This window comes from Pseudoalteromonas luteoviolacea DSM 6061, from assembly GCF_001625655.1.
GTDB classification, from domain to species: Bacteria; Pseudomonadota; Gammaproteobacteria; order Enterobacterales; family Alteromonadaceae; genus Pseudoalteromonas; species Pseudoalteromonas luteoviolacea.
This window is the reverse complement of sequence record NZ_AUYB01000130.1, coordinates 1-42,156: the sequence shown is the minus strand read 5'-3', so window position 1 is coordinate 42,156 and position 42,156 is coordinate 1. Positions and strand designations below refer to the sequence as shown.

Below are 42,156 nucleotides of genomic sequence, written 5' to 3'. Positions count from 1 at the left end.
AAATTGGGTGGAGTTACACATCAGCATAATAGGCACACAAATTGGGCTAATAAAAATTACATAGTTCGACTTATGAAAATACTGCTGAGAGTGTAAAGCTGAGGGTGAAATAAATAAGCACTAATATGAATAAATTAAAACAGTATTGAAAAGGTGAATGTGATTACGATTAAAGCGGTTGAAGTAATGCACAATTACTCATAAATTGTGCAAGTGATAGATGTTTTTTCATCTATCACTCGTAATCAGGCTTACTTAATAGGTTGTAAAACTAAATCAACCTATTAGGTCAAGATATTCCTGCTCAGTGAGCACTTTAACGCCTTTGTCTCTCGCAGCATTTATTTTCGTTTCACCAACTTTCTCCCCAGTTACGAGATAAGTTGTTTTGCCCGTCACTGACTTTGCAACTTTTGCACCTAGAGATTTAGCGTGCTTCTCCATGTCGCCTCGAGAGCCTTGTTGCATAGCACCAGTAAACACAACTACAGCATCTGCGATGGGAGACTCTGAGTTTTCTCTATCGGCCAACTTAGGCGTAATAGCAAGATTAAAGCCCAGCTCAAACACCTTGAAAAACTCTTCTCTTACATTGTTCATCCCTTCAACAATCGCTTCAGCACTGAGCTGAGCAAAGCCATCAATTTGAACCATCTGTTCAACAGATACATCAAACAGTTCAACTAACGAATGATGTTGCAGCAGTTTTTCACAGTTTCCGCCAGCTAAACGACTCACTCCAAATGCAGCAAGAAATCGCCAATCTTCAATTTCAATCTCCCTGCTTGCTTTTAATTGATCGACTAAATTTTGAGAGGTTTTATCTCCGAAACCGAATCCTACAAATTTATATTTTGGAATTTCATAGATTTCATGAATGTGTTTAACACCATAGTTGGTAATTTTCTCAATGACCTTTGGCCCAAAGCCGTCAATATTACCCAACGTCTTGAAAAAGTGTATCAACGTATTTTCTGTTTGGGCGGGGCAATCTGATTTGTTTGGGCACATTAGATGATCTGCCTCCCAAATCAAATGTGCATTACAGCTAGGGCAATTTTCCGGTAGTTCAGGCTCAGCAGGCTTAATTACCTCTTCTATTTTTGGGATCACTAAACCACTGCGCACCAATCGTATAATTGCACCAGGTCCCACCCCATTTGTTTTAACCATGTTGTAGTGGTGAACTGTTGCTCGACTTAAGGTCGCGCCGCTTAACTTCGTCGGTGCGAGCTCTGCAACAGGAGAAACTCGGCCAGTTCGAGAGGTTTGTGGTACAACCTTTAATACCTCAACCTCAGCAGACTCATCATTCACTTTAAATGCAATTTGCCATCTGTGGAATTTTCTCGTTGCCCCCATATGAGCTTTAATTGGCTCATTGGTTGTTTCCAAGATTAAACCATCTATATCGTAATCTACGGCATTCCACATCTTTTCAAGAATATTCTCGAAATTGGACAATAACTCCTCGATATTACCAATCCAGTTTTCTAACTCTAAAAACGGATAGAATACACACGCGCCATCATCAATCGCTTTTTGCACATCCTCGTCGATTTTCTTTTCAGCTATTATTGCGGCTTGAATATTCCTTGAGTTTTCAAACTTATCGCTTAATACCTCATCGAAATAGCTCTTCTTAATAACGATTTCGCCAGGCCCTAACCCCCTCTCTCCGTTGTTTGCGATTTTCAGACCTCGCTCAAATGCGCGAGTAATGTCTTGCCCTCGAGTTCCATCGCCACGAGTGTACAAGATAGCGCCATCGTCATACGCGGCATAACCGTCTAACTTGGGCGTTATCTTTAATTCAATCGTATTGTGATCAACATTTATTTCTGACGCAGCCTTGGTGATTCTTTCAGTCCACTTCTTAATTTCTTCAAACGAATAAGCTTTGTCTGTAGAGAGCATTTTTTGAGGTAAAGGCACCGTTTTGCTGTCGATTAAGACTTCTGGTTCGACGGCTGCTAAAAAGGCATTTTGTGGGTCTAATTCTTTTAACTGCTCAGACAAGCCATCATATTTTAAGTCATCAATTACTGGGTGGCCTGATCTGTATAAAGCATTTGCTAATTTGAGTACAATCTCGAGCTCTTCTGCGTTTTTATCCGAAGCAGAGAGGAGGTCTGCTAGTTCAGACGGCGATGTGTTTAAACCTAGCTCTTCAATAATGGCTATTTGGATATCGTTAAAATTATATTCTGACATTATTACTTACCTTACACTGCCATTTGAAAATCAATATGAGTTGTTTTTAATACACTGAACTTACAAATACTATTCAGCGCTCCTAGCGAACTAACTTGGCCGACTGAACTGCGTAACCAAGTACCATTTACTAAATTACACACCACCAGCTTGAATATCTGATTGCCATCTTTAGCCTCACGCCGAATGAAGCTATTTTCTTGCTCATAGCGCAATGTTAACTCTTTGATTCTATTATTGATAGGTCTCAAAACTCCAACCTCCTAATAACACAAAAGCCACCGGCGAAGACCAGTGGCTCATCTATTTTATAACTTCACGCAATGCGCAAAGCTCTATATCTAATTGCTCGTTAAGCGGCGAACTCTCGTACTTTTTCAACGTACGCCCTGATCGTATCCACAGTGAGTGGCTGTCGTGCACTATCCAGAACCTGAGCACCAAACTCATCGGATAGTTTTTTAGCGGCGCCATGCAACATATTAAATGCGGCCATACTATCTCCTTCGCATGGTAGCGTCATAAACAGGCTTACCCCAGCTGTACTAAACTGTTCCATATTATCGATATCAAACGTGCCTGGGTTGTACATATTTACAAGGCGGAACAGTACAGGCCCATTGCCCGACGACTCTAAATGACGATTAAAAAAGCCTTCATCTGAATACTTAAAGCCTAAGCTCAGCACGCTCGGTAAAAGCTTAGAGCCAGCCATTGTAAGACCTTCTGGCATTTGAATATGTAAGATAATAAAATCTTGTGGCTCTGGTGAAGGCTGTGGTTCAGAGTTTTCTTCAGATGGTGGAGCTGGGTGCTCATCATCAGCGTCGTGCAACACAGGCTCATCAATAGTGGTATTTGGTTCTTCTTCTACCGCCGTAAAGCTCATCTCATTGAGCTCCGGTTCGGATACTTTTGAGTCGCCTTTTGGTGCTGGCACGCTCTGTCTGTTGCCGTCTTTATCTTCTTTTTTTCTAACAGACCATAACCCATGAATCAGTAGTCCACCTATGATCAACGCACTGATCACGATTAATGCCCATCTTAACTCTGTGGCCATTGTTCACCTTTACTTATTATGTATGTGCCATCTGCACTGCTTGTTCTATGTCCACGGCAACTACACGAGAAACACCAGGTTCCGCCATAGTTACCCCCGTTAGCCTAGCGGCCATTTCCATCGCCACTTTGTTGTGGCTAATATAAATAAATTGCACCGCTTGAGACATTTCTTCCACAAGGCGACAAAAACGCCCCACGTTCGCATCATCCAGTGGTGCATCTACTTCATCCAACATACAAAATGGTGCTGGATTTAATCTGAAGATAGAAAATACCAATGATAATGCGGTCAACGCTTTTTCTCCACCACTTAACAGATGAATTGTCGAGTTTTTCTTGCCTGGTGGGCGTGCCATTATAGTAACACCACTTTCCAACAAATCATCACTGGTTAACTCTAAATAAGCACTTCCTCCACCAAATACTTTGGGGAATAGCTCAGCGAGCGATCCATTTACTTCATCAAAAGTTGCTCTAAACCGTGTTTTAGTTTCTCTGTCAATTTTACGTATGGCATTTTCAAGAGTCTCAAGCGCGGCCGTTAGATCATTTAGTTGCTCATCTAGATATTTCTTGCGCGACGCCGCTTCATCAAACTCTTCTATCGCGGCCAAGTTAACGGCACCTAGCATTGACAGCTTTTGGCTGGTCGCAGCCAATTTGCTTTGATACACGCCTTGCGTCATATCTTTATTTAACGTTGCTAGCACACCTTTTAAGGTTTGTTTTAGTTCAAGTAGTGGCTCCAATGCCGACTGTGCCTTTACCACTAAGCTTTGTTCTTGTAACTGGAGTTGCTGTTTTTGCTCCTTTAATTTAAGGCTTTGCGATTGAGAATCCTGAACTGAAAGTTGCTTTTCAGCAAGTTGTTGCTTCGCAACAGCGACTTCTGCACCAAGTTGCTCTAATTGACTCTGTTGCTCTTGATGGCTCGCCAGCAGCTTTTGGATCTGTGTATTTACTTCTTGAGCTGGCGCTTCTAATTCAGACAACTGCGCCTTATTCGCTTTAAGTGACAACTCACTCTGCTCATAACTTTGCAGTAAATGTGCCGATTTAGTTGCACTTATTTGCTGTGCACTTTGCGCTTGTTGTAACGTAAGTTTAGCTTGATGAACACGCTCTTGCTGCTGGCTTTTACGCAATACTATTTGACTATACTCTCGTTTGTGTTTTTCTGCCGCTTCTTTACATTTGGCAACTTGTTGCTGTAATTGTTCCACAAGTTCCACATATTGGGCTTGTATAGCGGTAAGGCTTTCATTTTCTTTATCAAGCGCCACCAGCGTACTTTCGACCTGCTCTAACTCAGAAGTAAGTTGTTCTGATTGCTGTTGCCATAGTTGCTGCTGCTGTTCCAACATTTGCAAACGGCTTTTGCTACCCGCAATATCTTGCGCGACTCGGTGAATATCTTGCTTAACTTGCTCAATTTGACTCACCAATTCAGCCTGTAATTCTAGTAGCGTGTTTAACTTGTCTTCGCTATGACTAAGGGATTGCTGTAACTCGGGTAAGAGACTAGACAATTCATCAAGTCGATCAAATTTGGCAAGCTCGCTATTTTGATTATCGCTTGGCTGAGTGACAAAGTTTTCTCCGTATAACTCCCCCACTTCATCAATCGCGAGTATAAACTCCGTACAGGGTGCAAATTGACGAGATTTGCCTAGCCACTTAATGTGATTTAAGAAACTAGGATAGACACCTGACTCTATCAACGTTGCAACACTCTCAGGATGAGGCTGCCTAGTTACAGCCCAAAGGCCTTGCTCATGAGGCTTTTCAACCAAGCGAAGCTCTGTGATCCCCAACAATGCCCGTTCGACCACAAGAATATGTTCAGATCTAACCTTCAACTGACTTAAAAAGCTCTGCGCTGAATTTGACTCTGATGCCCCAAGCAGCTCTGATAACATATCGCGCTCGGTGGTTAACTCCATACGTTGCTGCTTTATTGACTCTAGGTCAGTTTGGTGGGTTTTGGCTTGGCTTTCATAGCCTGCTAATTCAGCAGCTAATTTTTGAGACTTACCTTGCAACACAGCCATCTCTTTCACTAACGCTTGTTGTTTAGACTGCTCTATAGACAGCTCTTTAGTACTATTTTGTACCTCAAGCCCATCTCGCTTTGCCATCAAATCTTTAAGCTTGTCTTGTTGGAATAGCAGCCTCTGTTGAGATTGTTGCATTGCACCGGTGTGACTATTTAGCTGCGTCTGAGCATCGCTTAGTTGACCTTGTGCATGCTCTAAGCTTTGCTCCAAGTCCTGCGCATCGATATGCAGAACTTCATATAAAGCGACCACTTCATCCAATTCAGCTTCACTAATCGCCAAAGCTTCTGCTGCGGTATCGCATTGTTGTTGGTGAGTATCACAAGATTGACTTTGCTCACTTAAAAGTTGTTGTGCATTTATGCGTTCTTCCACGAGCTTAGTTTGCTGCTCGGTTAATTCGGAACGCTTTTCACCTAGATGTATCTTTTGCTGCTCTGCACGAGTGAGTTCAGTGTGAGTTTTATGCTGAGTTTGTTGCGCCACATTTAATGCATCAGTCAAGTGATTTACTTGCTGCTCAAAGCTTGCTATCACATCGTTTTGGCCACCATGTGCTTGCTCCAGAAAAGTCAGTTGCTCGTCCAACTTGGTTATTTGTGCAACTTTATGTTGAAGCTTGTCATTAAAGTCTTGCCACTTTATTACCGCAAGTTGACCTTTTAGGGTGCGTTCTTGTACTTTGAGTTCTTTATATTTACGTGCTGATTCTGCCTGTTTTGCTAGCCTATCTAGCTGAGACTGGAGCTCCTGACGCATATCTAACAGGCGCTCTAAGTTATCACGCGTGCTTTTGATACGTGTCTGGGTCTCTTTTCTTCGTTCTTTATACTTGGATACCCCTGCCGCCTCTTCTAAAAATACTCTTAGTTCATGTGGCTTGCTTTCAATTAGCCGTGAGATCATGCCCTGTTCAATTATGGCGTAGCTTCGAGGCCCTAAACCAGTGCCTAAGAAAATATCCGTGATGTCTCGACGACGACACTTGCTACCGTTGAGGTAATACAAGGATTGGCCATCTCTTGTGACCAGTCGCTTTATTGCGATTTGATTTCTGTCCGCAAGCGACCCAGGTAATGTTCCTTCGGTGTTGTCAAACATCAACTCTACTGAAGCTTGAGAGATAGCTTTACGATGCGTCGAGCCATTAAATATAACATCCGTCATGGCATCACCACGCAGATTTTTAGCCGAGCTTTCACCGAGTACCCAGCGTACCGCATCGATGACATTTGATTTTCCACACCCATTAGGACCCACCACACAGGTCATTTGATCTGGAAATGGGATCTTGGTTGGATCTACAAATGACTTAAAACCAGCCAGTTTAATATGACTTAAGCGCATAAAGAGTATTTATTATGAAGCCAATAATTGTCTACATCACTCACGCTACACCGAGCGGCGTATGTTATCAAGAATGATTCCTGTGGCCATTGCCACATTAAGTGACTCTGCCCCTCCAAATGCTGGTATTGTAATGGGTTGGTTAATATACTGACTTAAGTGTGGTCTTATTCCATGCGATTCACTACCCATAACCAATACACCACTCTGATTGAATTCAGCTTTGTGAACACTTTGTCCATCTAAATAGGCACCATAAACAGCACCTTTATAGTGACTTAAAAAATGTGATAAGTCGGTACGAACAACGTTAATACGAGCAAATGATCCCATTGTTGCGCTGATCACTTTAGGGTTCAGATGATCAGCACAGTCCTCACTCACTATGATTTGTTTTAATCCATACCAGTCAGCAACACGAATAATTGTACCAAGATTACCTGGGTCAGATACGCCATCCAACGCTATAACCAAACCGCTTTTATCGATACTTTGTTGTTCTGGGATAGGCACAATCGCTATCGCGGCATTATTGCTCACTAGTGTACTCACTTTGCTTAGCGATTGTTCGTCACATTCAATGACCTTACTGTGTTTTAACTCGTTTTGGTGAGTGTTGACAAATTGAGGCGTCGCAAAAATTTGTTGAACTTCAATTTGAGCAACAAGCAGCTCTAGTACATTCTTTTCACCTTGTACTAAATAAAGACCGTGTTGCTTGCGATATTTCTTTTGTGCCAGCGCTCTAACTAGTTTTTGTTGGTTTTTAGACAGCATACTCACCTCATTTGGTTAAGAAGCGAAGTATATACAGAATCAAACACAAAAGGCAGTGTAATTACGGATAACAAAGCTTCTATGCACATCAAACTAATTTCTTGTATATATATTGTGTACTTTGCAGACTCGTAGATATACGATTACAATGGCAAGCAGTAGAGCGCATACCTTCGATACTTCGAGATAAAGCTCCATACACATTAGAATTTCGCCCACTTTTAACTATCTGAGACGCTGTTATGTCCCCAGAGCTAAGCATAATCATACTTAATGCCGCTATTTTATTGATAGCCTATTTCATTATTTACCCCAAATATGCAGGAAACGATTTCAGAAAAATTTCTGTACAAGACTTCATTGCTTCAATGATATCTTTGGGCGTCGTCGGCTCTGTGTACTTTGGCACTGGAGTAAAGTTCAGCTTAGTTTTGTTTGATGTTACTTGGCCTTGGTTTACCCTGATCAGCTTTACACTTATCGAGTTGCCAATATTTTATTGGTACGCTAAGCGACACAACGTTAAGCTGCCATAGAACGAAAAAAGGCATCTTAACGATGCCTTGGCTTTAATTTACATTAACTTTGGGGGAACTGTTACATTTCTCTGTGGTGTAAAACGTGTTCAACCACATCATTGAAATTACTACTTGGCTTTAAAGCCGTCATAGTACGACTACTGCTTTTTACCATATCAATAAAATCATAGTAGCCAACTGCATGCTCGTCTTGCAGGCTGACTACGAGTAAATAGGCTAGACCATCTTCTTCCATTGTCGCCATAATATCGCCCACTCGTGCATTTAAAACCTGAGTTGTAGATACCTGACGAAGCGCAGATAAAGGCACCATAACATCACTGACTGTCAGCTCATTGCGAGTACAGCCTAGTGCCTGAGCTTTTGCCAAAATAAACCGGCTGCCCAGTTGCGCCATTGAGATGAAGCCTAGTTGCTGGCCATTAATATCAATTACCAGCGCAGTTGCTTGACGGGTTTTATCTAATACCAACAATACCTCATCTATGGTGGCATATTGGTCCACTTCGGTTGTTGGTAACGGATGTAAAAATTGCTCTGCTGGCAACTGCTCTTGTATTTCACCAGTCGCAATAGTACCAATCAAATTTGAATTTGTTTTTGCTACGGCATTTGTATTTACCGTATTTGTTTCAAGCGCACGATAGTAGCTCATGATTCACCTCACGATTATTAAATAAAGAAAGTTTTAAATTAAGCGTGTTTAGTGAACAGGTGGTGCGCGGATCTGCTTGGTAAGCGTGGAGTTAGATTGAAAAACAAAACGTGTGACGGAGCTGCATTGGATACAAACATAGTCACGTTTTGGTGCATAGAGCACCATGGCATCATCAAAATCAACGTCTACAAACTGGACATCAATATCAGCCTGGACTTCGACAATTTGCTGTCTTTCATCGGCCGCATTAGCGCCTGCCGCCGTTACGCATAGTAACGTCGCAAAGCTCAATGCAAATAGCACATGAAAGATACGCATATTCGATGATTCCAATGTAAGTCGATAATTTTAGTGTATGGACTCATTTCCGTGTTTACAAGAGGGGTCCCCTTATAAATTACTTAGTAGAATTGTAAGAGAGTGTGACATTGACAGCCTAGCCACTGAATTTATTGTGTTTTATTTGCAATGATGCAGATCAAAAAAGCGCTACGTTAATTTTCAGAAGCGATTATAATAAATATCAATTGTTCCTAATTTAGAGTTTACTTATGCAATTAACCAAAGGGATGGAGTATTTCATTGCTGGATTTTCCATGTTGGGCCAAAAAGGACTCAAGCGCTTTGTTTTTATTCCACTGCTAATCAACATTTTGTTATTTGGTAGTTCACTCTTTTTTCTTTTTGACTGGCTGACACAAGGATTCGAATACCTAAGGTCAATGCTGCCGAGTATTTTAAGTTGGTTAGAGTGGCTGTTGTGGCCTCTGGCCATTGTCATTATTCTATTTAGTTACAGTATGGTGTTTACTGTCATCACTAATTTTATTGCAGCGCCATTTAACGGCCTGCTATCTGAAAAAGTAGAGATGCACCTCACTGGTCAAAAAATTAATGACGATGGCTTTGCCGAAATCTTAAAGGATGTACCCCGTATGATTGGCCGGGAATGGACAAAACTCAAATACTACTTACCACGCGCAATAGTCTTTTTCTTTATGCTGTGGTTTCTTCCATTTATTGGTCAACTACTCTGGATACTGTTCACTTGCTGGATGTACAACGTGCAATACAATGATTACCCATTTGATAATCATAAAATTAGCTTCAATCAAATGAAGCAAGATCTAAAAGGTCAGCAAGGGCTATCCTACGGGTTTGGGTTCGCTGTATTTGTGCTAACAGCGATTCCTTTTGTGAACTTAATTGTGATGCCGGCTGCGGTATGTGGAGCAACCAAGCTTTGGGTTGAAAACTATCGCAATAACTATCGCTAAGTGCTCATATAAACGTCACAATTCATCCCGATAATAGCTAAAAAAAACCATACTAGGATGTTATGAAAACTTTAGCTAAAATCGTGATCAGTACGGCACTGCTTAGCAGTGCCTACGCAAATGCCACTGCACAACTTGGCCCTCGCCCCTTTTATTTATTGGATCAAATGGCACCGAGCGCACTTAAAACAAAGCTCTCTAGATGTGTTAATAGACCCTTCTTTAAAAGCGACTTTTCAATTGGTCACCGAGGTGCACCAACACAGTTTCCTGAACACACAAAAGAGTCATATATTGCGGCTGCCAGAATGGGCGCAGGTGTTTTAGAGTGTGATGTTACATTTACCAAAGACAAAGAACTCGTTTGTCGTCACGCACAATGTGATCTCCATACCAGCACAGACATTTTGCTGCGACCCGAACTCGCCGCAAAATGTACTCAACCTTTCACGCCAGCAGATCCCGCTACTGGCACGCCTGCCAGCGCTCAGTGCTGCGCCTCTGACTTAACCTTGGCAGAATTTAAGCAGTTAAAAGGTAAAATGGACGGTGCAAACCCGAATGCAACCTCAGTAGAAGAGTACGTGAAAGGGACTGCAAACTGGCGCACAGATCTGTACTCTGCAACTGGCACATTGATGAGCCACGCTGAAAGTATTGAGCTGTTCAAAGCGTTACGCGTAAAAATGACACCTGAGCTCAAAGCACCTCAGGTACCAATGCCATATGAAGGCATGACACAGCAAGATTATGCCCAAAAAATGATTGATGAGTACAGAACTGCTCGCGTACCGTCACACCGAGTATTACCGCAATCATTTAATATTGAGGATGTACAATACTGGCGTCATAACACGCGCTATGGTCGTAAGGGTGTTTATCTAGACGGACGCTATGACGACCCTAAGTTTGACCCAAGTAATCCAGAAACGTGGAAACCTTCTATGGAGGAGATCAAAGATAGTGGTGTTAATATCATTGCTCCACCACTGTGGGTGCTGCTGACACTTGATAGCGATGGGAAAATTGTCCCATCTGAATATGCACATGCTGCCAAAGCTGCAAACTTAGATATTATTACATGGACGCTTGAGCGTTCAGGGCTCATTTCTCAAGGTGGTGGGTGGTATTATCAAGGAATAAGCGACGCCATTAAAACCGAAGGTGATGTTTACATCGTGCTAGATGTTTTGGCTAAGCAAGTGGGTGTAAAAGGTGTATTCAGCGATTGGCCTGCTACTACAACCTTTTATGCAAACTGTATGAACCGTTACTATTAAGTACTCTGAAAATAAACGATGCGCACTCCAATGCGCATCGTTTGCAAACTTCTAATTTTTACACTTCAATAGATTGAGCATGATTCAACCGGTTGGTAGGATCTAAAAGCCGCTTAACTTGCTGCAATCTCGGATAATTCTCTTTGTAGTATAAATATTGCCAATTCTGAATATCCGCATCTGCATAGTTTACATAGCAGCCATCCATCGTGCCGTCTGGCACAGGGCCGGCATTACCATACATTTTCTCATACAGGCCATTCATCCACCCTATGTGGTAAGGATCGTGATTAGGCTCAAACCAATACGTTTGATATTGTAGTTTCATCACCGAGCTGCGATGAGAGACCGCTGTGTCCGAAGATGACAGAGCATTGATTTGCCCCCCATACGAAGAGATTTGAACTATCCCTCCTGGACTTAGGTAATCACCATTGCGTAATTCATCCCACAAAGTACGAATTTGAGACTCTGGAAATGGTTTATTCATATAGGCTGATTTGTTTTTCCCGCGAGCACCAATCAGTGGACCCGCATTATATTGCGTTCCGTACCACCAAGGTAAGCTAAAATAGCTGCCAGGCGGAGTGGGTCTCGGCGGCGCATTTTCTTGGCTTTGCTGTCCCATATGATCAGAAGTACGCAAGCCTACTTTTGCTTCAGCCAATTGTGCTGGCGAAAACACCGCATCTAAAAACTCATCAATTAACCTAGGGTCCCCACTGCTAAACAACTGTATACGAATGTCTCCGCTACCACCTACTGAGTTTGGTACCGACATGGAGGAGTGAAGCGCATTAAAGCGATTATCGGGACCATTGTTTTTAGTCCAGAACTCACCATAATTTTTAAGTAATGCAGCAAATTGGGCGTAATCTAAACTTGCCCATGGGATAGCCACCTCCTGCGCATGGACAAATGCTGGTACATCCGGCAAGTCTTTAAAATAGTATTTAGTCACAATGCCAAAATTACCACCACCACCACCTTGGTGTGCCCAAACTACTTCATCGGCTTCAACAGACTGACCTTTGAAGAACTTTCTTGGATAGTTTGCCTGCCCACCCCATTCATTAAATGAAACCAGCTCAACTCCCGCCAAGTAGTCACTTGATAGCCCATATAAGCGGGAGTGAATACCAAAGCCGCCTCCACAAACATGCCCCCCCATACCAACACCAAAGCACGAACCTGCTGGAATAATCTTACCAAATTCTTTAAACAGCGTTTTGTAGGTATGGCCCAAGTTTGCACCCGCTTCTACGACATAGTAGTCACCATCTTTGTAGATACGATCCATATTACTAATATCAATAACAACCCCATTGTCATTATTGACGAACCCTTCATAACAATGGCCCCCTGCACGCACAGTAATACGTTTGCCTTGCGCTATCGCATCACGTGCAGCCATATAGACTTCATGAGCCGAACTGCAAGCCCCAATATAGGTTGGTTGGCTCAAAAAGCGCATGTTAGACCCTATCAGCATCGAGATGTATCTTGGATCATTACCATATACTTTATGATATTGCCCATATTCACCGCGAGCCTGTGCGGATGCTGAATTTAGTGCTAGTGGAACAGCTCCAATAGCACCGCCAACAGCAAGCGACTTTTTCAAAAAGCTGCGGCGAGAAGTGGCTTCGACAGGCTGTGAAGATATATCTTTATCATTGTTATCCATAGTACTTTCCTTACATGTTATTGTTATCGGCTACGCCACTCCGGCCACCAGCCAATTCCGGCACGAAGCTTTGCGCAGCTTTTTCAATGTAGCAATAAAAAGGACAAGAACTGTATAGAAGTTAGACTAAAGGATGATGCATTTTATATGCATGAAATTGATAGTTGCATTAATTTAATAAGGCACTGGGTATGTAAGCACTTGCATCATAGTGTTTCAAAATATTTCTGGGAATTATAAATAAGTATAAAAGAGCACTGCTGTTGGATGTTGAAAGCCACAGCTTTGTGGCAGATTTGAATTCAAAGTGCGCTATTTTAAAACGCCATTAACTCCCTAACTAAATACAAGTTACGTCACAGCGCATTCATTTTTTCGTGAAATTGTCGAAAAAGCCGCCCGAACTTTAATGATTATAAAGCACCGACGGCCCCAATTTAGAGAATATTTTACGTAGCTAATTTAATTTAGCTTCAACACGCTCTTTTACGAATTGGTACCATTTATCAGACGTATCGTTAATAATCTCTGCTCCTTTAGCATTTGACTTAAACTTAGGAAATAATAAATAGCCATAACCCAATCTGAAGCTAGCAACCGTCTCACAGTTGGTTAGTATCTGACTTCGACCCACGCCATCCTTCCAAAATTTATCATCATTATGAAGAGCGAAGTCCGTCATGAACCGATGTGATGATTTTTCATTATATTCAAAGTCTGGAAAGGATATAGTTAGTTGCTTTCTATCACGTCCTTTTACAACATCAAGTACATTAAATGTGGTAGTAATAACCTTGTTTTCTCGCTTTTTGCTTACTGCTTTTACAAGATAAATATCTGCTGACTGTTGGATCATTTTCTCATGATTTAACATATATTCATCAGTTGCAAATGTACACGCCACTGACTCCTTAGTAATCAATAAACATATTGATAGTGTTAGTATACCCACATAGCTCTTGAATCTGTTTAATATCATATCTACTTCCGAAAAAATTGCGCACCATGGCTATCTCTAGGGGTCACACCATAGTGCTTATACATAAAGCGGTTAACTCTTGGTATTACAGTGCCATCATTTGAGTGGCCAAGACTTGTCAATGTGCCCCTTAAGTTACTTCTTGATCTTGCAGGTGATAGGGCAGCATGCATCAATTTAAGCTCTAGCAATCGATTTAAAGAAAATTAATAAATAGTGGGGGGTTACACAATAAAATTTGCAACATTCACTGCCCTATAAATGCCGCAAATCAATATTAGCTATACAAATTTTGTGGCACTTTGAGTACTTGGATATGTACTGTAACTTCTTCACGATCATGGTAGAGATGTTTGGCTTGTAACTTATAGCCCACATTGTAATGTGCAAGTTCGTCGTCGATTAATTGCAAACATTCATAAACGCTATCAAAGCGCTTTTTCATCGGTAGCTTTAGGTTAAAGATGAGCTCTTTCACAAACCCATTTACTATCCAATCGATCATTAACTGCGTTACTTTGCTTGGTTTTTCAACCATATCGCATACCAGCCAGTCGATATTGCGTTTTTCTGGGCGATATTTAAATCCATCTTCTCTGAAGTGTTTTACTTGGCCTGACTCCATCAGCTTATCGTTCATAGGGCCGTTATCGATAGCGGCGACAAACATACCCCGCCTTACAAGCTGGTAAGTCCAGCCTCCCGGACACGCACCTAAATCAACGCCACGCATCCCCGGGCGAACTCGATCCTCTGCCTGCTCTTTGGTTAAAAACACATTGAATGCTTCATCTAGCTTCAATGTTGAGCGACTTGGACCATCAGCTGGCATTCTTAGGCGTGGGATCCCCATAAAAAATGGTGAGTTATTGTCACTAAATGAGAAACCCACATATGCAGTGTCATTTGCCAAAAAAAGCACATGCAAAACGGGTTTTTGTGGCTTTACATTGCGTGTTAGCTTATTTTGTTTTTCTAGTGACTTTGCCAGTGGAGTCGAGATCTTTTTACAAAACTTAGAGAGTTCTTTGCCCTCGTTTGTATCAGGGGTCTCAACTCTCAGTTCACCACACAACGGGAAATCAGCAACACATTGCTTTATCTCACCCACTCGGTCTTCTAACGGCATTCCTGACAAAAGAGTTCCGGCAAACCACTGCCTTGCAAACACTAAACTTTTGAAATCGATTTGTTTGAGCAGTCTTTCAGCATCCTCTTTAGCAAAGCACTCAAACGTGACAAATCCTGTATTAGGCTTTGCTTTTACGTAACCTGCTACGCCTTGTAGCTGAGCATGATGATTGATTTCAGCGGCTGCATCATTTTCAAACCCACTGCGACAATAAATTACTACACTCGACATTTAAAATGTTCCCAAGATTAGAATGACTGCTTAGCTGACTTATAGATCATAATCAACCAACCAAAAATAAAACACATACCACCAATCGGTGTGACAGGGCCCAACCATTTTGCACCAGTAAGTGCTAGTAAGTATAAACTACCACTAAATAGTAAAACCCCAACGCTAAACAAATAACCTGCCCATTTTATTTGCATGCCCCATTTTATCAAAAATGCTACCGCGATTATGGCCAACCCATGGGTCATTTGGTATTCAGCGGCTGTCTTAAATATCCCTACGGCATAGTCACTGACATGGCTTTTCAGCCCATGTGCTGCAAATGCACCTAACGCGACAGATAACATACAAAATGTGCTACCAATAATTAAAAATAGCTTAGCCATTAAGCACATCCTCAATAAATTGAACTGTACGCGCTACTGCCGACTGCCTATTTTGTTGCTCGGTAAAACCGCTCGCTTTACGTGGCTTTAATGAATGATCACCATCAGGTAACCAGAACAGCTCTGGTGTTTTACCAAGTGACAAAGCTGAGACTTCACTTTTGTTGCCAAAGGTATCTCTTTCTCCCTGCATCACTAAAAAAGGACATGTGATCTTATCAAAGTGATCGACTCGCAGTTTTTCGGGCTTTCCTGGTGGGTGAAATGGATAGCCATAAGCAAGCACTCCACTTATCAGTGCTTGGGTTTCACACACCAACATAGAGGCCATTCGCCCACCCATTGACTTACCACCAATAAATAAAGGCAGCTCTGCATCTAACTGAGACAACACCTGCTCATAACGAGCTAACAACTTAGGCGCTCGATCTGGTGGACGCTTTTTGTTTTGCGCCTTGGCTGTTTCCATGTATTCAAAATCGAACAATGCGACGCTAATTCCAGCGTGGGAAAGCTTTTGCGCCATATCTTGCATAAACTCTGAATCACTCCCCGCACCCGCGCCATGAGCAAAAACAAGCTGCGCAATAGGATTACTCGCTTTGAGCCATTGAATAGTGACACTGTCAGTCATCTGAACCTTCTATTTATATCTGCTCTTGCTCAACCATGCTGAGCATCCAATCTTTAAATGAAACAATCTTACCTAATTCAGCTTGGGCTTCTCTACAAACTAAGTAATAGGCATTTTTACTTTCTAAGCTGTGGCTAAACGGAATAACCAAACGGCCTGCATCTAAATCAGGCTTAGCCAAAACACTATTGCCCAGTGCAACCCCTTGGCCGTGCACAGCAGCTTGTAAAACCATGGATGAGTGACTGAATATAGGCCCTGTGTTTGCAGGGACATTCCTCACCCCAGCCGTTTTTAACCAAGCTTTCCATGAACGTCGTGTGGTATCGTGCAATAAATTGTGATTAGCAAGGTCATTGGGGCTATTAAGTGGTTTTGGACCATTTAAAAGAAGTGGACTGCACAATGGTACCAAGTATTCCGTATGTAGCTTGTGAGTTTGTACCCCATTCCAATTTCCGCGGCCATAGTAAATCGCAACATCAACATCATCAGTCAGAGAGTTTTCATCTAAATCCTGCGCTTTTATTCGTACATCAATGTCTGGAAATAGCTCATTAAACTTGCTCAATCTTGGCACCAACCACTGAATTGCAAAGCTAGGCGTTAAACTCACAGTTAGTGAGCCCTTAGCCCCTCTGGCAAGTAGTTTTTCTGTTGCATCAATTAGTTGGGAAAATATATCTTTGATATCTAAAAAATATCCCTGCCCTTCTTCAGTAAGCAATAGCGAACGATTTTTTCTCAAAAAGAGCTTTAAACCTAAATGCTCTTCTAGTGTTTTAATTTGGTGGCTGATTGCAGCTTGTGTGACAAACAGTTCTTCAGCAGCTTTGGTAAAACTCAGGTGCCGTGCTGCTGCTTCAAAAGCTTTTAAAGCATTCAGCGGTGGTAACCTTCTCGACATAGCAGGACGCCTTTACATGTTTTAAAGTCGGGTTTTTTATATGAGCTGCTGCGCAGATTAAACTGCGCAGGGCTTTGCAAGCGTTTTACAGACTCGCGCTTGTATCTAACGGTTCAAAGCTCTTCACCAGCTCATCCACTGCTTTCATTTGTGCCAAGTAACCCTCTAGTTTAGCCAAAGGTAGTGCACAAGGACCGTCACACTTAGCCACATTTGGATCCGGATGCGCTTCAATAAACAGGCCAGCCAACCCAAGCGCCATGCCACTGCGTGCTAGCTCTGCCGCTTGTGCTCTGCGGCCATCAGCCGAATCCGAACGACCACCGGGTCGTTGTAGTGCATGCGTCGCGTCAAAAATAACTGGCGCCATATGTTTCATATCATCCATACCCAACATATCAACCACTAAGTTGTTGTAGCCAAAACTGCTACCACGTTCGCAAAGAATGACTTGCTCATTACCTGCTTCATTGATTTTCTTGATGATATGACGCATTTCATGTGGTGCTAGGAACTGTGGTTTTTTAACATTGATCACTGCCCCCGTTTTTGCCATAGCAACAACCAAATCGGTTTGACGAGCGAGAAATGCAGGCAACTGAATCACATCAACCACCTCGGCCACTGGCGCAGCTTGATATGGTTCATGTACATCGGTAATTATAGGGACGTTAAAAGTATTTTTAATCTCTTCAAATATTTTTAGCCCTTCATCCATACCTGGGCCTCGGTATGAGTTAATCGAAGAACGGTTCGCCTTGTCAAAAGACGCTTTGAATACATAAGGGATTTTCAACTTCGAAGTCACTTCAACATAATGTTCTGCGATTTGCATCGCTAAATCTCGCGACTCCAGTACATTCATACCGCCAAACAGTACAAATGGCTTATCGTTAGCAACTTCGGTTGTTCCAACTTTTATTATTTGTGTATTCATATTCAATTCCAAATTTAACGACATATGTTGTGCAGTTTCTCGCTCTACACGGCATATTTTGTATACTTTCAGCAGGGACAAGCTTTTTATTAAAAGCTTTTCCGTGACACAATTATCCCCTGCCAATACATGAATTTTTAATTATATCTTAAACTTACGGTAATAAATGGGTGGGATACTAAACATCCTATCAAAGCCTTAAAAACGCATTCTCTAATTCATGACTGCAAATGATATCTAAGCTTCCCCTATCAGCTATCTCGATGCGCTGCAGATGTAGACGTTTTTGATGTCTTGTCTACATCCGACACAAGCGTTAAAACCGCTGACGTATTACCTACTTTTAGAGGATATATTGTAACAACGGCTTTGACTACTCACTGTTAGTCGATATATGGACGTAAACTTTCACTTTTACTTATACGTTTTGATGTGCGCTGACCGCATTAATGCAAAATATTATTATGATCAGCGAGTTCTTCGATCTGACTTTGAATGATATCTATTGTTGGGTCATCGGGGCATTCATCAACAAAATACTGGAGATCATCTTTGGCCATTTTTGGACAGTTTAGTTGATTTAATAAGTAGCCGCGATCACGTCTTTCATAAGGATCATCGCCTAGTAGTTCCATGAGCAACTCAACACAACTTAAAGCATGACTAAATTTTTCGGCAGCAATAAAAGACCACTTTTGCTGCGCGAGGTATAACTTAAATGCCTCATCACCAATTACAAGCTCCATCGGCTCTTGATCTTTTTCTGCATCATTTTCAGGAGAAATATACCAAGATTGCTGCCCAGAGCTTGGGTCAATGATGTAGCCTTCTTCGCCACTCAACGCTATATGTACAATTACTTCACTTTGCATCAGGGCAACGGTTGCATTGAATCCTGCGCGTTCAAGTAAATGCGCAAGTATTAACGCCAACGCAGTACTGGTGCCACTACGCATCTTCAGAACATAGCTAATATTGTTAAGTAAATACTCAGGAACTTTTTGCCCAGTGCCGCTAAATAACCACTTGGTATAAAAGGTATCCAACAGCAAATCTACGCGTTTATGCAAATCTTTTTCTTTTGCACGCATGTCATCAATAGATAATTCTAACTCGGCAAGCAAACATAGAGTCTGCTCAGTATCAGCCTGTGCATCCCAACGTTGCTCAGCATAAATACTTCGTAGTAAAGCTGGAACCGAATAATTCACGCTTAACTCTTGTTGTTCATCAAACCAGGTATCTGTCATAGACTGTACTGCTAACCCATGTGTAAATAATAAGGACGTAGTGTAACACTTTTTAGTCCATTCCCAAGTGCTATTTTTGGCAGGCGCTGTGTAAGTAAGGTACAGAGCTCACACAGCGATTCGTTTAAAAGTAAATGAGGTCACAAAATAAAAGCGTTTTTGGTTCCAGCAAGATAACCAATTGCAGCAATGATGATTGTCGCGCCAAATAAGGCGACAATCTGCTTAGACTTTTGCGTTGACTTAGCTATCACAAAGCCTAAACCAATATAACCTAACACTAAAATGATTTTTTCCATCAACCAAGGTTGAGAAGAAGGTGTAAGCCCCGCCATTACAGCAAGGTACACAGCAGAAATCAGTAACAGGGTGTCTGTACCATGGCTGGCAATAAAAACCGCTTTTTTACCGGCTATTTTCCCCGTGACTAGACGAGATATAGAGCGAGTGTAAAACAGCGCTACACTAAGTAGTGCAAACGCCATGTGAGTGTGCTTTAAAGCAATGTAATCCACGTTAACCTCATAATTTATCTGGGAAGCGTGCTAATATTGCTTCCAGGTCATCAATGATATCGTTGAACACGGCCACTAATTTAGGATCAAAATGCATACCGCTTTGGTTGTTAATTTCTTCAACAACCTCGGGTAGGTCCCACGCCTCTTTATAGCAGCGACGGTGTCTCAAGGCATCATAAACATCTGCAAGCGCTACAATACGGCCAAAAATGTGGATCTCTTCACCTTTTGCACCTTTAGGGTAGCCCGTTCCATCCCATTTTTCATGATGGTCACGTGCAATCAATGCACCAGCGTTAACAATTTCACGTCTTGAATCACGCAGTAATTGATATCCCTTTTTGGCATGTGTTTGCATCACCTGCCACTCATCCTCGTCCAATTTCGCTGGCTTGTTTAAAATTGCATCGGGAATACCCACTTTGCCTACATCATGAAGCGGAGAAGCTATTCTCACTAAATCAGCTTCTCTGTTACTTAAACCATAACCAACGGCAAGCGCATGGCAAATATGCGCAACACGTTTTACATGATTGCCCGAATCAGTAGAGCGCATCTCTAAAGCTTCACTGAGACGGTATACCAGTTCTTGCTGAGTATCTTCTATCTCTGCCTGAAGTTGCACATTTTCGTAGGCCAATTGCACATTTTGAGAAAAAATTTCAATTAAGTGTTTTTGCGTATCTGTAAGAAATTCTGGAATCCCTGAAACAAACAGCATTGATGCATGATTGTATTCACTAGAACAATATGAAAAGAGATAGTTGTCTTTATAAACAATCGTTTTTTCATTTAGTGCTTTTTTGCAAGCCAGATATTGTTCGTCATTTAAGACATCTTCTATCGGTTTGCCTTCACACTTTTCAAACTCACCACGACCCGTAAATACGATTAAATCTTCTCCGCTAGAATCTGGTTCATTACTTGCCACTAATGAAGTTGCGTACATAGCTTCATCTACCGTACCCAACAACGAAGTAAGCTGTTGCATAACGCCTTCAATAAATTGCTCTATCGAGTGCGTTGCAAAGATATCTCGAGATGCAGTAATGATTTTTTCTAAACCTTGTCGAGATTGGTCAATAGAGAGTATATCGCGATAGGAGCGTAAACTAGACATCACCACTGTGAACAATTTTTGTGCGGTAAGCTCCGTTTTGGATTTGTAATCGTTAATATCGTAGTTAACAATAACTTGGCGCTCAGGTGCCTGACCAGGCTGGCCGGTACGCAGTATAATGCGAATGTTGTTATTTTTAGCTGTTTCCCTAATGTATTGGGCAACTTTTAATCCTGCATCGTCGGTCTCCATGACCACATCTAATAACACGATAGCCGCATCAGGATGCTCTAACACAACTTTTTTAGCTTCTTCACCTGAATAAGCACTGAGAAACTCGAGTTTTTTCTTTTGAAATTCAAAGTCGCTAAGCGCTAGTTTTGTCACAGCATGCACTTCAGGCTCATCGTCAACTATTATTACTTTCCAACTGCCACTTTGCTCGGTTTCAGTGACATCGGTCGGCTCATCTGAAAACAAAAAATCATCCATATAGAGTCCTTAACGCTTGATTCGACGCTCGCTAATTATCAAAAATATTACTGCATTCTATACATCATTGTAACTTTTGTGCCAAAGTTACTCTATCACAGCCTGCCATATCTTTTATTGTAAGTATATTGCCATACCCCATTTGTGCAAAAATCTCTTGCACTCCTGCACCTTGCTCAAATCCATGCTCTACCATGAGGTAGCCTCCCGATGCCAGATAATCTACTGCAGCCAGTGCAATATGGCGAATATCAGCATATCCATGCTCAGGCGCTACCAATGCTGAAAGAGGTTCAAATCGAACATCACCTTGCGACAAATGAACGTCATCTTCTTCAATATACGGTGGATTGCTGACTATCAGATCAAAAGCATGATTAGGTACATTTGAAAACCAATCACTTTGTAAAATTGTGGCATTCGCAACTGCCAAACGTTGTTGGTTCTTTTTGGCCAGAGCGACAGCCTCTTCAGAATAATCAACTGCCCACACTTGCCACTTTGGCATCTCTGATGCGAGTGATAATGCAATTGCACCCGTACCTGTACCCAAGTCAAGCACCTTTGCCTCTGTAGGTAGCGCCAACCCTAGGGCTTGCTCTACCAATGTTTCAGTATCTGGACGCGGGATCAGGGTGCTATTGTTTACATAAAACGGTAGACTCCAAAATTCGCGTTCGCCAACTAAATGCGCAACGGGGATGCCTTCACTGCGTTTACCAATGAGGTGTTTAAACCGTTCTTGCTGCTGCGCAGAGAGCTCTGCCTCAGGCCAAGTGAATAAGTAACTGCGTGGTTTATCTAAAACATGAAGCAAAAGTACTTCAGCATCGAGTTTTGGGGAGTCAGAGGAAACAGCTAATCGCTGTGTTGCCCAAGCTATTGCTTGGGCATTCGACGAGCAGGTCACGTTAGTCGTCACCCATTGCCGCCAGAAGATCTGCTTGGTGCTCAAGCAGTAGAGGATCGATAATCGCGCCTAATTCACCACTGACGACTTCATTCAGTCTGTACAAAGTTAAATTGATGCGGTGATCAGTGATACGACCTTGAGGATAATTATAAGTACGAATACGCTCTGAACGATCACCGCTACCCACAAGGTTACGACGCTCGCTTGCTTCTGCTGCTTGGCGCTTTTCGTCTTCCGCTTGCTGAAGTCGTGCACCTAGCACCGAAAGTGCCTTTGCACGGTTCTTATGCTGTGAACGCTCATCCTGACATTCAACTACAACCCCTGTTGGAATGTGGGTAATACGAATAGCTGAGTCAGTTTTGTTTACGTGCTGACCACCCGCACCTGACGCTCTAAAGGTATCAACTTTCAGATCCGCTGGGTTTATTTCAATTGCCTCTGCCTCTGGAATTTCAGCCATTACCGCCACAGTACATGCAGAAGTATGAACACGCCCTTGGGACTCAGTCTCCGGAACTCGTTGTACACGGTGCGCGCCAGACTCGAATTTCAGTTTGCCATAAACACCGTCACCTTTGATATGAGCAATGACTTCTTTGTAGCCACCGTGCTCACCTTCGTTTGTGCTCACAACTTCAACTTGCCACTTCTGTGTTTCTGCATAGCGGCTATACATGCGGAATAGATCTCCAGCAAAAATTGCTGCTTCATCACCGCCTGTACCAGCACGAACTTCAAGGTAAACGTTATTGTCATCCTTAGGATCTTTCGGCAACATCAGCACTTGCAACTGTTCTTCAAGTTCAGAGATAGCAGCTTTTGCTTCTTTATATTCTTCTTGTGCCATTTCGCGCATATCAGGATCTGAATCCTTTAGCATTTCTTCAGCAGTTGAGACATCTTCTTGCGCTTGTTGATATGCAGTAAACGTTTTTACTACATCTTCTAATTCCGAATACTCTTTTGAGAGTGCACGAAAGCGGTTCTGATCGCCAATCACTTCTGGATCGCCTAGCATCGCCTCAACTTCTTCGTGACGTTCAACTAAGCTTTCTAACTTACGATAGACAGACTCTTTCATCTAAATTTTATTCCTGTTCAATACCTAACGCCTGCTTCAGTATCACCAATCGCTCCATATCTCCCTCTTTTGCAGCCTTTTGAATGGCGTGTGTGGGGGAGTGAGTCAGTCGATTGGTCAACTTATTTGCCAACTCAAGCAAGACTTTTTCTGAATCTTTACCCGATTGTAGCTGATTTACAGCCTTTTCCACGAGCTCTATTTTTATTTCTTGTGCCGAAGTCCTGTACTGACGAATGACATCAACCGATTTTAATGAGCGCTGCCAGTCTGCAAATTCTCGCGTTTTGCCGTCAATAATATCTTGTGCTTGCTTTGCAGCCTGCTCTCGGCTTGCAATATTTTCGTTTACGATTGTTTGCAAGTCATCAACGGTATAGAGGTAAGCAGCATCAAGTTCATTTACTTGGCTCTCAATATCCCTCGGCACAGCAATATCCACAAACAACATTGGGCGGTACTTGCGTCTTTTCAGAGCTTGTTCTACAACACCCTTACCTATGATAGGGAGTGTACTGGCTGTGGAGCTGATGACGATGTCAGCATGATGTAATTCATCTGGCAGCTGCGCTAATGAAATCACATCACCATCGATTTCTTGCGCCAAATTTTTCGCACGTTCAATCGTACGATTAGCCACTGTTATATGCTGAGGGTGGTGTTGAGATAAATGCTTAGCCACAAGCTCTATGGTTTCTCCTGCACCAATTAGCAACACTTTGGTTTTATCGAGTTTGCCATAGATGTGTTTTGCCAAGTTCACCGCAGCATAAGCTACAGAGACAGCACTCGCTCCAATGTCTGTTTCTGTTCGTACTTGCTTAGCCACTGAAAATGTTTTTTGAAATAGGCGTTCAAACATTGGCTGGATCACATGGTGAACTTTAGAGCTGTTGTACGCTTGTTTTATCTGACCCAAGATCTGTGGCTCACCGAGCACTAGGGAGTCTAAACCACACGCAACTCGCATTAAGTGATTTACCGCATCTTGGTTTTGATGAATATAAACATTCTCAGCGAGCTCTCGCTCTTCAATATGATGAAATTCGGCAAGCCAACTGAGTAGTGCTTGGGAATTATCTTGGTCGAGGCTACAATAGATTTCGGTACGGTTACAGGTGGACACAATCACTGATTCGTGAAACTCTGATAGCTTATTAAGCTGTTCCAAAGCCCTAGACAATTGCTCTGGTGAAAAAGCGACTTTTTCACGTAATTCAACTGAAGCGGTTTTGTGATTAATACCTAGTGCGATGATGGTCATAAATGCCAGTGTTGCCCGAGCCCTGCTTTAAAGCGGCCAATTTTACCAAAAATCAACCGAATATGGAAAGTAAGGAACCCCATTTGAAACAAATTCATTTGATTTTGCTCATGTTTTTTTTATTTCTTGGTGGATGTGCGCAATCACCTAAAGGTCCAATTCAGGGACAAACAACCCTGAACACCCTAAATCAGTTTAACTTATGGCAAGCCCGAGGCAAAATAGCCTTTATTTCAGATGATGATCGCCAGTCTGTTAATTTTAATTGGCAATTGAAAAACGACAAGCAAGCTTTAACACTCACCAGTTTTATTGGTACCCAAGTGTTAAAAATGACTGAATTTGCGCATCACAGTGAAATTATTGTCGATGGCAAACCCTATACTGGACCAGAAAGTGGCCCTTTAATAGAGCGGCTCAGTGGCTGGCAGCTGCCGATAAAACAAGCACCTAATTGGTTTACAGCAACACGCTTGGGCAGCAATTATCAGTTAGATCCGCAAGGTAATATTAAAACTGCGAGCTGGCAGGATGAACATGGTAAGATATGGGCAATTCAATATCAGCGTTACCGCAACTTTAATGGTTTGACATTGCCAGCTCGACTAACATTGTCTCACCAAGATATTTCAATAAAAATCCAAATCAATGCATGGCAATTCGACAAACAATGACCAAATTAACACTGACAGCTCCCGCGAAATTAAATTTGTTTTTACATATTAATGGACAGAGGGACGATGGCTATCATGAGCTAGAAAGCCTGTTTACTATGCTAGACTTTGGTGATGAGCTTACTTTTGAGTTGTCAGACTATGACGACATCGAAATTTCAGGTGATGTACAGGGTATTCCAAAAGAAGATAACCTCATCTACAAGGCTGCCTCGGCTTTATTGCCTCGTCGAAGAGTAAAAAAAGGGGTAACTGTACATTTAACGAAACACTTACCCATGGGTGGTGGAGTTGGAGGTGGCTCATCAGATGCAGCAACAACATTACTGGCTCTCAATACGTTGTGGAATTGTCAACTATCGTTATCAGAACTTGCGAACATTGGTTTACAACTTGGTGCCGACGTACCTGTATTCATCAATGGCAAAACTGCTTTAGCTCAAGGGGTTGGGGAACAATTAAGCTCTTTTGAACAAGCCCATAAGTGGTACTTAGTGGTCGCACCAGGTGTGCATGTAAGCACGGCAAAAATCTTCACTGATCCGGCTTTACCACGCGATACTCCTAAACTAAAAGCACCGTGGAGTATGACCGAAACACGTAATGACTGTGAAGAGTTGGTTAAAAAGCTCTACCCTGAGGTTGAAAAGACCCTGACGTGGTTGCTAAAATATGCGCCGTCAAGAATGACTGGAACTGGAAGTTGCTGCTTTGCCGCTTTTGATGATGAGCAAACAGCACAGCGTGTACTCCAAGATATGCCGTCTTCTTGGCAAGGCTTTGTAGCAAAAAGTGCAAGTGAATCGATTACTCATAAGCAACTCGCTACGTGGCTAAATAAAGAGAAGTAAATTAGTTTAAGTTAGCCTGTATTGACTGTGCTATTTTAGTCTTTGCATGTTAGTCCAAAAATTCAGTGCCTGAGGAACCCTACCGTGCCCGACATGAAGCTCTTCGCTGGTAACGCAACACCCGAGCTAGCTCAAAAAGTTGCAAAACGTTTATTTATTGAGTTAGGTGATGCCGTTGTAGGCCGTTTTAGTGACGGTGAGATCAGCGTTCAAATCAATGAAAATGTACGTGGTTCAGACGTCTTTATTATTCAATCAACTTGTGCCCCAACAAATGATAACCTTATGGAACTTATCGTTATGGTTGATGCACTACGTCGTGCTTCTGCTGGTCGTATCACAGCAGTGATTCCATACTTTGGTTATGCACGTCAAGACCGCCGCGTTCGTTCAGCACGTGTGCCAATCACTGCGAAAGTGGTAGCAGACTTCCTATCTAGTGTAGGTGTTGACCGCGTTTTAACTGTGGATCTACATGCAGAACAAATTCAAGGTTTCTTCGATGTACCTGTAGACAATGTATTTGGTAGCCCAGTGCTAATCGAAGACATGAAAGAGCGTGACTTCGATGACGTTGTTGTAGTGTCTCCTGACATCGGTGGCGTTGTGCGTGCACGCGCTATTGCAAAGCTTCTTGATGACAAAGACCTTGCCATCATCGACAAGCGTCGTCCGCAAGCGAACGTTTCTCAAGTAATGCACATTATTGGTGACGTAGAAGGTCGTGACTGTATCATTGTTGACGATATGATTGATACAGGTGGTACTTTATGTAAAGCGGCAGCTGCGCTTAAAGAGCACGGTGCGAAGCGTGTATTTGCTTATGCAACTCACCCTGTGCTTTCTGGTAATGCAGCAGAGAACCTACGTAACTCTGTAATTGACGAAGTAATCGTTACTGACTCAATCCCATTGTCAGACGAATTACGCGCACTTGATAAGGTTAAAGTTCTTACCTTAGCTGACATGATGGCTGAAACAATCCGTCGTATCAGTAACGAAGAATCTATTTCAGCAATGTTTGAACACTAATTCATTGCTCGAATCAATAAAAAAGCACCGTTTGGTGCTTTTTTATTGCTCTAATGGTTTTAATCTAGCCATGATAGTGCTATATTAGCGCGCCTTTTTTACCTACTGGGCAGACAAAATTTGTCAGCTTGATAGGTATACGCCAGAAAATTTGGTCGCGAGTTTTCTGACATTATTAACTTTATATATTTTGGAGACAGTTATGTCACAATACGTTTTAGACGCTGAAGTACGCGTAGAATTAGGTACTGGTGCGAGCCGCCGCCTACGTCGCGCTGAGAAAGTTCCTGCAATCCTTTACGGTTTAGGTAAAGAAGTTGTTTCTCTTACTCTAGATCACAACAAAGTGATCCACATGCAAGAAGACGAAGGTTTCTACACTCACATCCTTACGCTAAACATTGGCGGTGAGTCTGTTGAAGCTATCGTTAAAGACATCCAGCGTCACCCATATAAGCCTAAGATCACTCACTTAGACTTCCAACGTGTTGATGCTTCTCAGAAGATCCACACTAAAGTACCAGTACACTTCATCAACGAAGAAGCTGCTACTAAAGGCGGTAACACTGTTGCTCACCACGTAACAGAAATCGAAATCACATGTCTACCAGCTCAACTTCCTGAGTTCGTAGAAGTTGATGTTGCTGCGCTAGAAGTAGGTGCAACTGTACACCTTTCTGACGTTGTACTTCCTGCAGGTGTTGTTTCAGTAGAACTAGCTAAAGGTGCGGACCACGACCAAGCTGTTGTTACTTTAAACGCTCCTAAAGGCGCTGCTTCTGAAGAAGAAGCTGAAGAAGCAGCTGAGTAATTTTTAAGGTGTTAACACCTTGAATAATATTCAAATGCTTGTGGGCCTGGCTAATCCAGGCCCCGAATATGCAAACACTCGTCACAATGCCGGTGCGTGGTTCATAGAAGAACTGGCAAAACGCTACAATTGCATCCTCAAACCTGACTCAAAGTACCATGGCCTTACGGGCAAAGTACTTATCAACAATCAAGAATTCAAATTGCTTATTCCCACCACTTATATGAATTTAAGTGGCAAAGCGGTCTCAAGCCTTGCAAACTTTTTTAAAATTCCAGCTGAAAACATCCTCGTTGCACATGACGAAATGGATATGGACCCTGGTATCGCCAAAATTAAAAAAGGCGGTGGTCATGGCGGACATAATGGCTTGAAAGACATTATTTCTAAGCTTGGCAATAACAAAGAATTTATGCGCTTGCGAATAGGCATTGGTCACCCAGGCCACCGAGACAAAGTCACTGGCTGGGTTCTAGGTAAAGCACCCAAAGCTGACCAAGAAAAAATTGATGCTGTTGTTGATGAAGCAGTTCGCTGCATGGAAATTTTAGCGAAAGACGGTGTGTTAAAAGCACAAAACAGACTACATTCATTTAAGCCGTAAGACGTTTTCCTACGGCAACAATTTGATTAACTGAAGGTTCAAAATTATGGGTTTTAAATGTGGCATTGTGGGTTTACCAAACGTTGGTAAATCAACCCTATTTAATGCATTAACTAAAGCGGGAATCGAAGCCGCAAACTTTCCGTTTTGTACAATCGAACCAAACACAGGCGTTGTTGCCGTTCCGGACCCTCGTCTAGACCAACTGGCTGCGATTGTTAATCCGCAAAAGACCATTGCAACCACAATGGAATTTGTTGATATTGCAGGTTTGGTAAAGGGTGCTTCAAAGGGTGAAGGCCTAGGTAACCAGTTCTTAGCAAACATTCGTGAAACGGATGCAATTGGTCATGTTGTTCGCTGTTTTGAAGATGAAAACATTGTACACGTATCTGGTCAGGTAAACCCTGCCGATGATATCGACGTTATCAATACTGAACTCGTTCTGGCAGATATGGAAGCAGCTGATCGTGCAGCGCAGCGTAATGCTAAAAAAGCAAAAGGCGGCGATAAAGAAGCTAAATTCCAAAACGAAGTGTTAGAAAAAGTGAAAGCCCACCTTGATGAAGGTTTAACACTGCGTTCTTTAGAGCTAACTAAAGAAGAGCTAGTTGCGATTAAGCCGCTTAACTTCTTAACTATCAAGCCAACTATGTATATCGCAAACGTCACTGAAGATGGTTTTGAAAATAACCCATTCCTTGACAAGGTACGTGAGATCGCAGCTGAAGAAGACGCAGTTGTTATCCCTGTATGTGCTGCGATTGAATCTGAGCTTTCTGAGCTTGAAGAAGAAGACAAGCTTGAGTTTATGGCAGATCTTGGCCTTGAAGAGCCAGGCCTAAACTTAGTAATTCGTGGTGGCTACGAGCTACTTAAGTTACAAACTTACTTTACAGCGGGTGTTAAAGAAGTACGTGCTTGGACAATTCCTGTTGGCGCAACTGCACCACAAGCTGCGGGTAAGATCCACACAGACTTTGAACGAGGCTTCATCCGTGCGCAAACTATCGGTTTTGATGACTATATAGAGTATCAAGGCGAAAGCGGCGCAAAAGATGCTGGTAAAATGCGTCAAGAAGGTAAAGATTACATCGTAAAAGATGGCGATGTCATGAACTTCCTATTCAACGTATAAAACTTCAATAATACGTTTGTCAAAAAGCTCCATTTTATGGAGCTTTTTTCATTTTTTAGCGCTTTAAAATCCCTTCCTTCCAAAAAATTTCGTGTCTCTTAATTTCAACTTTCGAATGAAGTGATAATTTCTTAGTACTTATTGTCAATCTGGTTTGTACTTTTAGATTTGTTTTGGTATAAAAACAGGCCGTTTCGCTTAATTTATCTGCAAACAATCTGTGATACGAGATTTTTTCAAAAAAAGGTGTTGACGGCATGGGGGCATATACGCATAATACGCCCCGCACCAGCGATGGTGATAAACGAAAAAGAGATGGCTATGTAGCTCAGCTGGTTAGAGCACATCACTCATAATGATGGGGTCCCCTGTTCAAATCAGGGCATAGCCACCATGCTTTTTCAAGTTGATTAGCAACTTTAAAACTAACTACCCTAATGTGCGGAAGTGGCGGAATTGGTAGACGCGCTGGATTTAGGTTCCAGTATCTTCGGATGTGAGAGTTCAAGTCTCTCTTTCCGCACCAAGTTCTCGATAAGAACTAAAACAATCGTTTCGTTGGAGTATCGCCAAGCGGTAAGGCAGCGGGTTTTGATCCCGCCATTCCCAGGTTCAAATCCTGGTACTCCAGCCAATGGCTATGTAGCTCAGCTGGTTAGAGCACATCACTCATAATGATGGGGTCCCCTGTTCAAATCAGGGCATAGCCACCATTTTCTTAAAAAGAAAATAAATGCGGAAGTGGCGGAATTGGTAGACGCGCTGGATTTAGGTTCCAGTATCTTCGGATGTGAGAGTTCAAGTCTCTCTTTCCGCACCAAGTTCTCGATAAGAACTAAAATAATCAACTACCATTGTTGGAGTATCGCCAAGCGGTAAGGCAGCGGGTTTTGATCCCGCCATTCCCAGGTTCAAATCCTGGTACTCCAGCCATCTCTTTATGAGATAAAATATTGCGGAAGTGGCGGAATTGGTAGACGCGCTGGATTTAGGTTCCAGTATCTTCGGATGTGAGAGTTCAAGTCTCTCCTTCCGCACCATGTTCTCGATAAGAACTAAAATAATCAACTACCACTGTTGGAGTATCGCCAAGCGGTAAGGACAGAAGAGAGAGGTTTTGATCCCTCACTCATCCACCCCCAGATTCAAATCCTGGGTTCAACACAACTAGATTTGAAATAATCGTTGGAGTATCGCCAAGCGGTAAGGCAGCGGGTTTTGATCCCGCCATTCCCAGGTTCAAATCCTGGTACTCCAGCCATCTCTTTACGAGATAAAATATTGCGGAAGTGGCGGAATTGGTAGACGCGCTGGATTTAGGTTCCAGTATCTTCGGATGTGAGAGTTCAAGTCTCTCCTTCCGCACCATGTTCTCGATAAGAACTAAAATAATCAACTACCACTGTTGGAGTATCGCCAAGCGGTAAGGCAGAAGAGAGAGGTTTTGATCCCTCACTCATCCACCCCTAGATTCAAATCATGGGACCAACGAATTAAGATTTGAAATTTTTGTTGGAGTATCGCCAAGCGGTAAGGCAGCGGGTTTTGATCCCGCCATTCCCAGGTTCAAATCCTGGTACTCCAGCCAATTATCTTTGAAGATAATTATTAAACATTGCGGAAGTGGCGGAATTGGTAGACGCGCTGGATTTAGGTTCCAGTATCTTCGGATGTGAGAGTTCAAGTCTCTCCTTCCGCACCATGTTTAAATATTCCCTTATAACCTCACTCTTTTTCTATCCCACACTTTTTAAGTTTTCCTTAAATTCATAGTTATTTGTTGTTCACGTTCTGAAGTTTTTTTAACTATTTTGGACAATAAAAAAGGAAGCGCTGCGACTCCCTCTTTGTTTTCATATATGAGTCAACTAGAAATTGCCACCCATTGCATGCTTCAACACCTCCCTTTTAAGAGGTCCAGCTTTATTAGCCAACTTTAAAGCTATACTGCGAAGTGACTTTAATGGCTTTAACTCGTTTGAGAATCCAAAGTAACACGCATCCATCATACTCATCATTAGCAAGTTATCTTTGCGGCGCATTTTTTCATACTGGTGCAGCTTGGCAAGCTCTCCAACATCATCACAGCCTTGCAAACACCCACCAAGCGCTGCAACATCTTTAAACCCAAGATTAACTCCCTGCCCTGCCAAAGGATTGATTGTATGCGCAGCATCGCCAATCAAAACGAGCCGCCCTTTGCTGTATTGGTTCGCGTGCTGGCGCGCAAGTGGGAATACAGCACTTTGTTCAATCGTAAAGTCACCTGGTAGTTCAAAGAAGTTGGACAGTACTTCCTCTTTTAGCTCTTGGTTTGTTAAACCTTTTAAGCGCTTAAGCTCTGAGCTATGGTGATACCAGATTAAGTTGGCATATGGTGCTTGCATTGGTAAAAATGCGATTGGACCTGTCGGTTTAAATTCCTGCCAAGTTTTAACTTGTTGCGGCGCATCAAGCTTAATCAAAATCCCCATACAATGTTGTTGATATTGCCAACCTGTTACACCAATACCAGCAAGGTTTCTTAACTGTGAGCGCCCACCGTCTGCCGCAATTAATAAATCTGCGGTAAATTTTCGCTCTGGATACACTAATTCAATGCTACTCAAGTGCTGCTCTACCGAAATGGGAGCATCAGTGATTTTTACAACTTGAATATTGTGCTCGTTAAATTGTTCCCATAGCGCTGCTTGAATAATGCTATTTTCTACTAGGTGCCCCAGATGTGAAGTTGACACTTCATTTCTATCAAACAACAGGTGCTCGCTGTTTTGCTCATAAGCTTCTAATTGATGATAAGGAGCATTACGACTTGCTCTGATCAAGGGCATTGCACCGAGCTTATCAAGTAGCGCTTCCGAAAAACGGTTGATCGCCGATACTCGAATATCCACTTGCTCTCCTTCAAGTATCGCGCTCGTATCTATCGGGTTATTTTCAATAATGGTGACTTGGCAGCCCTGGCGCGCCAGCTCAACAGCTGCGGCAGCCCCTACCATGCCTCCACCAATTATCAACACGTTATTTTTCATAAATTTGCCTACATTTTTTGGTGTATATACATTGTATCTCAAATCCCATTAAAAAGATCTCTCACGTCGATTGTAGCTGAATAATTACAACCGTCATTGATCCCCACTTTGAAAGATGAAATCTATACTTGGCTAGTGACTACAGGTCATATAAAATACGCCTCTTTTTAAGCTATTTTAGTAAGTGTAAGTCGGTTGTTGGGGTATTTTCTAAACTGACGAGGCGTTGTGCTGATCATCGAATTGAAAACGAGGCGTTATTTCAATGGGTAAAAAATTGCATATCAAAACCTGGGGTTGTCAAATGAATGAGTATGACTCCCAGAAAATGGCGGATCTACTTGATTCCACCAATGGCTATCAGCTAACAGAAGAAGCTGAGCAGGCGGATGTGATCCTACTCAATACCTGTTCAATTCGTGAAAAGGCACAGGAAAAAGTATTTCACCAATTGGGTCGTTGGAAATTATTAAAAGAAGATAACCCAGACCTAGTAATTGGTGTAGGTGGCTGCGTAGCCTCGCAAGAAGGTGACACTATCCGTCAACGTGCACCATTTGTAGACATCGTATTTGGTCCACAAACATTACACCGTCTACCTGAAATGATAAAACAGGTGCAAAGCAAAGAAGGTTCAGTCGTTGATATCTCATTCCCTGAAATTGAGAAATTTGACCGTTTGCCTGAACCAAAAGCTGAAGGACCAACGGCATTCGTTTCAATTATGGAAGGCTGCTCTAAGTACTGTACTTTCTGCGTGGTACCTTACACACGTGGTGAAGAAGTGAGTCGCCCACTAGATGACGTTATTTTAGAAGTTGCTCAGCTTGCCGAACAAGGCGTGCGTGAGGTAAACCTACTGGGCCAAAACGTAAATGCTTTTCGCGGTGAAATGCACGACGGCGAAATCTGCTACTTCTCAGATCTACTGCGTTATGTAGCGGCTATTGATGGTATTGATCGTATTCGTTATACCACTTCGCACCCGGTAGAGTTTACACCAGACATCATTGAAGCATACAAAGATGTACCTGAGCTTGTAGACCATTTGCACCTGCCAGTTCAGAGTGGTTCTGATCGTGTACTTAACTTAATGAAACGCGGCCATACTGCACTAGAGTACAAATCGACTATCAGGAAACTACGTAAAGTTCGCCCTAACCTGAGCATGAGTTCAGACTTCATTATTGGTTTCCCTGGTGAGTCTAAAGCTGATTTTGAAGAAACAATGAATCTTATCAATGCCATTGGTTTTGATATGAGCTTTAGCTTTATTTACTCTGCACGTCCAGGTACTCCTGCTGCAGATCTACCTGACGATGTGCCTGAACAAGAAAAGAAAGAACGCTTGTATATCCTGCAAAACCGCATCAATCAAATGGCGCAAGATATTAGCCGTAAAATGTTTGATACAGAGCAGCGTATCTTGGTAGAAGGCCCATCTAAAAAGAATCCTATGGAACTTCGCGGTCGTACCGAAAACAATCGAGTAGTTAACTTTGAAGGTCCACATTCGGTGATCGGTCAATTTGTTGATGTACGTATTACCGAGGCGCTACCAAACTCCCTTAGAGGTGAGTTAATCAGAACAGAATCTGAAATGGATCTGCGCCGTGATGTTGCGCCATCAGATATTCTAAACCGCGCGCCATCGGAACCTGAAGCTAATGAGTTAGGTGTTGCTACCTTTACTCCATAGAACGAACGTTTTGCGCCAGCACCTTGCTGGCGCATTCAATCTTAGGAAGTCATTTTGAGCAATCAAGTAAAAAATATTGAGTTTTATCTAGAACCTGCCGACAACAACCGCCTCTCTTCTCTTTGTGGTCCTTTTGACGATAACTTAAAACAAATTGAACGCCGACTTGGTGTAGAAGTTGCTCACAGAGATAATTGGTTTAAGGTCACGGGTAATCAAATCACAGCCAAGGCTGCGGTTGATATTTTAAAGTCTCTATACGTTGATACTCAGCCAGTGAAAGGCAAAGCCCAAGATATTGAACCTGATAACGTCCATTTGGCAATAACTGAGGCTAACTGCCTTGAGCAAGATATGCCAAACGTGTGGGAAAAAGAAGTGTTTATAAAAACACGTCGCGGCGTCGTAAAACCGCGAAACCCAAATCAAAGTCAGTATGTAGCAAATATTTTGACTCATGATATCAGCTTTGGTATTGGCCCCGCAGGTACGGGTAAAACCTATTTAGCGGTTGCCGCCGCTGTCGATGCATTAGAGCGCCAAGAAATCAGACGCATTCTTTTGACTCGTCCAGCGGTCGAAGCCGGAGAAAAACTGGGCTTTTTGCCAGGTGACTTAACGCAGAAGATTGATCCATACTTACGCCCTCTTTACGACGCCCTGTTTGAGATGCTGGGTTTTGAAAAAGTTGAACGTTTAATCGAAAAGAATGTCATAGAAGTTGCCCCTCTTGCATATATGCGTGGACGTACATTAAATGATGCCTTTATCATTCTTGATGAAAGCCAGAATACCACTACAGAGCAAATGAAAATGTTCTTAACACGTATTGGTTTTAATTCTAAAGCGGTCATTACTGGAGATATCACCCAGGTAGATTTACCTCGCGGAGCACGCTCAGGGTTACGTCATGCAATCGAAGTCCTCAGTAATGTAGAAGAGATTTCTTTTAACTTCTTTAAATCACATGATGTTGTGCGTCACCCAGTTGTGGCACGGATCGTGGAAGCATATGAAGCGAAGGAAGAGCAAGAGCGTCAAGAAAAAGTCGCTAAGCAAAAAGCAAGGCAACAAGCAGCCGAACAACAGGATTCTGGATCATGAGTGTTGATGTAGATTTACAACTAGCTTGTGAATTTGATGACTTGCCTACTGAAAGTCAGTTTCAAAAATGGGCTGAAAAAGCACTTCTTCCGTATAGAGAACACGCTGAAGTGACAATTCGCATTGCCGATGAAGCTGAAAGCCAAGAGTTAAATAGCCAATATAGAGGAAAAGACAAATCAACAAATGTATTGTCATTTCCCTTTGAGGCGCCTCCAGGCATTGAACTACCGCTTGTTGGGGACCTAATTATCTGTCCTCACGTGGTTTTTCGTGAAGCGTTGGAACAGGAAAAAACTTTCCATGATCATTTTGCTCATATGGTCATTCATGGGTGCTTGCATTTGTTAGGCTTTGACCATATAAATGAACAAGACGCCATGGAAATGGAAAGTCTAGAAAAAGAATTTTTAGCCGATTTGGGCATTGCAGACCCTTATCGGGATGATATTAATTAATTGGAGTATAAAACTACAATGAGCGACGATAACTCGCAAAGTAGCCAGGGTTCTTCTAGCAGAAACTGGCTTGGACGCATCACTCAGATGCTGCAAGGGGAACCCCAAAACAAAGAAGAGTTGGTAGAAGTCATTGCTGACGCTCAAGAAAGAGCACTTATCGACCCTGAGACAAAAGACATGATGGAAGGCGTGCTGAGCGTATCTGAACTAAAAGTTCGCGACATCATGATCCCGCGTTCTCAAATGATAACGTTGGATGTTGAGCAAGATTTAGAGTCTCAACTACCAGCAATGGTTGAATCTAGCCATTCTCGCTTCCCTGTGGTTTGTGAAGACAAAGACCATGTAGAAGGGATATTGCTAGCAAAAGATCTTTTACCATTAATACTTAAACGCAACGGCTCGCTGCCTGCTATCAGAGAGTACCTGCGTCCGGCTATTGTAGTACCCGAAAGCAAAAGGGTTGATACTTTACTTAATGAATTCAGACAAAAACGATACCACATGGCTATCGTTATCGACGAGTACGGTGGCGTGTCAGGTCTAGTGACAATCGAAGATATTCTTGAAACCATTGTTGGTGAAATCGAAGACGAACACGACGACGAAGACGATCAACAGGATATTCGACAGCTATCAAAGCATGTGTTTAATGTTCAAGCGCTCACGCCTTTAGATGAATTTAACGAATTCTTCAAAACTGAGTACGACACACAAGAAGCCGATACTATCGGTGGTATTATTCTGCACGCATTTGGCCACATGCCAAGCAAAGGTGAAACAATCGACGTAGAACCATTGCAGTTTAAAGTAACCAACTCTGATAACCGCCGCATCTTGCAGTTGCAAGTGACGGTACCTAAAACAGAGCATGTTGAAGACACAACTGAATAACCTCCTTGCTCTTTGCAAAGATAAAAATGCATGGCTTGCTCTTTTCGCAGGCTGTGTACTTACTTTTGCATACGCACCATTTGGCCTTTGGCCAATTACCTTTGTCTGCTTTGCTATAGCAGCCTATATCACCGATCAACCAACACCTAAACAAGCAGCCAAGTATGGTTTTTTATTTGGCTTTGGCTGGTTTGCCATAGGCATTAGCTGGGTCCATGTATCTATCGCCCAATTTGGTGGCCTGCCAATTTTATTATCAATACTCGCAATGGCGCTTCTGTGTGCTTATTTAGCGATTTACCCAGCTTTGGCATTCGCCTTCGCGACTAGATATAGCAAAAATCATTGGCAAAGACTTGCTTTGCTAATCAGCGGCTTTGCCATTACTGAGTATCTAAGAGGTACCTTATTGACGGGTTTCCCATGGCTCAGCTTTGGTTACACACTCACAGACTCGCCATTCAACAGCCTAGCCCCTTGGATTGGTGAATTTGGTCTTACTTTAGCCTGTATCACAATCGGTTATACTGGATATTGGTTGGTACGATTTAAATATTATAAAGGGGTAGCGCTTACACTTGCCCCTTTCGTATTGCTGTATCTTTTTAGTCTAAACAGCACCGATACTCGTTACAGTGGTCAGCAACTAAAGACGCTGTTGGTACAAGGTAATATTGCGCAAAGTTTACGCTGGGAGCCCGAACAATTCTGGCCCACTATGTCTAAATACCAGGATATGACAAGACCGAATTGGGCTGATGTCGATTTGGTTGTTTGGCCTGAAGCAGCTATTCCCGAGATTGAAGACTATGCATTCGACTACTTAATCAACTTGGATAAAGCTGCCGCATTTAATAACACCGCCTTAATTACGGGTATTCCCGACTACCAGTTTGATACGCGTAATGTGTACAACTCACTGATCGTACTAGGTAAGCAGCAACGAGAAGATAGCGAAGGCAATTATCGTTATTTACACCGTAATCGATACCAAAAGCATCAGTTATTGCCAATTGGCGAGTTTGTGCCTTTTGAAGACCTGCTTAGACCACTTGCACCGCTTTTTGATCTGCCAATGTCTTCGTTTTCTCGCGGTGAAGCTGTGCAAAATAATTTAGTCGCCAACGGTATACATGTTTTACCAGCTATTTGCTACGAAATAGCGTTTAGTGAGCTTGTGCGAGGAAACTACACCCAACAGTCTGATATCTTGTTTACTGTGAGTAATGACGCCTGGTTTGGTGACTCACATGGACCACATCAGCATATGCAAATCGCAAGAATGCGGGCCCTTGAATTACAAAGGCCTTTAGTAAGGGTGACGAATAATGGGATTAGTGGTGTGTTTGATCCTATTTCTGGACAGCAATTGACAATACCTCAATTTACCAGTGACATACTAAGTACAGAATTAAAACTGATATCCGGCCATAGCTTTTTTAGTAAGCACGGCCACACGCCTGTTTGGCTATTTGTTGGGTTACTCCTAATTCTCGTTTTATTAAGTAATGCCAAAAGCTATTTCACTTCAAAAATGGAAAAAGCATTTTTCTGATTTGCCTAGTATATAGCAACCCGAATAAGCTTTTTGTCAAATAGTCCCCACCATCTTGGTGCAAGTTTAGAGACACAAGCACCTTCATGGCTCATCCCTAAACCGCCAAAAAACACAACCAACTGATTATTAACCACTTAATTATTGGCACTATTCTTTCTTTCCTGATTTACTCTATCAAGTGAATAAGGGTTCTAACATGGACATCAATGCCTTAAAACCACCAGCCAATTTGCAACGTGCACTACACATGGTAAATGAAAAAGGCTTTAGTATTAGCGAAAGTGCCAAGTCTTGTCACATTTCACAACAGCGCCTATACAAGGCAGTACGGGCATATAACACAACCCAATCAAAACAGCTTACACAACTACAACTAAAACGCAGTAAACTGTTTCAGCAGCTTTGCGAACTTGATTCTCATATAGCAATATTAGAAAGAAAGGTAGTTAAGTGATCACCGTAGAACATCTCACACACCTCTCTCCCAACAGTCAAAACGCGCTCACAAAGCTTTTAGGTCGCTGTATAGATAGTGGCGCTTCGCTTGGGTTTTACAAAGCGGCCGAGTCAAACATGCTTACTAAATACTGGCAATCTATTAATAGAGAGCTAGAAAACAAGCTAAGACTTTTATACATCTTGTATGATAACAATGAAGTGCAAGCCACTGTACAGCTGGCACTTTGCCACAAGCAAAACGGTCGCCATCGCGCAGAAGTAGAAAAACTCTTAGTCCAACCCAGCGCTCACCGAAAAGGGTATGCAACTAAATTAATGGCTTATGTAGAGTCACACGCTTTGAAGCAAGGTATTCAGCTTCTCGTATTAGACACGCAAAGCGGCGACAAAGCTGAGCTATTTTATCAGGCCTCTGGTTACACAAAAGTAGGGCAGATCCCCAATTATGTATCTGATCAGGAGGGGCGATTTCATAGTACAAGTTATTATTATAAGCACCTGAAATTATAATATTAAGCGCCCAGCATTTGAATCAACCTTCGACCTCTTTGATGAGGGCGAAGGAACTTCTTTTTGTCGCCTTTATTATTTGTCTTCTACAATGTGGATTTTACTATTAGTGCGTATATAAATTTGGGTATCTCGTATTGCCTTGACACGATGCGCTTTGCTCTGTCCAAAGTAACTGCCGACTTTAAGTGGAACGCTTTGCGATTCGTACCTTATTTGCCCGCTAATGACCACTGCATGAAAGGTGTCCCCCGCACTGACCAGTTTCCCTGAAAAACCAACTGGTAATTTAATTAGACTACCATTTAAATTACCGATAGAAGTATCACCCCATAAAAATGCACGTTGCACATTGTACTTGGTGTCTGTCCATTTTATATCACTCGCATTGAGCCAAACTAAGTTTGATGAGGCGACATTCATTGCCAACTCACCATTGTCAAACGCTTGCTCTTTTGGGTGTACTAGATACGGGCCGCTATCAATTTCAATATAAGCGATATTCTCTTGATCTTTTGCCGCGGTAATATGTGCCTCCCCTGCAGGTTGTGTCCAAAAAGAACCTGCCGAAAGCCACATATCACGAGCTTCAGGATCATCATTATGTACAAGGCCTTTGATAACAACACCTCGATAGCTCACATTATGAATGTGTGGAGGTGAAATAAACCCAGGTTTAAACTTAACTAAAAAGCCAGTGGCACCACCTTTTTGGCGGTTTCCCCACAAGTCTGCGGCTTGAGGGCTCGCATCTCCACGTAAAGGGTTTAGCGGCGTCCATTGAAGCTGCTCGAAACGTGCACTTACTTTCTCACCTTCAGCAAAGGCACTGTGACACACTAGCAAACTAACTAGAGCGACTTTTAAACTGTTTATCACTTGTATAGGTTCCTACTAAAAGTTCAGTCAACTATATAAATCAATGACATGCAGTTGAATACTCTTTTTAATCCCCTTACAAGGGTATCGCTGTAACATGCCAGTAAAATCTTATGTATAGATTAATTCCTACAGACAAAGTTGATAACACTCTTATATATAAAAACATAATTAAGATTTTTTTGATAATGATGCATAACCATCACATGACAGATAAATTGAAACTAATTCTAGTGACCTAGACAAATGTAGGGTTGTTGAACACCTTGCAGACATAATAGTTGCTAGCTATGAGCAAACAGAAAAAACTAAGATGTGGTTTAATTAAAAAGAAGAAACAAACCCGCCTGCACAAAGGAAGGTTGAAGACTGAAGAAACACTCAGATAGAAATCGAGATAACTATTTTCGATTGCATTAGTAGCGGAGTGAACAAGAGTTACTGACCTCCTAAATAAGCTTCAACAACCTAGTAGACGCACAACCTTATAGCCCCATCCAAGCTCGTTATATTAATGTTTCTAATCTGGTCGTATGTACTGACAAAAATGGTCACCAAGTATCGAATTTGTGGTCATCCAACTTTGGCTTTTCTGGTCCTAACGAGCGATATTTATAGTTGTATATAGCACTCCTCTTGGATCAGGAAGTCGATAAGATTAGGTGTGTTTAAAGCCGTGGCTATTTACCACCAGCTAAATCAATAAATGTTCCTGTAGCATATGATGCTTCGCTGCTTAATAACCACACAATGGCATTTGCGACTTCTTGAGCAGTTCCTCCGCGCTTTAGCGGCAATAACTCAGCAACCCTATCCACTCTATCTGGTTCACCACCATCAGCATGAATATCAGTGTAAATACATCCGGGGCGTACACAGTTTACACGTATTCCCTCTGGCGCGAGCTCTAAGGACAAGCCTTTGGTAAAACTGTCAATCGCGCCTTTTGCAGCAGCGTAATCAACATACTCGTTTGCCCCACCCAAATAAGAAGCCGCAGAGGACACATTCACAATCGCACAACCTGTGGGCTGATTTGCTCCACGCATCTGCTTTATAGCCTCTCTCGCACAAACAAAATATGGCGTCACATTTTGTGTCAGCATCCAATTTATGCGTTCGGCGCTCATTTTTTCAACCCGCATTTGCGTTTGCAATACGCCTGCATTATTCACTAAATGAGTCACTAACCCCAAGCGAGATTTGATAGCACCGAACATTTCAACAACCTGCTGTTCATTGCTAATGTCCGCTTGAAACAGCTCTGCCTTGCCACCCGCTGTTAGGATCTCACTATGGACTTGCTCTGCTGCTTGATGGTTGGACTTATAATTAATGGCAACGGCATATCCTTTGGCTGCTAATGTTTTAGCGCTGGCTGCGCCAATACCACGACTACCGCCGGTGACCAGGGCTACTTTCATTTACTCTCCTAAAAGGTAAAACTCCACCAGCTATGCTGGTAGCTTTGATTTAGACGCACTCTATTTGTGTTCCTAATCATATACTATAACTCTTAGAGGCTGTTATCACATACCTCTTCTTTTTCCCTCTTGCCTTGGTATTTGACATAACACTTTATTATTTCTTCGTTTGCACCTACCGAGTCAACAAAATACCCTTGTTGCCAACAATGATTTTTCCCTCAGCTTTTTCTTATGTGGGCATAGGAATTTTATGAAAGTCTTATTCTAGCTCTGTCTGTTAATGTGCCCGTCCACTCAGAAATAATTAAGCAAAGAGCGCTGAACTGCTTTAATTAAAC

39 protein-coding genes, 11 tRNA genes and 1 pseudogene are annotated in these 42,156 nt (G+C 42.4%); 27 read left to right on the top strand and 24 right to left on the bottom strand.

Translation table 11 applies throughout. The features are described 5' to 3' along the window. Positions 1-276 precede the first annotated feature (276 nt). The 5 genes from N475_RS19955 to N475_RS19935 form a co-directional block, all read right to left on the bottom strand. The gene (locus tag N475_RS19955; RefSeq protein WP_063358055.1) at positions 277-2,214 is read right to left on the bottom strand and encodes a BRCT domain-containing protein; all 1,938 of its coding nucleotides are present in this window, start codon (positions 2,212-2,214) and stop codon (positions 277-279) included. 11 nt (positions 2,215-2,225) lie between these two features. Next, on the bottom strand, positions 2,226-2,465 hold the full coding sequence (locus N475_RS19950; RefSeq protein ID WP_063358056.1) for a hypothetical protein: 240 nt from the start codon (positions 2,463-2,465) through the stop codon (positions 2,226-2,228). Positions 2,466-2,566: 101 nt separating this feature from the next. Continuing rightward, positions 2,567-3,274 (bottom strand): cell division protein ZipA, encoded by a 708-nt coding sequence (zipA, locus tag N475_RS19945; RefSeq protein WP_063358057.1) that lies wholly within the window; start codon positions 3,272-3,274, stop codon positions 2,567-2,569. A 16-nt stretch (positions 3,275-3,290) separates the two neighbouring features. Further along, positions 3,291-6,680 (bottom strand): chromosome segregation SMC family protein, encoded by a 3,390-nt coding sequence (locus N475_RS19940; protein ID WP_063365838.1) that lies wholly within the window; start codon positions 6,678-6,680, stop codon positions 3,291-3,293. Between the two features lie 45 nt (positions 6,681-6,725). After that, entirely contained in the window at positions 6,726-7,457 is a 732-nt protein-coding gene (locus N475_RS19935) for a TrmH family RNA methyltransferase (protein ID WP_063365837.1), read from the bottom strand. 242 nt (positions 7,458-7,699) lie between these two features. On the opposite strand from N475_RS19935, the gene N475_RS19930 reads away from it, so the two are divergent. Beyond that, positions 7,700-7,993, top strand: a complete 294-nt coding sequence (locus tag N475_RS19930) for a hypothetical protein (RefSeq protein WP_063358060.1) — start codon at positions 7,700-7,702, stop codon at positions 7,991-7,993. 61 nt (positions 7,994-8,054) lie between these two features. On the opposite strand, the gene N475_RS19925 is transcribed toward N475_RS19930, so the two are convergent. Together N475_RS19925 and N475_RS19920 are read right to left on the bottom strand one after the other, a co-directional pair. Then, positions 8,055-8,651: a CBS domain-containing protein gene (locus N475_RS19925; RefSeq protein ID WP_063365836.1), complete on the bottom strand. Its 597-nt coding sequence runs from the start codon at positions 8,649-8,651 to the stop codon at positions 8,055-8,057. 48 nt (positions 8,652-8,699) lie between these two features. Then, the gene (locus N475_RS19920) at positions 8,700-8,972 is read right to left on the bottom strand and encodes a hypothetical protein (protein ID WP_063365835.1); all 273 of its coding nucleotides are present in this window, start codon (positions 8,970-8,972) and stop codon (positions 8,700-8,702) included. 233 nt (positions 8,973-9,205) lie between these two features. On the opposite strand from N475_RS19920, the gene cysZ reads away from it, so the two are divergent. Both cysZ and N475_RS19910 read left to right on the top strand, forming a co-directional pair. Then, the gene (gene cysZ, locus N475_RS19915; RefSeq protein ID WP_063358063.1) at positions 9,206-9,931 is read left to right on the top strand and encodes a sulfate transporter CysZ; all 726 of its coding nucleotides are present in this window, start codon (positions 9,206-9,208) and stop codon (positions 9,929-9,931) included. Between the two features lie 62 nt (positions 9,932-9,993). Beyond that, positions 9,994-11,211: a glycerophosphodiester phosphodiesterase family protein gene (locus N475_RS19910; RefSeq protein ID WP_063365834.1), complete on the top strand. Its 1,218-nt coding sequence runs from the start codon at positions 9,994-9,996 to the stop codon at positions 11,209-11,211. A gap of 58 nt (positions 11,212-11,269) precedes the next feature. Here the strand turns inward: N475_RS19910 and N475_RS19905 are convergent, their stop codons facing one another. From N475_RS19905 to hemA, 13 genes are all read right to left on the bottom strand, one after another. Next, a complete protein-coding gene (locus N475_RS19905) occupies positions 11,270-12,898 on the bottom strand; it encodes an FAD-binding protein (protein WP_063365833.1) in 1,629 nt (542 codons plus the stop codon). 457 nt (positions 12,899-13,355) lie between these two features. Further along, a complete protein-coding gene (locus N475_RS19900; RefSeq protein WP_063365832.1) occupies positions 13,356-13,802 on the bottom strand; it encodes a hypothetical protein in 447 nt (148 codons plus the stop codon). Positions 13,803-14,154: 352 nt separating this feature from the next. Beyond that, positions 14,155-15,240 carry a 23S rRNA (cytidine(2498)-2'-O)-methyltransferase RlmM gene (gene rlmM / locus N475_RS19895; RefSeq protein WP_063358067.1) on the bottom strand — a complete coding sequence of 362 codons (1,086 nt, stop codon included), beginning with the start codon at positions 15,238-15,240 and terminating at the stop codon, positions 14,155-14,157. 17 nt (positions 15,241-15,257) lie between these two features. After that, positions 15,258-15,626 (bottom strand): DUF423 domain-containing protein, encoded by a 369-nt coding sequence (locus tag N475_RS19890; protein WP_063358068.1) that lies wholly within the window; start codon positions 15,624-15,626, stop codon positions 15,258-15,260. Further along, on the bottom strand, positions 15,619-16,260 hold the full coding sequence (locus tag N475_RS19885; RefSeq protein ID WP_063358069.1) for an alpha/beta family hydrolase: 642 nt from the start codon (positions 16,258-16,260) through the stop codon (positions 15,619-15,621). The genes N475_RS19890 and N475_RS19885 overlap by 8 nt, the downstream gene beginning before the upstream one ends. 13 nt (positions 16,261-16,273) lie before the next feature. Then, a complete protein-coding gene (locus tag N475_RS19880; protein WP_063358070.1) occupies positions 16,274-17,167 on the bottom strand; it encodes a transcriptional regulator GcvA in 894 nt (297 codons plus the stop codon). Between the two features lie 85 nt (positions 17,168-17,252). Further along, on the bottom strand, positions 17,253-18,104 hold the full coding sequence (gene kdsA / locus N475_RS19875) for a 3-deoxy-8-phosphooctulonate synthase (protein WP_063358071.1): 852 nt from the start codon (positions 18,102-18,104) through the stop codon (positions 17,253-17,255). A 446-nt stretch (positions 18,105-18,550) separates the two neighbouring features. Continuing rightward, on the bottom strand, positions 18,551-19,354 hold the full coding sequence (locus N475_RS19870; protein WP_063358072.1) for a tetratricopeptide repeat protein: 804 nt from the start codon (positions 19,352-19,354) through the stop codon (positions 18,551-18,553). A 140-nt stretch (positions 19,355-19,494) separates the two neighbouring features. Then, a complete protein-coding gene (locus tag N475_RS19865; RefSeq protein WP_063358073.1) occupies positions 19,495-19,869 on the bottom strand; it encodes a SirB2 family protein in 375 nt (124 codons plus the stop codon). A 7-nt stretch (positions 19,870-19,876) separates the two neighbouring features. Then, complete coding sequence (locus tag N475_RS19860) at positions 19,877-21,424, bottom strand: DUF3369 domain-containing protein (RefSeq protein ID WP_063358074.1); 1,548 nt, start codon at positions 21,422-21,424, stop codon at positions 19,877-19,879. 64 nt (positions 21,425-21,488) lie between these two features. Continuing rightward, the gene (gene prmC / locus N475_RS19855) at positions 21,489-22,346 is read right to left on the bottom strand and encodes a peptide chain release factor N(5)-glutamine methyltransferase (protein WP_405127421.1); all 858 of its coding nucleotides are present in this window, start codon (positions 22,344-22,346) and stop codon (positions 21,489-21,491) included. Then, entirely contained in the window at positions 22,336-23,421 is a 1,086-nt protein-coding gene (gene prfA / locus N475_RS19850) for a peptide chain release factor 1 (protein WP_063358076.1), read from the bottom strand. Before prfA ends, prmC begins: the two co-directional genes overlap by 11 nt. Before the next feature lie 7 nt (positions 23,422-23,428). Continuing rightward, positions 23,429-24,685, bottom strand: a complete 1,257-nt coding sequence (hemA, locus tag N475_RS19845) for a glutamyl-tRNA reductase (RefSeq protein ID WP_063358077.1) — start codon at positions 24,683-24,685, stop codon at positions 23,429-23,431. Between the two features lie 83 nt (positions 24,686-24,768). On the opposite strand from hemA, the gene lolB reads away from it, so the two are divergent. From lolB to N475_RS19760, 17 genes are all read left to right on the top strand, one after another. Then, positions 24,769-25,359, top strand: coding sequence for a lipoprotein insertase outer membrane protein LolB (gene lolB, locus N475_RS19840; protein WP_081215998.1), 591 nt, complete (start codon positions 24,769-24,771; stop codon positions 25,357-25,359). Then, on the top strand, positions 25,356-26,210 hold the full coding sequence (gene ispE / locus N475_RS19835; protein WP_063358079.1) for a 4-(cytidine 5'-diphospho)-2-C-methyl-D-erythritol kinase: 855 nt from the start codon (positions 25,356-25,358) through the stop codon (positions 26,208-26,210). Before lolB ends, ispE begins: the two co-directional genes overlap by 4 nt. An 84-nt stretch (positions 26,211-26,294) precedes the next feature. After that, positions 26,295-27,242 carry a ribose-phosphate pyrophosphokinase gene (locus tag N475_RS19830; RefSeq protein WP_063358080.1) on the top strand — a complete coding sequence of 316 codons (948 nt, stop codon included), beginning with the start codon at positions 26,295-26,297 and terminating at the stop codon, positions 27,240-27,242. A gap of 202 nt (positions 27,243-27,444) precedes the next feature. Further along, on the top strand, positions 27,445-28,053 hold the full coding sequence (locus N475_RS19825; protein WP_046356450.1) for a 50S ribosomal protein L25/general stress protein Ctc: 609 nt from the start codon (positions 27,445-27,447) through the stop codon (positions 28,051-28,053). Between the two features lie 19 nt (positions 28,054-28,072). After that, positions 28,073-28,657 carry an aminoacyl-tRNA hydrolase gene (gene pth, locus N475_RS19820; protein WP_039608387.1) on the top strand — a complete coding sequence of 195 codons (585 nt, stop codon included), beginning with the start codon at positions 28,073-28,075 and terminating at the stop codon, positions 28,655-28,657. A 46-nt stretch (positions 28,658-28,703) separates the two neighbouring features. After that, positions 28,704-29,795 (top strand): redox-regulated ATPase YchF, encoded by a 1,092-nt coding sequence (ychF, locus tag N475_RS19815; protein WP_063358081.1) that lies wholly within the window; start codon positions 28,704-28,706, stop codon positions 29,793-29,795. Between the two features lie 317 nt (positions 29,796-30,112). Further along, positions 30,113-30,189 (top strand) — tRNA-Met (locus tag N475_RS19810). A 47-nt stretch (positions 30,190-30,236) separates the two neighbouring features. Then, positions 30,237-30,321 (top strand) — tRNA-Leu (locus N475_RS19805). Between the two features lie 33 nt (positions 30,322-30,354). Then, positions 30,355-30,429 (top strand) — tRNA-Gln (locus tag N475_RS19800). 2 nt (positions 30,430-30,431) lie between these two features. Next, positions 30,432-30,508, top strand: a tRNA-Met gene (locus N475_RS19795). A gap of 22 nt (positions 30,509-30,530) precedes the next feature. Next, a tRNA-Leu gene (locus N475_RS19790) sits at positions 30,531-30,615 on the top strand. A gap of 38 nt (positions 30,616-30,653) precedes the next feature. Beyond that, a tRNA-Gln gene (locus tag N475_RS19785) sits at positions 30,654-30,728 on the top strand. 22 nt (positions 30,729-30,750) lie between these two features. Beyond that, positions 30,751-30,835: transfer RNA gene (locus tag N475_RS19780), tRNA-Leu, on the top strand. A 146-nt stretch (positions 30,836-30,981) separates the two neighbouring features. Next, a tRNA-Gln gene (locus N475_RS19775) sits at positions 30,982-31,056 on the top strand. Between the two features lie 22 nt (positions 31,057-31,078). After that, a tRNA-Leu gene (locus N475_RS19770) sits at positions 31,079-31,163 on the top strand. 145 nt (positions 31,164-31,308) lie between these two features. After that, positions 31,309-31,383 (top strand) — tRNA-Gln (locus N475_RS19765). 29 nt (positions 31,384-31,412) lie between these two features. Continuing rightward, positions 31,413-31,497: transfer RNA gene (locus N475_RS19760), tRNA-Leu, on the top strand. Between the two features lie 166 nt (positions 31,498-31,663). On the opposite strand, the gene N475_RS19755 is transcribed toward N475_RS19760, so the two are convergent. Continuing rightward, a complete protein-coding gene (locus N475_RS19755; protein ID WP_063365831.1) occupies positions 31,664-32,827 on the bottom strand; it encodes an FAD-dependent oxidoreductase in 1,164 nt (387 codons plus the stop codon). 265 nt (positions 32,828-33,092) lie between these two features. On the opposite strand from N475_RS19755, the gene miaB reads away from it, so the two are divergent. The 7 genes from miaB (at position 33,093) to N475_RS19720 (ending at position 39,512) form a co-directional block, all read left to right on the top strand. After that, positions 33,093-34,526, top strand: coding sequence for a tRNA (N6-isopentenyl adenosine(37)-C2)-methylthiotransferase MiaB (gene miaB, locus N475_RS19750; protein WP_063358990.1), 1,434 nt, complete (start codon positions 33,093-33,095; stop codon positions 34,524-34,526). A 54-nt stretch (positions 34,527-34,580) separates the two neighbouring features. Continuing rightward, entirely contained in the window at positions 34,581-35,630 is a 1,050-nt protein-coding gene (locus N475_RS19745; protein WP_063358991.1) for a PhoH family protein, read from the top strand. Continuing rightward, complete coding sequence (gene ybeY / locus N475_RS19740) at positions 35,627-36,088, top strand: rRNA maturation RNase YbeY (protein WP_063358992.1); 462 nt, start codon at positions 35,627-35,629, stop codon at positions 36,086-36,088. The genes N475_RS19745 and ybeY overlap by 4 nt, the downstream gene beginning before the upstream one ends. Positions 36,089-36,106: 18 nt before the next feature. Beyond that, positions 36,107-36,985, top strand: coding sequence for a CNNM family magnesium/cobalt transport protein CorC (gene corC / locus N475_RS19735; RefSeq protein WP_063358993.1), 879 nt, complete (start codon positions 36,107-36,109; stop codon positions 36,983-36,985). Further along, on the top strand, positions 36,963-38,540 hold the full coding sequence (gene lnt, locus N475_RS19730; RefSeq protein ID WP_063358994.1) for an apolipoprotein N-acyltransferase: 1,578 nt from the start codon (positions 36,963-36,965) through the stop codon (positions 38,538-38,540). The genes corC and lnt overlap by 23 nt, the downstream gene beginning before the upstream one ends. A 199-nt stretch (positions 38,541-38,739) precedes the next feature. Further along, on the top strand, positions 38,740-38,997 hold the full coding sequence (locus N475_RS19725; protein WP_063358995.1) for a hypothetical protein: 258 nt from the start codon (positions 38,740-38,742) through the stop codon (positions 38,995-38,997). Further along, positions 38,994-39,512: a GNAT family N-acetyltransferase gene (locus tag N475_RS19720; RefSeq protein WP_081216081.1), complete on the top strand. Its 519-nt coding sequence runs from the start codon at positions 38,994-38,996 to the stop codon at positions 39,510-39,512. Before N475_RS19725 ends, N475_RS19720 begins: the two co-directional genes overlap by 4 nt. A gap of 75 nt (positions 39,513-39,587) precedes the next feature. Here the strand turns inward: N475_RS19720 and N475_RS19715 are convergent, their stop codons facing one another. The 3 genes and pseudogenes from N475_RS19715 to N475_RS25570 all read right to left on the bottom strand — a co-directional run. After that, a complete protein-coding gene (locus N475_RS19715; RefSeq protein ID WP_227008452.1) occupies positions 39,588-40,391 on the bottom strand; it encodes a DUF4437 domain-containing protein in 804 nt (267 codons plus the stop codon). Between the two features lie 680 nt (positions 40,392-41,071). Next, positions 41,072-41,815 (bottom strand): SDR family oxidoreductase, encoded by a 744-nt coding sequence (locus N475_RS19710; protein ID WP_063358996.1) that lies wholly within the window; start codon positions 41,813-41,815, stop codon positions 41,072-41,074. Positions 41,816-41,907: 92 nt separating this feature from the next. Then, a pseudogene (locus tag N475_RS25570) lies at positions 41,908-42,030 on the bottom strand (IS200/IS605 family transposase); the annotation flags it as partial. Positions 42,031-42,156: the final 126 nt, after the last annotated feature.

What these genes read in the sequence shown, in the direction of transcription:
- zipA (WP_063358057.1), bottom strand. Translation starts at nt 3,274, where the DNA reads ATGGCCACAGAGTTAAGATGGGCATTAATCGTGATCAGTGCGTTGATC.
- N475_RS19880 (WP_063358070.1), bottom strand. Translation starts at nt 17,167, where the DNA reads ATGTCGAGAAGGTTACCACCGCTGAATGCTTTAAAAGCTTTTGAAGCA.
- N475_RS19725 (WP_063358995.1), top strand. Translation starts at nt 38,740, where the DNA reads ATGGACATCAATGCCTTAAAACCACCAGCCAATTTGCAACGTGCACTA.
- hemA (WP_063358077.1), bottom strand. Translation starts at nt 24,685, where the DNA reads ATGACCATCATCGCACTAGGTATTAATCACAAAACCGCTTCAGTTGAA.
- N475_RS19890 (WP_063358068.1), bottom strand. Translation starts at nt 15,626, where the DNA reads ATGGCTAAGCTATTTTTAATTATTGGTAGCACATTTTGTATGTTATCT.
- N475_RS19925 (WP_063365836.1), bottom strand. Translation starts at nt 8,651, where the DNA reads ATGAGCTACTATCGTGCGCTTGAAACAAATACGGTAAATACAAATGCC.
- ychF (WP_063358081.1), top strand. Translation starts at nt 28,704, where the DNA reads ATGGGTTTTAAATGTGGCATTGTGGGTTTACCAAACGTTGGTAAATCA.
- corC (WP_063358993.1), top strand. Translation starts at nt 36,107, where the DNA reads ATGAGCGACGATAACTCGCAAAGTAGCCAGGGTTCTTCTAGCAGAAAC.
- N475_RS19935 (WP_063365837.1), bottom strand. Translation starts at nt 7,457, where the DNA reads ATGCTGTCTAAAAACCAACAAAAACTAGTTAGAGCGCTGGCACAAAAG.
- N475_RS19930 (WP_063358060.1), top strand. Translation starts at nt 7,700, where the DNA reads ATGTCCCCAGAGCTAAGCATAATCATACTTAATGCCGCTATTTTATTG.
- N475_RS19910 (WP_063365834.1), top strand. Translation starts at nt 9,994, where the DNA reads ATGAAAACTTTAGCTAAAATCGTGATCAGTACGGCACTGCTTAGCAGT.
- miaB (WP_063358990.1), top strand. Translation starts at nt 33,093, where the DNA reads ATGGGTAAAAAATTGCATATCAAAACCTGGGGTTGTCAAATGAATGAG.
- N475_RS19870 (WP_063358072.1), bottom strand. Translation starts at nt 19,354, where the DNA reads ATGACAGATACCTGGTTTGATGAACAACAAGAGTTAAGCGTGAATTAT.
- N475_RS19755 (WP_063365831.1), bottom strand. Translation starts at nt 32,827, where the DNA reads ATGAAAAATAACGTGTTGATAATTGGTGGAGGCATGGTAGGGGCTGCC.
- N475_RS19825 (WP_046356450.1), top strand. Translation starts at nt 27,445, where the DNA reads ATGTCACAATACGTTTTAGACGCTGAAGTACGCGTAGAATTAGGTACT.
- ispE (WP_063358079.1), top strand. Translation starts at nt 25,356, where the DNA reads ATGACCAAATTAACACTGACAGCTCCCGCGAAATTAAATTTGTTTTTA.
- N475_RS19905 (WP_063365833.1), bottom strand. Translation starts at nt 12,898, where the DNA reads ATGGATAACAATGATAAAGATATATCTTCACAGCCTGTCGAAGCCACT.
- kdsA (WP_063358071.1), bottom strand. Translation starts at nt 18,104, where the DNA reads ATGAATACACAAATAATAAAAGTTGGAACAACCGAAGTTGCTAACGAT.
- N475_RS19710 (WP_063358996.1), bottom strand. Translation starts at nt 41,815, where the DNA reads ATGAAAGTAGCCCTGGTCACCGGCGGTAGTCGTGGTATTGGCGCAGCC.
- rlmM (WP_063358067.1), bottom strand. Translation starts at nt 15,240, where the DNA reads ATGTCGAGTGTAGTAATTTATTGTCGCAGTGGGTTTGAAAATGATGCA.
- N475_RS19920 (WP_063365835.1), bottom strand. Translation starts at nt 8,972, where the DNA reads ATGCGTATCTTTCATGTGCTATTTGCATTGAGCTTTGCGACGTTACTA.
- ybeY (WP_063358992.1), top strand. Translation starts at nt 35,627, where the DNA reads ATGAGTGTTGATGTAGATTTACAACTAGCTTGTGAATTTGATGACTTG.
- N475_RS19940 (WP_063365838.1), bottom strand. Translation starts at nt 6,680, where the DNA reads ATGCGCTTAAGTCATATTAAACTGGCTGGTTTTAAGTCATTTGTAGAT.
- N475_RS19860 (WP_063358074.1), bottom strand. Translation starts at nt 21,424, where the DNA reads ATGGATGATTTTTTGTTTTCAGATGAGCCGACCGATGTCACTGAAACC.
- N475_RS19885 (WP_063358069.1), bottom strand. Translation starts at nt 16,260, where the DNA reads ATGACTGACAGTGTCACTATTCAATGGCTCAAAGCGAGTAATCCTATT.
- lnt (WP_063358994.1), top strand. Translation starts at nt 36,963, where the DNA reads ATGTTGAAGACACAACTGAATAACCTCCTTGCTCTTTGCAAAGATAAA.
- N475_RS19955 (WP_063358055.1), bottom strand. Translation starts at nt 2,214, where the DNA reads ATGTCAGAATATAATTTTAACGATATCCAAATAGCCATTATTGAAGAG.
- prfA (WP_063358076.1), bottom strand. Translation starts at nt 23,421, where the DNA reads ATGAAAGAGTCTGTCTATCGTAAGTTAGAAAGCTTAGTTGAACGTCAC.
- cysZ (WP_063358063.1), top strand. Translation starts at nt 9,206, where the DNA reads ATGCAATTAACCAAAGGGATGGAGTATTTCATTGCTGGATTTTCCATG.